This window comes from Kitasatospora sp. NPDC028055, assembly GCF_040637885.1.
Lineage (GTDB): Bacteria > Actinomycetota > Actinomycetes > Streptomycetales > Streptomycetaceae > Kitasatospora.
Genome location: NZ_JBEZXE010000065.1, coordinates 1 through 40988, shown reverse-complemented (window position 1 = coordinate 40988; position 40988 = coordinate 1). Strand labels below are relative to the sequence as shown.

Here is a 40988-nt window from a genome sequence, read left to right as displayed (position 1 = left end):
GGACCGCCTTCCAGCGGGCCCTCCGGGCGCTTCGTTCTTTCGTGTTTCCAGCTTATCAGATGTTTTCCGCTCCGTTTTCCGGAGTTTCATTCATCCGATTCCCGCTGGCGGGATTTCCTGCGAACTTCGTCCCGAAGCCTATCAGGGCTTTCGGAGCGTTCCGTCCGTGGGATTTGCTTCGTCGGAGGGCGCGCATTTCGTGAAACGCGCTCGCCTCGATTTCGGCGGTGTCGTAGACACTAACGCCCGGGCCCGACCGTTGTCCAGTCAGTCCCAACCGTTCAAACCTACTAGCCCAACCACACCACGTCAATGGTTCGGTCGGGATGCGAGAAGACTAGCAGGTCAGCGGCCTGTTGATCACATCGGCTCAGGCCGCGACGGGCTGCAGGTCCGCCCGGTCGGCCGCGTCCACGTCGCCGAACTCCCCGCTCGCCGCAGCCTTCCGGCCCAGTACCAGCGCATAGGTGAGGAACGCCGCCTCCGCTACGACTCCGATGGAGATGCGGGCCCAGGTCGGCAGGCCGGACGGGGTCACGAAGGCTTCGAGCACTCCGGCCACCGCCAGCACCGTCGCCAGCCCGATTCCCATGCCGATGATCGAGCGGCCCTGTTCCGCCAGCGCCACCGCGCGGGTGCGCGGGCCGGGGTCGATGAGGGTCCAGCCGAGGCGCAGGCCGAGGCCGCCGGACACGAAGACCGTGGTCAGCTCCAGCAGGCCGTGCGGGATGAGCAGGCCGAGGAAGATGTCGAGCCGCCCGGCCGAGGCCATCAGCCCGATGCCGAGGCCGAGGTTGACCACGTTGGCCCACATCACGATGATCACCGGAATGCCCAGCGCGATGCCGAAGATCAGGCACTGCACGGCGATCCAGGCGTTGTTCGTCCAGACCTGGGCGGCGAAGGAACTGGCCGGCCGGTCCGAGTAGTACGCCTCGTACTGTCCGCCGGGGCGGGTCAGCTCGCGCAGCTCGTCCGGCGCGATCAGGCTGTTCCGGACCTCGGGGTGGGTGGCCATCCACCAGGCGATCAGCACGGTGACGACCATCGAGACCGCCGCGACCGGCATCCACCAGCGGCGCGCTCGGTACAGCGCGGCCGGGAAGCTCACCGAGTAGTAGCGGGCGACGTCCTGCCAGCCGTTGGTCCGGGCGCCGGTCACCGCGCTGCGGCCTCGCGACACCAGGCCGGTCAGCCGGCCGATCAGGGCCGGGTCCGGCGCGGCGGCCTGGACCTTGGCCAGGTGGCCGGTGGTGCGCTGGTAGAGGGTGACCAGTTCGTCGGCCTCGTCCCCGTTGAGCCGGCGCCTACGGGCGAGGGCGTCCAGCCTGGCCCACTCCCCCTGGTGGGTTGCGACGAAGACGTCCAGGTCCATTCGGCGGCTCCATGGTCGGCGATGGCGCGAGGCGCGCGTGCGCGGGTCGGGCAGGTGCGTACGGACACGTGCGGGCCCAGCATGCCAGGAGCCGTCGCCGCCCCGGCCGCCGGGATCTCACTTCCCGTGCGACCACCGGGCGCCGTATGTTTGCGGCTGCGGATCAGACTGCGGAGAGCGGGCAGTGGGGGCCGATCCAAGCGCGCTCCCACCTGCTCGCATGAGCGTGAACGGACAGGTGTCTTGAGCGACCTGGTGACGGGTGAGGCGGTCGTCCTCGACCTGCAGACGGCGAAGCTTCCGAGCAGGGCGTTGGCGATCGTGCTCGACCTGCTCATCGAGTTCGCCGCCCTGTTCGTGTCGACGCTGGTGCTGAGCGTGGCCCTGTCCGACCTGGACAGCGCGGCGCTGGCCGCGACGATGCTCGGGATGACGGTCTTCTTCCTGGTCGCGCTGCCGGTGATGATCGAGACCCTCAGCCATGGGCGCTCGGTCGGCAAGGCCGCGCTCGGTCTGCGGGTGGTGCGCACCGACGGCGGCCCGGTCCGGTTCCGGCACTCGCTGGTGCGCGGGCTGGTGGGCTTCTTCGAGCTGATCGCGATAACCGGCGCCCCCGCCGTGATCACCTCCGCGCTGAACTCGGACGGCAAGCGGCTCGGCGACATCTTCGCCGGGACGGTCGTGGTCCGCGAGCGCACCCCGGCCGGAGCCGGTGCGGCCGGCCCGCTGCCCCCGGTGCACCCGCAGCTGCTGCACGACATGGGCCGTGAACTGGTCGCGATGGACCTGTCCGCGGTGCCCGAGCCGCTCTGGCTGGCGATCCGCCAACTGCTCGTCCGGGTTGGCCAGTTGGAGCCCGGCGTGACCTTCCGGATGGCCGCCGGGCTGGCCGAGGACCTGGCCGCCCGGATCGGGAACCCGATTCCGCCGGGACTGCACCCGGCCGCCTACCTGGGCGCGGTGCTCACCGAACGCCAGCGCCGGGAGTGGATGCGCGCCCAGCAGCGGTTCGCCGCCTCGGCCCCCGTCCAGGCGCCCGTCCAGGCCCCCGTCCCGCACCTGGCCGCCGCCCCCGTCCCCACGGCCGACGGCCGCCCCCACCGCGTCCTCGGCGTGCCCACGGCGCACGCACCCGCACCCGCGCCCGTACCGACACCGGCCGCCCCCGCCGCCCCGTCCTTCGTCAAGCCCGCGCAGCCGACCCAGCCCGCCCCCGACGCAGGCTTCGCCCCGCCCGCCTGAGCCCACCGGCCGGAGCCCTCCGGCCCGAGCCGCGCCCGCCAGAGCCCGCTGGCCCGAGCCCGCCGGCCCGAGCCGAGCTCAGGCCCCGCGCCTACTCCCCCACCGGCCAGGCGTTCGGCGGCGACTGGAGCTCCTCCAGCTCGATCCCCGCCGCCGCCAGCACCACGTCCCCGGCCAGGTGCACCACCTGCTGCTCCCCCGTCTCCAGGTCCGCCACCTGGTACCGCTCGACCAGCAGCGGCCCCGAGTCCGTCAGGTGGGTGTCCACGCCCTCCAGCAGCCACCCCTGGTCGAAGGTGCGCGGCGCCAGCACCGGCTCGGTGAACGCCACCAGCCGCACCCGCGCACTCGCCCCCTCCCGCAGCCGCAGCATCCGGGCGGTGGCGACCAGGAAGCCCGGCGAGCGCCCGGCGAAGCCGTGCGCCCGGTCGTGCCCCTCCGCCGCGTGCTCGCCGCCCGGGTCGGCCGCGTCGGTGCGGACCCACGCCACCCCGTCCACCGCGCCGCCGCGCACCTGCCAGCCGCCGGCCCGCAGCTCCATCCGCAGCGGCCGGGCCCGTGAGTCCAGCGTCAGGTCGACGCTGCCGATCACCCGCCCGTCCGGCGTGTAGGTCTTGGAGACGTACCGCCACCCGGCCGCCCCGGGCGCGCAGCTGAACCGCTCCTCGCCGAGCAGCACGTGGTCATGGGTGTCATGGAGCGAGTACCGACCGTTGGGCATGCCCGAAGCCTACGCACCGGCGTCCGCTGCAACGTTCCGGGCCGGTGCCCGCATCAGAGGGTCGGGCGGTGCGGGAGACGCCGCCCCGACCACGAGAGCCCAACCACCGGAGCAGGGCAACGAGAGGGGGTGCGGATGGCGAAGCAGACGCGCGACGAGGAGTTCACGGAGTACGTGGCCGCCAGGGGCGGCTGGCTGCGGAAGGTCGCCTATCTGCTGTGCGGGGACTGGCACCGGGCCGACGACCTGGTGCAGGAGACCATCACCAAGCTGTACGTGCACTGGTCCAAGGCGAGCCGGGCGGACAACCGGGACGGCTACGCCCGCCGCACGCTGGTCAACACCTTCCTCGCCGAGCAGCGCACCTCCTGGTGGCGCCGCACGGTGCGGACGGACGTCGACCCGGACGCCGCGGCCGCGGTGCTCGACCTGGACGCCTCGCTCGACCTGCGCCGGGCGCTCGCGGCCCTGCCGCCCCGGCAACGGGCCACCGTCGTCCTGCGCTACTACTGCGACCTGTCGATCGACCAGGCCGCCGAGGCCCTGGGCTGTTCGGCGGGCAACGTGAAGAGCCAGAGCTCACGTGCCCTGGAGACGCTGCGCAACGCCCTGCTCCCCCGCCCCACCGCCGCAGAGAGGACGTCATGACGAACACCGACAACGTCGAGCTGGCCGTCCAGCTGGCGGACCTGGCCGCCGAGCCGGCCCCGCCGCCCGGCTTCGACCTCGCCGCGTCCATCACCGCCGGGCGGACCAGGCTGCGCCGCCGCCGACGGGCCGTCGCCGCCGCGCTGGCCACGGCGACCGCAGGCGCGGTCACGGCCGTGCTGCTGCTCGCGCCCGGTGGCGGCGGGGGCTCCGACAGCCGCCTGGTGCCGGCCGCCCCTCCCCGCGGGGAGCACCTGACCGCACCCGCCACCCCCCCGCCGACGATCGGCAGCCCCACCGACCCGCTGGTGGCCGGCGGGAAGTTCGGCTGGCTCCCCGACGGGCTGGGCGCCGAAGGCGACACCGGCTACAGCGCCGCCGACGGAGTGGTCGTCACCCGGGCCGCGCTGCCCGGCACGGCGGGGATGAGCCTCGAACTCGTCGTCTACCCCGACACCTCCGAGCCCACGTTGCGCGACGATTCCCAGCAGAAGGAGGAGAAGGTGCCGGCCTCCGCGGTCAACGGCCGGACCGCCTACTGGGTGACCGATCCGACCCACCCGACGTTCGACAGCGGACGGCGGATACTCCGCTGGCAGACCCCCGCCGGTCACTGGGCCCAGCTGTTGTCGACCTGGCCGAAGGGGACCGAGCTCCCCGATGACGTGCTGCTGCACGTAGCGTCCGAGGTCCAGGTCGGCGACCGGCCGGTCCCGCTGCCGTTCTGGCTCTCCGGCCTGCCGGCGGGCACCCGCCCCACCAGCGCCGACCTGACCTGGCCCACGGCGGGTCAGCCCTGGGTCGCGACCGTCGGTTTCACCTCCGGCGAGATGGGCTTCGGGATCATCGTGACCCCGGCCGACAGCCCGCCGTACGGGAAGACCGACCAGAAGTGCCGGACGGAGCAGGGGCTCAGGATCTGCGCGACGGTGGAGTCCGACAGCCTGCCGCTGACCGACCGCCTCGGCGGCCTGGGCTCCCTGGCCGCGGCGGTGCACGTCACCGGCGTCGACCGGAAGACCTGGACCACCCAGGTCATCCGCTGAGCCCGGACGCGCCGGTGGCCGGCACCCACGGGGGGTGCCGGCCACCGGCGTCAGCGGGAACTCACCCGCGTCGCGGAACTCACCGCATCAGTAGCGGTACTGCTCCGACTTGTACGGGCCCTCGACCGGGACGCCGATGTAGTCGGCCTGCTCCTGGGTCAGGGTGGTCAGCTTCACGCCCAGCGCGTCGAGGTGCAGGCGCGCGACCTTCTCGTCCAGGTGCTTCGGCAGCACGTAGACGCCGATCGGGTACTCCTCGGTCTTCGTGAACAGCTCGATCTGGGCGATCGTCTGGTTCGCGAAGGAGTTGGACATCACGAAGGACGGGTGGCCGGTCGCGTTGCCCAGGTTCAGCAGGCGGCCCTCGGAGAGGACGATGATGGTGCGGCCGTCGGCCTTGCGCCACTCGTGGACCTGCGGCTTGATCTCGGTCTTCACGACGCCGTCGAGCTTGGCCAGGCCGGCCATGTCGATCTCGTTGTCGAAGTGGCCGATGTTGCCCACGATGGCCTGGTGCTTCATCCGGGCCATGTGCGAGGCCATGATGATGTCCTTGTTGCCCGTGGTGGTGATGAAGATGTCGGCGGTCTCGACCACGTCGTCCAGGGTGGCGACCTGGTAGCCGTCCATCGCCGCCTGGAGCGCGCAGATCGGGTCGATCTCGGTGACGATGACGCGGGCGCCCTGGCCGCGCAGCGACTCGGCGCAGCCCTTGCCGACATCGCCGTAGCCGCAGACGACGGCGACCTTGCCGCCGATCAGGACGTCGGTGGCGCGGTTGATGCCGTCGATGAGCGAGTGGCGGCAGCCGTACTTGTTGTCGAACTTCGACTTGGTGACCGAGTCGTTGACGTTGATCGCCGGGAACAGCAGCTGGCCGTCACGGTGCATCTCGTACAGGCGGTGGACACCGGTGGTGGTCTCCTCGGTCACGCCCTTGATGGTGGCGGCGACCTCGGTCCACTTGTTCGGGGTGTCCTTGAGGGTGCGGTTGAGCAGCTCCAGGATGATCCGGAACTCGTCGTTGTCCGCCGTGGACGGGTCCGGAGCGGCACCGGCCTTCTCGAACTCGACGCCCTTGTGGATCAGCAGGGTCGCGTCACCGCCGTCGTCCAGGATCATGTTCGGGGTCTTGCCGTCGGGCCAGGTCAGCGCCTGCTCGGTGCACCACCAGTACTCGTCCAGGGTCTCGCCCTTCCAGGCGAAGACCGGCACGCCCTGGGGGTTCTCCGGGGTGCCCTCCGGGCCGACCGCGATGGCGGCGGCCGCGTGGTCCTGGGTGGAGAAGATGTTGCAGGAGCACCAGCGGACCTCGGCACCGAGCGCCGTCAGGGTCTCGATCAGCACCGCGGTCTGGACGGTCATGTGCAGCGAGCCGGTGATCCGGGCGCCGGCCAGCGGCTGCGCGGCGGCGTACTCGGCGCGGATGGACATGAGGCCGGGCATCTCGTGCTCGGCCAGCTGGATCTCCTTGCGGCCGAACGGCGCCAGGGAAAGGTCGGCGACCTTGAAGTCACCGGTGATGTCGGTCGACATGCGTCTGCTCCTCGCTGATGGGGTGGGGCACGGGCCGAGGTCCGGATGTGCGGTGCGCATGGCGGGCCGTACGGGTGCACGGCTACGCCGGGGCCGCCGGATCCCGCGGTGGCGGACCGGTTCCCTGCTGCGCGGCACAAACCGTCGGAGGACCTCTCTCCCTCGACCGGCGCACACCCTACGGGCGCGGACCGCCGATCGACCGCCATCAGCAGCGACGTTCTGGCTCTGGTGACGAATCTACACCGATGGCCCCACCGGGCGTCCGCGGATGACGGATTTGGGCCGCCGGATCCGGCCGTCGCCCGGCCCCTGTCCGACCGTCGCCCGGCCCCTTTACGGCCGCCGCCCGGCCCCTTTACGGCCGTCCCGCCCGACCGCCCCGCCGGGCGGCCCGTCAGTGCGCGGTGCCCGGCCCGGGGCCGCCCGGGGTGGCCGCCGGGTCCTCGCCCGCGGCGGCCTTCTCGGCGCTGTAGACGTCCGGTTCCAGGTAGATCGCCCGGGCGATCGGGACGGCGGCGCGGACCCGCTCCTCGGCCGCGTCGATGGCCCGCGCCACCCGGTCGGCGCTGTCCTCCGCGTTGACGGCGATCTTGGCGGCGACCAGCAGCTCCTCCGGGCCGAGGTGCAGGGTGCGCATGTGGATCACCCCGGTGACCGCCTCGCCGTCCACCAGGGCGGCGCGGATCCGCCGCACCGAGTCCTTGTCGGCGGACTCGCCGAGCAGCAGCGACTTGGTCTCCAGCGCGAGCACCACCGCGATCACCACCAGCAGCAGGCCGATGCACAGGGTGCCGATGCCGTCCCAGACGCCGTCGCCGGTGATCACGGTGAGCGAGACGCCGAGCAGCGCGAGCACCAGGCCGATCAGCGCGCCGGTGTCCTCCAGCAGCACCACCGGCAGCTCCGGCGCCTTGGCGGTGCGGATGTACTGCACCCAGCCCTGGCCGCCCTTGGCCTTGGCCGACTCGCGCACCGCGGTCAGGAAGGACCAGCCCTCCATCGCGACGGCGAAGACCAGCACGCCCACCGCCCAGCCCCAGGAGTCCAGCGCCTCGGGGTGGTTGACCTTGTGCCAGCCCTCGTAGACCGCGAACAGGCCGCCGACGCTGAACAGCACGATCGCCACCAGGAAGCCGTACACGTAGCGCTCGCGCCCGTACCCGAACGGGTGCTCCTCGTCCGCCGCCCGGCGCGCCCGCCTGCCGCCGATCAGCAGCAGCACCTGGTTGCCGGAGTCGGCCACCGAGTGCACGCCCTCGGCCAGCATCGAGGAGGAGCCGGTGAAGCCGAAGGCGGTGAACTTGGCCGCCGCGATCGCCAGGTTGGCGGACAGCGCCGCGACCAGTGCCTTCGTCCCACCCTCTGTGCTCATGGGCAGAGACTAGCGGCCTCAGGACTGTGCGGCGGCCAGCCCCAGGTAGACGGCGGCGAAGTCGGTCAGCGCGATCAGGTCGGCCAGCGCGTGCAGCGGGTCCGCGAGGGTGCTCGCGTACTCGGTGAGCCGTACGTCGTGGGCGGCGGCCAGCCGGTGGGCGCGGCGCACGCCGAAGCTGCGCGGCCGTTCGTCGTCCTCGGGCACCTCGGCGGGACCGTCCTGCTCCTGGGCCGGGTCGGGCGTGGCCGTCGCGGGGACGTGCCGCAGCAGCAGCACCTGGAGGTGCAGCGGGTCTGGCTCCTCGACCCGGTCGCGGAAGAAGTCGTCCGGGTCGGCGCCCGCGCCCAACTGGCCGGTGAACATGCCGCGGTGGACGGTGAGCACCTGCGGCAGCGAGCCGGCCAGGGCCGGGCGGCCGGCCCGGTCGGCGAGCTGGGCGGCGAACCGGGCGACAGCGGCTCCGGCGACCGGGCCCTCGGCCCACAGCAGCGGGACCGTCCCGGCCAGCCGCGCGGCCAGGCCCTTGGCCGGGTTGGTGTACGCGGCGGCGTCCGGACGGCAGCGCACGGCGGCGGTGTCCAGCAGGTCGGCGACGGCCGGCAGCGCGTCGTAGGGCAGCTGGGTGAGGCCGAGCTTCTGGGCGAGCGCCAGCAGCGGGGTCAGGTGGGACCACAGCGCGGCCGGGTCCTCGGCCGGCAGGTCCGGCTCGGCGGCCGGTGCGGCGGGCAGGCCCTCGTCGGGCAGCACCGTGCCGACGTACGGCAGCGGCAGCGCGCGCACCTGCAGCGCCGCCTCGGCCAGCGGGCTGCCGGGCGGGGCGGTGACGACGACCGAGCAGCCGCGGGCGTAGGCCTGCTCGGCGAGCCCGATCAGGCCCTGCTCGCCGCCGTCGGCGGAGCTGATCACCAGCAGGTCGAGCGGTCCGGCCCAGCCGGGCAGCTGCCAGCCGAGCCCGGCGGTGAAGGCGGGCGGGGCACCGGCCCGGTCGGTGCGCGGGGCGACGGCCTCGGTCGGCGGCAGCGGGAGGACCAGGGTGGCGGTCCCGGCCAGCGCGGCGAGGATCTCGGCGGCGGTCAGGGCGCTGCCGTGCCCGGCGACCAGGACGGCGCGCGGGCGGCCGTCGGGGCGCAGCCGGTCGAGGCCGGCCGCGTCGGCCTGCCGCAGCGCCGTGCGGACCCGGGCACCGGCGCCGGCCAGGGCCAGCAGGGCGCGGTCGTGGTCGGCGCGCAGGAGGGCGGCCGGATCGTCGAGCAGGGTGTCGTCGAGCATGCGGCGGGCCTCCGGCTGTCCTCTGGTCGGCGGGCGCGGGGTGGGGCGTCGGCCCCGGGGCGGGTCGGACCCGCCCCCAGGATCAGGCCGGGCGGCGGGCCTCGTCCACCAGGAGGACCGGAATGCCCTCGCGGACCGGGTACGCGAGGCCGCAGTCCGCGCCGGTGCAGACCAGCTCGGGCTGCTCCTCGGTGCCGCCCTCGACGAGCGCGGCCCGGCACTGCGGGCAGACCAGGATCTCCAGCAGGAAGGATTCGAGCTTCATGGGGGCTCTCCCAAAGTTCGGTGGTGGCACGGAGGTGCCCCGGCCGATAGGCAACCCTACCGGCCGGGGCACGGTGCGCTTCGGTCAGGCGCGGTCCGGTCAGGCGCGCACGATGGCGAGCACGCCGTCGCGCAGTTCGGCCATCCGCGCCGGGTCCTTGGCCTCGACGTTCAGGCGGAGCAGCGGCTCCGTGTTGGAGGCGCGCAGGTTGAACCACCAGTCCGGGCCGGCCACGGTGAGGCCGTCCAGCTCGTCCACGGTGGTGCCCTCCAGGCCCGCGTAGGCGGCGCGGACGGCGGCGGTGCTGGCGGCCTGGTCGGCGACGGTGCTGTTGATCTCGCCGGAGGCGGCGTAGCGGTCGTACTCGGCGGTCAGCTCGGAGAGGGTGCCCTGCTGCCCGCCGAGCGCGGCCAGCACGTGCAGCGCGGCCAGCATGCCGGTGTCGGCGCGCCAGAAGTCGCGGAAGTAGTAGTGGGCGGAGTGCTCACCGCCGAAGACGGCGTCGGTGACGGCCATCTCCTGCTTGATGAAGGAGTGGCCGACCCGGGTGCGCACCGGGGTGGCGCCGAGCTCGCGGACCACCTCGGGGACGGTCCAGGAGGTGATCAGGTTGTGGATGATGGTCGGCTCGGCCTCGCCGGCGGCCTGGGCGCGGGCGATCTCACGGGCGGCGACCAGGGCGGTGATCGCCGACGGGGAGACCGGCTCGCCGCGCTCGTCGACCACGAAGCAGCGGTCGGCGTCGCCGTCGAAGGCCAGGCCGATGTCGGCGCCGACCTTGCGGACCTCGGCCTGGAGGTCGACCAGGTTCTTCGGGTCGAGCGGGTTGGCCTCGTGGTTGGGGAAGGTGCCGTCCAGCTCGAAGTACATCGGGACGAGCTCGATCGGCAGGCCGTCGAAGACGGTCGGCACGGTGTGGCCGCCCATGCCGTTGCCGGCGTCCACGGCGACCTTGAGCGGGCGGATCGCGCTGAGGTCGACCAGGCCCAGCAGGTGGTCGGCGTAGCCGCGCAGGGTGTCCTGGGCGGAGAGCGCGCCGGGCTTCACGTCCTTGGCCGGGACGGTGACGGTGTCGTCCTCGGCGGTCCAGGACTCGACCAGCTCGCGGATCTCGGACAGGCCGGTGTCCTGGCCGACCGGGGCGGCGCCGGCCCGGCACAGCTTGATGCCGTTGTACTGGGCCGGGTTGTGGCTGGCGGTGAACATCGCGCCGGGCAGGTCGAGCTTGCCGCTGGCGTAGTAGAGCTGGTCGGTCGAGCAGAGGCCGATCTCGACCACGTCGGCGCCGTAGGCCGCGGCGCCCTCGGCGAAGGCCCGGCTCAGCGACGGCGAGGAGGGGCGCATGTCGTGCCCGACCACGATCGCGGTCGCCCCGGTGACCTGCACGAACGCGGCGCCGAAGGCCCGGGACAGGCTCTCGTCCCACTGGTCCGGGACGACGCCTCGGACGTCGTACGCCTTCACGAGCTGCTTGAGGTCGCGCACTGCGGCTCCACCCTGGTTCTGTGCTGATCGATACGTCGGGCCACCGACGCGTCCGGTCGACGGATCGCGGTGGTGTCAGACGGGCAGCGTACCCGGGCCGGGCGAACGCACCGTGCGGGGCGAGGCCTCAGTTGTCCGGCGAGCGCAGGACCCGGAGGTGGCCGCGGCGGCCGCCCTCGGTGGACTCGCCCTCGGGGGCGCGGCCCTGACGGGGGGTCTGCGGGCGGGCGGCCTCGCGGACGGCGTTGGCGAGGGCCTCCAGGTCGTCGCTGCTGCGGCGCAGCGGTCCGGCCTCGGCGGCGAGCCGGACGACCTCCCAGCCGCGCGGGGCGGTGAGCCGCTCGGCGTGCTCGGCGCACAGGTCGTAGCAGTGCGGCTCGGCGTAGGTGGCGAGCGGGCCCAGTACGGCGGTGGAGTCCGCGTAGACGTACGTCAGCGTCGCGACGGCCGGTCGGCCGCACGCGGTCCGCGAACAACGACGTACAGAGCTCACGAGGGTGGACGGTACCGCACTCCCCGCCGGGGAGCGAAGACCGCCTGTCCGGCGGGGGTGCCGTGTCGCCGTTCGGGTGCTCACCGGCGCCCCCTCGCCGGGGCTGTGCCGGGCCGTGGGGGCGCCCCGGGCGCGCCGCCCGGCTCCTGCCGTACGGCTCGCTCCGGCGGTTCGGGCACACGCCGTCGCACCGGCGATTCCCCCGTCGGAGTGGTCCACTTCCGACCCGCCAAGGACTACTCTCGGCAGTGATATGGACAGCTCCGCACCGCAGTCATCGACAGGCCCCTCGCGCCGCCCCCGGCACCGCGACCGGCACGGCAGGGGGCTGCGCGGCCCGCTGGCCCCGCCCCAGGTGCCGATCTCGCTCACCCGCTCCGAACTGTTCGACGACTACGTGCGCGAGTCGGTGGAGCGGCTGGAGCGGCGGTGGCCGCAGCTGATCGAAGTGGAGTTCGCCGTGCAGGAGGTGCCGCTGCACGAGCCGGACGGCGCCGACACCGAGGACGGCGTGCCGCTGGGCCGGGTGTCGCCCGGTCAGAAGGGCCACAAGAGCCAGATCGTGGTGTACCGGCGGCCGGTGGAGATCCGGGCGAAGACCCGGGAGGACCGGGCGGCGCTGGTGCACGAGATCCTGATCGAGCAGGTGGCCGAGCTGCTGGGGCTGTCGCCGGACGCGATCGACCCGCGCTACGACGAGGAGTGACCTTCCGGGGCCCCGCGGGGCCCCGGAAGGGCCGGTCAGCGCAGCACCACGCCCGGGTCCTGGGTGGCCTGCGGGACCTGCACGGTGCTGTGGTCGTCGCGCAGTGCCTGGACGGTGAACATCGGCACGTCCTTGGCGGGCAGCGAGAGCATCCGGGCGGCGACCACCGGGCCGCCGGACTCGGTCTCCACGGTGACCGCGAAGACGCCGTTCAGCCCGGCGGGCTCGGGCGCCGGGATGGCGACCGTGCCGCCGGCCGGGAGCTGGACCTCCTTGGTCGCCGGGGTGCCGCCGCCGCTGCCGGCCGAGCCGGTGACCTTGACGGTGGCGGCGTCGCCGGTGGAGGTCAGGAAGATCGTGGCGGCGCCGGCCCGGTTGTCGGCGACGGTGGCGCGGGCGCCGACCGGGGCGCTGCCGGTGAGCCAGGCCGCGTCGCTCTTGCCGTTGCCGCCCGTGCGGTCGACCCGCAGGCCGGCGACGATCTTGGTGGGGTGCTTGTCGTCGGTGGGCGACAGCCGCAGCCCGGCGACCTCGTCCCGGGTGACCTTGCCGAGGTCGACGGCGGCCACCATGCCCGCCTTGACGTGGATCGACTCGTTGCCGGCCGGGGTGAACCAGCCGTTCTTGCCGGAGAGCTGGATCTTGAGGTCGGCGTCGTCCTCCGGCGGCGCCCAGACCACCAGCCGGGCCGCCGTGGTGTCGGCGGGCAGGCCGGGCAGCACCTGGGTGGCGGCGGGCTCGGTGGAGGCGGGGACCCAGTCGGCGCCCTTGGCGCCGTCGGCGGCGTGCAGCGCGGCGCCGATCCGCCCGGAGCGCACCACCACGTGCACGGCGAGGTCGGTGACGGCGCCCTTGCTGATCGTCGACAGCAGGACGGACTGCGAGCTGCCGGGGGCGACGGTGAGGCCGTTGGCGGCGTCGTTGTCGATCAGGCCCTTGTCGCCGTACAGCTTGATGTCGACCACGGCCGCGGAGGACTCGGGGTTGACCAGGCTGACGTAGTCGACCCGGTCACCGGCCGTGCTGGCCCCGGCGAACCAGAAGCTGGTGCTCTCCGGGGTGCAGGTCAGGCCGGACAGGCCGGTACCGCGCTGCTCGGTGACCACGGTGGTCTGGGTGACGGTGAAGCCGGGGGCGAGCGCGCCGGTGGCGACGGCCCCGGTGCCGGGCGCGGCATCGCCGTTGCTGGCCGGGCCGGTGGCCGGGGTGCCGGGCTTGCCGAGGGTCAGCTTGGCGTCGGCGGGCGGGGCGTTCTTGTCCGGGGCCGGGGTGGCCGGGGCGCTCGGGGCCGCGCTCGGCGCGGCGGTCGGCGATCCGCTCGGCGCCGGGGCGGACGGGGCCGCGGTCGGCGGGGTGGCCGGGGCGGCCTGCTCGGAGAGCCAGCCGGCGCCGCCGCTGGCCGAGCCGGTGCCGGGCGGGGTGTAGGCGGTGAGCGTGGTCGAGCCGGTCAGGCCCTGGAAGGGCTGCGGGCAGACCGCCGCCGTCCGCTCGACCTGGGCGGTGCTCGGGGCGCCCCCGCCGTCCGCCTTGGCCGGGCCGGCCGGCGGGCGCACCTCGGCGATCCCGAACACGGCCGCCAGCACCACGGCCGCGGCCAGCAGGGACTGGGTGGTCCTCCCCGCGGACCGGCCGGGGGCCGTCCCCGGCGCGCCGGCGGGCTCCCCGGCCCCGGCCGGGGCGGTGGCGGGCTCGACGGGCTGCTCGGCCCGGGCGGCGGACTTCTTCCCGAATGCGGGCTTCTTCATGGCGGGTCAGCTCCCCGATCCGTGCTGGTGGGGGCCGTAGTTCCCGGAAGGGTGACCGGTGCCGCCCGGTTCGTTGGGGTCGTAGTACGGCTCGCCCTGCTGCTGGCCCGGCAGCCAGGTCTGCTGGGGCTGCCCGGGCTGCTGCTGGTAGGGGTCGTAGCCGTACTGCTCCTGCGGGTACTGCTCGTACCCCTGCTGCTCGTACCCCTGCTGGTCGTACCCCTGCTGCGGGTAGCCCTGCTGGTGGCCGTCGTACCCGTGGCCCTCGTAGCCCTGGGCGGCGTACGGCGCGGCCACCGGCTGCTGGGCCGCGTACTGGTCGTAGCTGTACGGGTCGGCCTGCTGGTACGCCTGGTACGGGTCGGCGTACGGCTCGGCCTCCTGGACGGCGGCGGCCGCCTCGACCGCCCCGGCCGGCGGCTCGCCGGTGGGCTGCGCCGGGATCGCGCCCGGCAGCCCGTCGTACACCCCGGGCTCCTCGGCGCCGGGCTCGCCGCCCTCGCCCCGCTCGGCCATCCGGCGGGCCCGGCGGCTGCCCGGGACGAGGGGCTGCGCCTGGGCGGCGGCGGCCAGCGCGGCGGCGGCGACCACCTCCTCGGGCAGGTCGTCGTCCTTGTGGCTGCGGCGGCCGGGCAGGGCCAGCACCAGGATGGTGAGGCCGACCAGGACCTGGGCCCAGATCCAGCCGGTGTGGGCGAGGCTGCCCTCGCGGGTGACGCTCAGCTTGCCGCCGGCGGCCGGGAGCTTGAAGCCCTGCGCCCAGCCGTCGAGCGTGGTGGGCTCCAGGGCGCTGCCGTCCACGGTGGCCTTCCACTCGGGGGCGGCGGCCTCGGCCAGTCGCAGCACCCGGCCGTCCGGACCGGCCGGGACGGTGGTGGCGAGGTCGCGCTCGCCGGACGGGACGACCACCGGGGTGGCGCCCGGGGCGGTGATCACCGCGCGCACCGCTGGCGCGCCGTTGACCTGCCAGAGCGCGGCGTCGCCGTCCTGGTTGGCCTTCACCAGGCCGGGGGTGGTGTCCAGGACGTCCTTGAAGGCGTCCACGGCCTGCCGCTCGACCAGCACGTAGGCGATGCCGTAGCCGGCCAGGGCGTTCGCCTGGTCGGCACCGGAGCCGGCCAGCAGGCTGCCGACCATCCGGTCCAGGCCGCCCTGGGTGCCGGTGGCCGGGTCGACGGTGGACTCCGCCTGGCCGAGGGTCAGGCCGGCGCCGCGCACCACGGTGTAGCGGACGGCGCCCTTCTGGCCGGTGACCACGAGGGTGCGGGACCGGTCACTGGTGCCGGCCTCCTCGGCGATGAAGGCGGGCACCTGGCCGGCCGCGGCGCGGTGCAGCGGGCCGCCGGCGCCGGTCAGCGCCCACCACAGGCCGGTGCCCAGCGGGGCCAGCACGGCCGCGGCCACCACCAGGGCGGCCACCGGCTGGCGCCAGCCGAAGGCGATCCCGGCGACCCGGGTGTTGGCGCCGTCGGCGCCGATCGCGGCGGCGGCGAGCAGGGCGATCCCGGCGATCAGGGTGGCCGGGCCGGCCCAGGCGGGCACCGGCTGGCCGCCGGAGGCCGGGGTGACGGAGGTGCCCGCCACCGCGACCGCGAAGACCAGCCCGGCACCGGCCGCGCCCCAGGCGGCGAGCACCGCGCGGCGGCGGTCGGCGCGCAGCAGCGCGGCCAGCGCGGCGAGGACGACACCGGTGGAGAGCCAGACCGGCGGCACCCCGGCGCCGCCGGGGTTGACCAGCAGCAGGCCGGCCGCGCTCGCCCCGGCGCCGTGCAGTCCGGGCAGCCCGGCCTCCAGCAGCAGCCACTGCGGGTGCGACAGCACCTTCAACGACCAGGGGGCGAGCACCGCGACCGGCACCGCGAGGATCACCAGGACGCGCAGGCCGAGCAGCCGCAGCGCCGTACCGCCGGAGCCGAGGGCGCCGCCGCGCAGCACCGCGAGGACCAGCACGGCCAGGCAGAGCGGTACCGCGAGCGCCCAGGTCAGCGGGACGAAGGCGGTGGCCAGGGTGAGCAGCAGGACGGTCATCCAGACCGGCCGCCAGCCGGGGCGGGCGCCCTTGGCGGCGCTCTCCTGGCGGATGCCGAGACCGGCCGCGATCGCGGCGGCACGGGCCAGCGGCGGCAGCAGCACGGCGAGGACGGCGGTGCCGATCCGGCCCTGGGCGAGCGCGCCGGTGGCGGCGGGCAGCAGGGCGTAGGTGGCGCTGGCCCAGGCACGGACCAGCTTGGAGTCCAGCAGCGGCCGGGAGACCAGGTAGGCGCTGACCGCGGCGAGCGGGACGGTGAGCACGACCAGCAGGGTGAGCGCGAGGTCGGCGTTGCCGAACAGCAGCCAGGAGAGCACCGAGAGCACGCCGAGGTACGGCGGTGCGGCGGCGGTGGAGCCGGTGCCGACCGGGTGCCAGGCGTCCGCGTACATCGCCCACAGGCCGCCCGCGCCGTCGGAGGCGGGCAGCAGGGCGCCGCCGAACAGCTCGCCGCTGCCGAACAGGCCGCGGCAGGCGACCAGGGCGAACACCAGCAGGGCGGCGAACAGCACCGGCGCGGGGCGCCGGGCCAGCTTCTTGATCAGCGCGAACTGCTCGACGACGAGGTCCTCGCCGTCCTCGTCGCCGCCGGCCTCGACCGAGCCGTGCCGACTGCCGGTGTCGTCGCCGCCCCCTATCCCGAGCGAGCCGATGACGCCCTCGACGGCCAGCCGGGTGGTGGCGCCGGGCGCCGGGAAGAGCGTGCGGTCGTCCAGGGCGTCCGCGGCGCGGGTCCGGGCGCGGTGTTTGCGCGCGGCCAACAGCCGTGGGAAGCGGACGAGTTCGTGGCCGAGGCCGGCCAGTTCGTCGACCGCCTGGCGCGGGTCCTTGCCGAGCAGGTTGGTGACGGCCCGCACCAGGGTGCCGAGCACCAGGCGCAGCAGCACGTACGGGAAGAGCGCGCCCTTGCAGTTGGCGAGCAGGGTGTAGACGGCGCCGGACTTGTCCACCCGGTGCGGGTGGGAGGGGCCGCAGTCGATCGCGCGGCGTTCGCGGCTGGCCGCCTCGGCGTGCCGCAGCACGGCGTCGGGGGCGACCACCACGCGGTGGCCGGCGGCGTTGACCCGCCAGCAGAAGTCGGTGTCGTCCCGCATCAGCGGGAGGGCCCGGTCGAAGCCGCCGAGCTCCTCGAAGACGTCCCGGCGCACCAGCATGCCCGCGCTGGAGACGGCGAGCACCGGGCGGACCTGGTCGTGCTGGCCCTGGTCCTGCTCGCGGCGGTCGAGTCCGGTCCAGCGGCGGCCGGAGCGGGCGATGGTGACGCCGATCTCCAGCAGCTGGCGGCGGTCGTACCAGCTGCGCAGCTTGGGGCCGACCACGCCGGCGCTGGGGGTGGAGTCGGCGACCTGGAGGAGCCGGCGCAGCGCGTCGGTCTGCGGCTCGCAGTCGTCGTGCAGCAGCCAGAGCCACTCGACCGGCTGGGTCTCGCGCGGGCCGCCGCGCCCGAGGTCGTCCTCCTGGGCGAGCGGGTCGCCGTAGTCGTCCCAGCCGCCGGTGACCGGGTCGTAGCCGGAGGGGTCGAGCCGGTACGGGAGGTCCTCCGGGCGCAGGGGCGCGCTGCCCGCGACGGCCTCGGCGACGGCGGTGCCGAAGCCGGCCCGGCGGCCGAGCATCAGCGGGCCGCTCTCGGGCAGCCAGTCGGCCAGGGTGTCGGCGAGCAGCTGCGGGGAGTTGTCGGTGGATCCGGTGTCGACCGCGAGGATCCGCTGGACCTGGCGGTCCTGGCCGAGCAGACCGGCCAGGGCCTGCGGCAGCCAGCGGGCGCCGTCGTGCGAGACGATCACCGCGGTGACCAGGTGGCGCGGGTAGGCGGGCGGCCTGGAAGCGGTGAAGCCGCTCTGGTGGCTGTAGACGGTCATCGAGTGCGCGGGCCCCAGTTCTCGGTGGACACAGCCGGTGAACGGCAACCGGATGGCGCACCACACTAACGGCTCCGGATGGCCGCTTCGTGCCCGGTGCCGGTGCGGAGGCGGTGAAGAAGGGGACCCGGGATCGGCGCGGACCGGTCCGGGAACACGAAAGCGCCCCACCGTCGCGGTGAGGCGCTCGTACAGCTGTGCGGCCGTCCGCCGGTGGCGGAGGGTCAGCGGGGTCGGTCGGGGCCGCCCCGGTCAGACGGCGCTCTTCTTGAGCCGGCGGCGCTCGCGCTCGGAGAGGCCGCCCCAGATGCCGAAGCGCTCGTCATTGGCGAGGGCGTACTCCAGGCACTCCGATCGAACCTCGCAGGCGAGGCACACCTTCTTGGCCTCGCGGGTAGAGCCGCCCTTCTCGGGGAAGAAGGACTCCGGGTCGGTCTGAGCGCACAACGCGCGCTCCTGCCAACCGAGTTCCTCCTCTTCCTCCGCGATGCCGTCCCCGATCAACAGCTCAAAGAGCTCGCTCATGTGGCGCGCCTCCTCTGCCCCTACTTGGCGTCCCCGTGGTTGCCGTTGCCTCGTGCGGCTGACGACACGAGTGAAATTACAGTTGCGTCACTCTGGCCCAGTCAAGCCGAGCTCTGGTATTGAGGCCGGGATTCACTCCCTGGCACCAAGCCGTTACGAATAGTGTACATATTCGGACACATCGGACCTTCGATCCGAAAGCCCCGGGCGACATCGAAACGCCCGCAATGACTCGCGGAATGACGCTCAGTCATCGTGACAGGCCGGTCATCGGCCTGCCTTCCCGGCGATCTTCCCATCGAAACATAGAGAGTGATGAATCACCCCATCCGGGAAAGATCCTGACCTAATCCACTCGAATGCCGCACCCTTCGGTTTGACACCACCCCCGCGGATGCGGTCTCCTTTCCCCTATGTCAGAGTTCGCCAGCCCCCGGAGCGGTTCCACGCTCCGCCGTGCCGCGAACTCCTGTTGTCGCCTCTGTTCCTGCTGTATCTAGGCGCCCGCGTCCCACCGCGCGCCGCCCAGGAAGCACAGAGGCCGCCCGCGACTCCCGCCCCAGGACATCCCGGATCCGGCTGCTCCCCGACCAGCCGAGCCATCCGAGGACGACTCCCGTGCGCACGACCCGCATCCGCAAGCGGAACCGCGACCGCAACAAGCACGCCCGCCGCGGCCTCGCCGCCGCCCACACCCCCCGCCACGGCGACCCGCACCGCTGGGCCGACGGCCTCAGCGACGTCTCCATCGCCGGCGACCCGCTCGCCTTCCCCCACCTCGCCCGCACCGACCTGCCCGAGCACCCCACCACCGTCGCCGGGTACGCCCGGCTGGTCCGCGAGATCGCCGCCGACCGCTCCCGCTGGGAACCGCTGGTCCGCTACGACGCGCTCACCCGCTGGTACGCCCGCCTGGAGACCGGCCCCGACTACGAGGTCTGGCTGCTCAGCTGGCTGCCCGGCCAGAGCAGCGGCTTCCACGACCACGGCGAGTCCTCCGGCGTGATGACCGTCGTCCGGGGCGAACTGACCGAACGCTCGCTCACCCACGCCGGTGAAGGAGCCCGCACCCTGCGCCCCGGCGGGCAGCGGGTGTTCTCCTCCGGCTACCTGCACGAGGTGGTCAACGGCGCGCTCGAACCCGCCGTCTCCATCCACCTCTACACCCCGGGCCTGACCGCGATGAACCAGTACGGCACCACCACCGCCGTCCCGGAGCAGCACGCGCACGCGGCGGAGTCCGAGCGGCGTTGACCGAGGCCTGACGAAGAGTCCGACCGTGGCAGGATGACCCCATGCGCATCGTGGCACTGGCAGGCGGGATCGGCGGGGCGCGCTTCCTGCGCGGACTCCTCGCGGCGGTCGGACCGCAGGACGAGATCACCGTCATCGGCAACACCGGCGACGACATCCACCTCTACGGACTCAAGGTCTGCCCCGACCTCGACACCGTGATGTACACCCTCGGCGGCGGAATCCACGAGGAACAGGGCTGGGGCCGGACCGACGAGACCTGGTCGATCAAGGCCGAGATGAAGGAGTACGGCGTCGGCCCCGAGTGGTTCGGGCTCGGCGACCGGGACTTCGCCACCCACCTGGTGCGCAGCCAGATGCTCACCGCCGGGTACAGCCTCAGCCAGGTCACCGAGGCGCTGTGCGTGCGCTGGAAGCCCGGCGTGCGGCTGCTGCCGATGAGCGACGACCGGGTCGAGACCCACGTGCGGATCACCGACGAGCAGGGCACCCGGGCCGTCCACTTCCAGGAGTACTGGGTCCGGCTGCACGCCGCCGTCGACGCCGAGGCGATCATCCCGGTCGGCGCGGACACCGCCAAGCCCGCGCCCGGCGTGCTGGAGGCCCTCGCCGAGGCCGACGTCATCCTCTTCCCGCCGTCCAACCCGGTCGTCTCGATCGGCACCATCCTCGCCGTCCCGGGCATCCGGGACGCCGTCGCCGCCGCCCCGGCACCGGTGGTCGGGCTCTCCCCGATCATCGGCGGGGCGCCGGTACGGGGCATGGCCGACAAGGTGCTCGCCGCCGTCGGCGTCGAGGCCACCGCCGAGGCGGTCGCGCTGAACTACGGCTCCGAACTCATCGACGGCTGGCTCGTCGACACCGCCGACCAGGACGCGGTGGCCGCCGTCGAGGCCGCCGGGATCGCCTGCCGGGCCGTCCCGCTGCTGATGACCGACGTCGAGGCCACCGCCGAGATGGCCCGGGCGGCGCTGGCGCTGGCCGAGCAGGTCCGCGCGTGACGATCGAGATCCTTCCGGTCCGGGGCATCCCCGAGATCGAGGCCGGCGCCGACCTCGGCGAGCTGATCGCCAAGGCCGGGACGTACCGCGACGGCGACATCCTGCTGGTCACCTCGAAGATCGTCAGCAAGGCCGAGGGCCGGCTGCTGCACGCCGCCGACCGGGACGCCGCGATCGACGCCGAGACCGTCCGGGTGGTCGCCCGGCGCGGACCGGCCCGGATCGTCGAGAACCGCAACGGCTTCGTCATGGCCGCCGCCGGGGTCGACGCCTCCAACACCGCCCCCGGCACCGTGCTGCTGCTGCCCGAGGACCCGGACGCCTCGGCCCGCGCGCTGCGCGCCCGGCTCCAGCAGCTCACCGGCCACCGGCTCGCCGTCGTCGTCACCGACACCTTCGGCCGGCCCTGGCGCAACGGGCTCACCGACGTCGCGATCGGCGCCGCCGGACTGTCCGTCCTGGAGGACCACCGGGGGCGCACCGACAGCCACGGCAACGAACTGGTGCTCACCGTCACCGCGACCGCCGACGAACTCGCGGCCGCCGGCGACCTCGTCAAGGGCAAGGCCAGCGGCGTCCCGGTCGCCGTCGTGCGCGGGCTCGGCCACCTGGTCACCGCCGAGGACGGCGCCGGCACCCGGCCGCTGGTACGGCCCGCCGCGGACGACATGTTCCGGCTCGGCACCTCCGAGGCGCTGCGCCAGGCCGTCACCCTGCGGCGCACCGTCCGCGCCTTCACCGCCGACCCGGTCGACCCGGCCGCCGTCCGGCGCGCGGTGGCCGCCGCCGTCACCGCGCCGGCCCCGCACCACACCACGCCCTGGCGGTTCGTGCTGCTGGAGTCCGCCGAGACCCGGGTACGGCTGCTGGACGCGATGCTCGGCGCCTGGCAGCGCGACCTCCGCGAGCTCGACGGCTGGGACGAGGCCCGGATCGCCCGCCGCACCGCCCGCGGGAACGTGCTGCGCGACGCGCCGTACCTGGTGGTGCCGTGCCTGGTGATGGACGGCTCGCACGACTACCCGGACCCGCGGCGGGCCGCGGCCGAACGGGAGATGTTCACGGTGGCCATGGGGGCCGCCGTGCAGAACCTGCTGGTCGCGCTCACGGGTGAGGGGTACGGCTCCGCCTGGGTGTCCTCGACGATGTTCTGCCGTGACACCGTTCGGGCGGTGTTGGATCTGCCGGAGGGGTGGGACCCGATGGGGGCCGTGGCGGTGGGGCGGCCGGCGGAGGCGCCGAAGGTCCGGGCGGAACGGGGCGCCGAGGCGTTCGTCGTGGTGCGGTGACGCGTCAGAGGCCGCGGTAGACGTCGCGGCGATTGCCGACGTGGACGACGAGGATCAGCAGCACATCGCCGCGAACCTGGTAGACCACCCGGAAGTCGCCGACCCGGAGCCGGTAGAGGCCGTCGTTACCGGTCAGCTTCTTGACGTCCGGTCCGACCGCGAACGGGTCGTCCCCCAACGCGGTGAGTGCCGTGAGGATCCGCATCGCCTCGAGCCGGCCGATCGCGCGCAGCTGCCGTCGGGCGTGCGAGGTGAAGCCGAAGGCGTACTTCACGCAGCGCTCCCCGTGGAGTCCGCGGGCGGTCCGAACAGGTCCGCCATCAGCTCGGCCATGGTGACGGTCGGTTCGTCCAGGTGCTTGCGCGCCTCCCGGGCGAGGAGCTCGTCCTCCGCCTCCTCTATGGCGTCGAGGATCTCGATCGGCACGAACGCCCCGACGCGCTCGCCCTTGCGCGTGATCACGGTGATCTCGCCGGCCTCCGCCCGGCTGACCACCTCGGCGAGGTGGGCACGGGCCTCACGGATGTTCATTGCGTCAGCCATGAATCCAGCGTACACATCACTGCGTACACCGGGGCGGGCTTCGGGTCAGCGGGTTCGGTGGTCGTTGGGGGTGAGGCGGGGGCCGTAGCGGGGGGCGTGGGTGCCGGTGGCGAGGAGGAGGCGGCAGAGGCGGTGGCGGTGGGGGCGGTAGGGCTCCAGCAGGGCGAGCATCTGGGCGTCGTCGCTGCGGGGGCGGCCGGCCAGGGCCCAGCCGACCAGGTTGGGGAGGTGGAAGTCGCCGACCGAGACGGCGTCCGGGTCGCCGTTGCTGCGCTGGAGGGTTTCGGCGGCGGTCCAGGTGCCGATGCCCGGGACGGCCGTCAGGCGGGCGAAGGACTCCTCGTGGGCCATGGTGGAGGCCTCTTCCAGGCGGGGGGCCAGCCGGACGGCGCGCTGGACCGTGGCCGAGCGCTTGGGGTCGACGCCCGCGCGGTGCCACTCCCAGCTCGGGATCATCGCCCAGTCGCGGGCCGACGGAGCCACCCGCATGCCCTCGGCCGGGCCGGGGGCCGGGGTGCCGAAGTCGCGCAGCAGGGTGCGCCAGGCGCGGTAGGCCTCGTCGGTGGTGACCTTCTGTTCCAGGATCGCGGGGACGAGCGACTCCAGGACCAGGCCGGTCCTGGTGAGCCGCACCCCGATGGTGCGGCGCTGGGCGTCCCGGAGCGGGCCGGGGGGCAGCACCAGCGCCTCCGGGTGGTCCTCGGCGCCGAGCAGGGTGGGCAGCCGGTCCAGCAGCCACTGGGCGCCCGGGCCCCAGGCGGTCGCCTCCACCTCGCCCGCACCGGGGCGCGGCAGCACCCGCAGGGTGCCGACGCCGGCCGGGGTGCGGGAGGCGCGCCAGACGGCGCCGTCGCCGGTGGTGCGGTACGAGGGGTCGGCGGGGCCCCGGCGCAGCGGCAGCAGGGTCCGGACCGGGTCGAGCGGGAAGCCCGGCCGCCAGCGCCGTACCGCTTCGCCGCCCGTCACTGCCGTCGCCTCCTGGGGTGCCTGAGGCCATGAACGATACGTGGGGCGGGGGCAGGAGTTCGAGGGCGGGCGCCAAAGCTCGTTGCGGAAGGTTCAGCTGCTCTGGAGCAGGGCGGCGGCCGTGCGGAGTTCGGGGAGCCGGGCGTAGAGGGCCTTGCCGGGGCATTCGGTGTTGAAGGCGTCGCGGTGGCCGGAGATCGCGTCGAAGTCGACGACCGTGCCCTTGGGGTAGCGGCTGGCGTCGGAGGCGGAGGTCAGTCTGGTGCGGCCGTCGGCGGGCCGGTCGGTGAGGCCGAGCTTCCAGGCGGCGATCGCGGCGAGGCTGTCGAGGAGGGGTTGCGGCGGGGTGGCGTCGACGTAGGTGCCGATCGCGGCGACGCCGGAGGAGTCGGTGTTGAAGCCGAGGGTGTGGGCGCCGTGGACGGGCTGGTCGACGCCGCCGGCCCGGCCCTCGTAGATCGTGCCGCAGCGGTCGACCAGGAAGTTGTAGCCGATGTCCCGCCAGCCGCTGGTCCTGACGTGGTACTGGTAGATGCCCCTGATCACCCGGGGGGCGTCGGAGCAGGCGTAGTCGGTGGCGGTCGCGGTGTGGTGGACGAAGACCTCGCGGACCGGGCCGGTGTACTCGAAGCCCGGGTCGCGCAGGGACTCGTCGGCGCCCCAGCCGGCCCGGGTGACGATCGCCGGGCGCGGCGCCTGGTGGCCGTCCTCGGCGGCGGGTGCCGCGGGCACCGTCCGGGTGGCGGCCGGGGCGGGTGCGCCGGCGCCGGGGTCGACGAGGTCGAGCCGCAGTCCGGGCGGCGGTCCGGCCGGGCCGGGCCGGAACTCGACGGCGACGCCGTCGCTGCGGCCGGTCCACAGCGGGGCGGTGGCGCCGTGCGGGGCGCGGTCGGGGCCGTCGTCGGTGTCGGTCTCCAGGGTGTGCCAGTCGCTCCAGCGGCCGGTGCCCGCGTCCCGGGTGCGGACCCGGAGGCTGCCGCCGCCCAGCGCTCCGGCCGGTCCGTCCCAGCCGACGCCGAGGAGTTCGAAGGGCCCGGTCGTGCTCGCCGGGAGCCCGTGCCCGTCGGGGAGCCGGAGCGAGACGGTCCGGCCGCCGCCGGGGAAGTCACGGTGCTCGCCACCGGGGGCAAGGGGCACGGCGGAGGCGGCGGGAGCGGGCTGGAGCAGCAGGGCGGCGGTGCAGCCGGCGAGCAGCGCGGCCGGGAACGGGAGGCGCGCGGCCTTGATGGAGAGGTGCATGAAGGGGATCGTCACCGCAAACCGGACCGCCCGCCACGCCGCCCCGCGCCCGCTCGGCCACCCCTCCCGGCCTGCCACCCGAAGGCCGTAGGCTGGGGCGCACCATGACTGCGCCATTCGCTGCCGATGCCCGCACCCCCGTCGAGCTGCTGCACGCATACCTGCGCGGCGGCACCCCTTCGGTCGATCCCGCGGCCCCGCTGGTCACTTTCTACGACGACGCCACCGGCGAACGGGTGGAGCTGTCCGCCCGGACCTTCGACAACTGGGTCGCCAAGACCGCCAACCTCCTCCAGGACGAGCTGAACGCCGGTCCGGACGACCGCGCCGTGCTGCTGCTGCCCGCGCACTGGCAGAGCGCCGTCTGGCTGCTGGCCTGCTGGTCCGTCGGTGTGACGGCGGTGCCGGCCGGCGACCCGGCCGACGCCGACCTGGTGGTGAGCGGTCCGGACGGCCTGGAGGCCGCCCAGGCCTGTGGGGGCGAGCGGGTCGCGCTCGCCCTGCGCCCGCTCGGCGGCCGCTTCCCGCACCGCCCGGACGGCTTCCTGGACTACGCCGCCGAGGTGCCCGGCCAGGGCGACCGCTTCGCGCCGTACTCCCCCGTCGCCCCGGACGGGCAGGCGCTGGAGACCTCGGTGGACGGGCTGCCGCTGAAACTGACCGGCGAGCAGACCGTCGCGCTGGCCCGGGAGGGCGCCGCGCGGATCGGCCTCAAGCCCGGGGACCGGGTGATGTCCACCCTCTCCTTCGACGACTGGACGGGCCTGGAGGCCGGCCTGCTGGCCCCGCTGGCGGCCGGCGCCTCGGTGGTGCTGTGCCGCAACTCCCAGGGGCTGGACGCCGGGCAGTGGGAGAAGCGCTCCGAATCCGAACGGGTGACTGTGCGCCTCGGCTGACCCCGGGACGGTCCCGGCGGGTAGGGATCCCTGCCATGGCCGAGGACGACACCGAGCACCCCCCGACCGACCAGACTCCCCCGGAGCACGCTCCCCCGAGCGGACCGGGACGCCCGCGAAGGCGCCGGCGGTGGCTGATGATCACCGCCGGCGCCGTCGCGTTCCTGCTGGTCGCCACCGGTGTGCTGCTCTGGATCGCCTACCGCAAGCTGGACGGCAACATCAGGACGGACTCGGCCACCGACCGGCTGCTCGCCGAGCTGGAGGCCGAGCGCCCGAGCCGGGCGGCGGGGGCCGAGGGCGCCGAGAACATCCTGCTGATCGGCAGTGACGACCGCTCCGGCTCGAACTCCTCCTACGGCGGCGAGGCCGGTGCCCAGCGCTCGGACACCACCATCCTGCTGCACCTGGCCGGCGACCGGAAGCACGCGACGGCGGTCTCCGTCCCGCGCGACGTGATGGTCACCGTGCCCTCCTGCGAGAAGCCGGACGGCAGCCGCAGCAAGCCGGGGACGATGCAGTTCAACTGGGCGTTCGAGCTGGGCGGTCCGGCCTGCTCGATCCGCACCGTCGAGCAGTTGAGCGGCATCCGGATCGACCACTACGTGATCCTCGACTTCAGCGGCTTCAAGACGATGGTGGACGCGATCGGCGGGGTCGAGGTGTGCGTGCCGCAGCCGATCCACGACAAGGACGCCAAGCTGGACCTCCCGGCCGGCCGTCAGCTGCTGCACGGCGAGCAGGCGCTCGGCTACGTCCGGGCCCGGGAGAGCCTGGGCGACGGCAGCGACACCCAGCGGATGGGCCGCCAGCAGCAGTTCCTGGCCTCGCTGATCCGCAAGGTGCAGTCGCAGGGGGTGCTGCTGAACCCGGCCAAGCTGTGGCCGGTGCTGGACGCGGCCACCTCCTCGGTGAAGGCGGACGGCGGCCTGTCCTCGCTCGGCGCGCTGTACGACCTCACCCAGGACCTGCGCGGCATCCCCTCCCGGGACGTGGTGTTCCTGACGGCGCCGCGCCGCCCGTACCGCTACGACTCGGACCGGGACGAGTTCGTCCAGCCGCAGACCACCCAGCTGTTCGACGCGCTGCGGGCCGACCGGCCGCTGGCCCTCCGGCCGCCCGGTTCGGCGCCCGCGCCGGATCCGGGGGCGGGGGCGGGGGCCGGCTCCGACCGGGCCACGGCGTCACCCTCGGCGGGCGCCTCGCCCACTTTCGAGGGACGCACCGCGGACGTGGACGCCTGCGCCCAGCACTGAACTCGCCGCTGGGCTTTGCTTTTTCATTGCTCAAACATGACTGAGCTCACACTCGGAACAATTCCCCCGTTCGGCTCGTCTAGTGTGTCCGGATCGACCCGTCGCCCGACGGGTCGGCCTCCGTGACCGGCCGGACGTAGGGAATCCCCGTGCAGCAGGACGAAACGAACACCGGTCGGTTCAGCGGGGAGAGTCGACGGGAGGCCAAGCGCCGGGCCGCGGCCGCCAAGCGGCAGCGCCGCCGCCGGGTGCTCAAGTGGACGGCGGGGACGGGCGCCCTGGTGATGGTCGCCGGCTGCGGCGGGGCCTACTACCTGTACCAGCACTTCAACAGCAACCTGACCTCGGTCAAGGTCCAGCTGGGCAGCGAGGAGGAGCGGCCCAAGGCCGCCGGGGACGCGCTGAACATCCTGGTGATCGGCACCGACAGCCGGCAGGGCCTCGGCCGCGAGTACGGCGACGAGGGCAGCACCGGGCACGCCGACACCACCCTGCTGTTCCACGTCGCCAAGGACCGCTCCAACGCGACCGTGGTCAGCATCCCGCGCGACCTGATGGTGCCGATACCGGAGTGCCAGAACGACAAGGGCAGGAAGATCCCGGGCACGGCGCGGGACATGTTCAACAACAGCCTCGGCCAGGGCGGGCGCGACGCGGGCTGCACCTGGAAGACGGTGGAGAAGCTGACCGGCATCCGGGTCGACCACTTCGTGCAGGTCGACTTCGAGGCGGTGAAGACGCTCTCCACCGCCGTCGGCGGGGTCGAGGTCTGCGCGGCCAAGGACATCGACGACAAGGACTCGCACCTCAGGATGGCCAAGGGCCGCCACGTCGTCCAGGGCGAGGAGGCGCTGGCCTTCGTCCGCACCCGGCACGCGGTCGGCTTCGGCGGTGACCTCACCCGGATCCCGCTCCAGCAGCAGTTCATCAGCTCGATGATCCGCAAGATCAAGAGCGACGACACCCTGACCAGCCCGAGCAAGCTCTACCAGCTCGCGGACGCCGCCACCAAGGCGCTCACCGTGGACTCCGGCATCGGCAGCGTCGACAAGCTCAAGAACCTGGCCCAGGACATCAGCAAGGTGGACACCAAGAACATCACCTTCACCACCGTCCCGGTGCTGGACGACCCCAGCGACAAGGACCGGCTGATCCTGCGCCAGCCGGACGCCGGACAGGTGTTCTCGATGATCGCGGGCGACCGCTCGCTGACCGAGACGGCCGCTTCCGCCGCTTCCGCCGCTTCCGCCGCTCCGGCCGCGCCTGCCGCGCCCCCGGAGGCCTCGGCCGCGCCGAGCACCACCGCCCCGGCGGTGGACCCCAAGGGCGTCCAGGTGACGGTGCGCAACGGCAGCGGGACGCGCGGACAGTCCGGGCCGACGGTGGAGAAGCTCAAGGGCAAGGGCTTCGCCAAGGCCGCGGTCGGCTCCGACGCGCCCCCGGCCGCGACCACCACGGTGTCCCACCCGGCCGGCCAGGAGGCCGAGGCCGCGGCGCTGGCCGCCGCCCTCGGACTGCCCGCCGACGCTGTGAAGCCCAACCCGAAGGCGGGCCCGAAGGACCCGCTGCTGGTGGTCCTCGGCAAGGACGTCCTGACGGCCCCCGCGCAGCAGCCGACCGAGGCCCCGAAGGACCTCCAGCGAGTGCAGGCGGACGACGTCGACGTGTGCGCCAAGTAGTTACACCGGGGCGAGGGTTCCGTCCGTCTCGCGGTAGCGCTCGCCGGTGCGCGGGCAGGTCCAGAGCCCCTGGCCGGACGGGCCGAGCGGTTCGCCGGCCCGGCCGACCCAGCCGATCCGGCGGGCGGGCACCCCGGCCACCAGGGCGAAGTCCGGGACGTCCCGGTGCACCACGGCGCCGGCCGCGACCAGCGCCCAGCGGCCGACCGTCACCCCGGCGACCAGCACCGCGCGGCCGCCGATCGAGCAGCCCTGGCGGAGCGTCACCGGCTCCGCGTGCCAGTCCGGTCGGCCCTTGAGCCGGCCGTCGGGGGTGACCGCGCGCGGATGGCGGTCATTGGTCAGCACGGCGGCCGGGCCGATGAACACCCCGTCCTCGACCACCGCCGGCTCGTACACCAGCGCGTGGTTCTGGACCTTGACCCGGTCCCCGATCCGCACGCCCGGCCCGAGGTAGGCGCCGCGGCCGATCACGCAGTCGCTGCCGACCACCGCGTCCTCGCGGACCTGGGCGAGGTGCCAGACCCGCGTCCCGGCGCCGAGCACGGCCCGTTCGTCGACGTCCGCGCCCGGCTCGATCCGGGCCGCGGCCGCACCGTCCTCAACTGTCCCCATGCGGACCGACGGTAGCCGGTCCGGCCGTCAACTCGCCCGGGAGAGCACGTCCTTCGAGGACGGGCCGACGCTCCTTATCACCCGGCGGGCCAGCGAGCGGGGCGAGGTGATGAAGCCGAAGCCCCAGCTCAGGTGCATGGTCGCGAGCGCCACCGGCAGCAGCGCCTTGGCCCGGAACGACAGGCCGCGGCCCTCGACGGCGGCACCGCCGAGGATGCCCAGCAGGTAGACGCCGGGCACCGCGAGGAAGGCCGGGTGGACGGCGACGCCCAGCACCAGGCCGAGCACCACCGCGAGCAGCGCGCTCGGCGGGGCCAGGTAGCGCAGGTTGACCGAGCCCCGGTGGTAGCGGGTGACCACCCGGCGCCACCGGCCGTAGTCCTTGTACTGCTTGGCCAGCGCCTTGACGGACGGCCGCGGCCGGTACGTCACCTTCAACTGCGGGGTGAACCAGACCAGCCCGCCGTCCTGGCGGATCCGGTAGTTCAGCTCCCAGTCCTGGGCGCGGATGAACTCCTCGTTGTAGCCGCCGAGCCGCTCCAGCACCTCGCGCCGGAACACCCCGAGGTAGACGGTGTCCGCCGGGCCGGCCAGGCCGCCGGTGTGGAAGGCCGCGTTGCCGACACCGATCTTGGAGGTCATCGCGGCCGCGACCGCGTTCTCCCACTCGGTCTCGCCCTCGGCGTGCATGATGCCGCCGACGTTGGCGGCGTCCATCTCGCCGAGCAGCCGGACCGCGGTGGCGATGTAGCCGGGCGTGAGCAGCCCGTGGCCGTCCACCCGTACGACTATCGGGTTCTGCGAGCCCCGGATCGCGGCGTTCAGCCCCGCGGGAGTGCGGCCGGTGGGGTTCTCCACCGTGCGCACCCGCGGATCCTCGGCCACCAGCTCGGCCGCGATCTCGGCGGTGCGGTCGGTGGAGGGGCCGAGGGCGATCACCACTTCCATCGGTCCGGGGTAGTCCTGGTCCAGGATGCGCCGGACCGCCGTGCGCAGGTGTCGTTCCTCGTTGAGCACCGGCATGATCACGGAAACAGCCGGCAGCTCCTCAGCAGCCTTGGTGTTCATCGGGGCCAACCGTACCGGTGTCGACGCATATCCGTCTTGTCCCGGTCCGGTGGCTCCGAGCACCCCTGGAGGGCGGCGCCGGTGCCGTGATCGGGATCACCGTACCGCCCCGGGCGCCCGGGCCCGAATCGGCGGGGGAAGCGTGCAGATTCGGGGTGGGTTCGGCGGGCCCGGTGAACGGCGGACGGCACGCACGGCGCGGGGGCCGGGTGCTCGTGCGCACCCGGCCCCCGCCCCCGTTCCCCCCGTTTCCCCCCGTTCCCCCGTGGGGTGACCCGACGTCCCCCGTCGCCGGGTCAGTCCGTCGCGATGGCCGCGAGGACGTTCATCCGTCCGGCCCGGAAGGCCGGTACGAGGGCGGCGACCAGACCGATCACCACCGAGGAGACCAGCGTCACGACGACCGTGGTGGTCGGGACGGAGAGCGTCCCGAGGCCCTGGTCCCGCAGCACCCGCTGGGCGGTGACGCCCCAGGCCAGGCCCAGCCCGGTGCCGAGCACGGCGCCGAACAGGGCGATCACCACGGACTCCAGCCGGATCATCCGGCGCAGCTGGCGACGGGAGAGCCCGATCGCCCGCAGCAGGCCGATCTCCCGGGTCCGCTCCACCACCGAGAGGGCCAGGGTGTTGACCACACCGAGCACCGCGACGGTGATCGACAGGCCGACGAGGCCGTAGATCAGGTAGAGCAGGGTGTTGACCTGGGACTGCACCAGCTCCTTGTAGCCGGCCTGGTCCTTGACGGTCAGCTGCGGGTACTGCCGCAGCGCGTCCTCCAGGGCGGTGAGCGTCTTGGCGACGTCGGTGCCCGGGGTGGCCTTGGCGAAGAAGGTTCCGACCGTCTGGTCGGCGGCCGGGACCACCTTGGTCGCGGTGTCGAGGCCGACGAAGGAGCCGTCCCCGAACAGCTCGCCCTTCTTGAAGACCACGCCGACCGGGAGCTGCTGGGTGCGGCCGCTGCCGTAGTCGACGGTGACCTGGTCGCCGAGCCTCAGGTTGTGGTCCTTGGCGAAGGTCTCGCCGATCCCCAGCGAGCCGGTCCCGATCGAGTCCACCGAGCCGGCGACGGCCGTGGCGTGGAAGTCGGTGCCGAAGAAGCCGGCCGGCACCGCGGTCAGCCTGGTCCGCGCCTTCTGTCCGTCGGCCAGCCGGATCCGCCCGTTGTCGAACCCGACCTGGGTGGTGACGTGGTCGATGCCCGGGGTCCGCTTCACCGCGTCGATCATCTCCCCGGTGACGCCTGTCGGGCCGCCGGAGATGATGTAGTCCACGCCCACCGAGCGGTCGATCTGCTCGCTCGCCGAGGTGACGGCCGAGGAGCTGAACACCGAGGAGCCGATCACCAGCGCCAGACCGATCATCAGCGCGGCGGCGGTGGCACCGGTCCGGCGCGGGTTGCGCATCGCGTTGCGCTGGGCGAGCTTGCCGGAGGGCCCGAACAGGGCCGGGAGCAGGGCGCCGAGCACCTTGATGACGACGGTGGCCAGCAGCGGGCCGAGCACCACGAAGCCGATCAGGGTGAGCAGCAGGCCCAGGCCCAGGAGCTGCCCGCCGGTGCCCGCCTTGTCCGCCTGGCCGGCGAGCACCAGCAGGCCGGCACCGCCGCCGGTGAGCAGCACGCCGAGGATCGTCCGGACGACGTTGGAGCGGGCCTCGGCCGGGGTGCCGTGGTCGCGCAGGGCGGCCATCGGGGCGATCCGGCTGGCCCGGCGGGCCGGGATCCAGGCGGCGACGACGGTGATCAGGATGCCGACCGCGTAGCCGGCCACGAAGACGTCGGGCCCGATCACCAGGTCGCTGGCCTTGAGGTCCATGCCGATCGCGTTCATCAGCTTGATCAGGCCGACGGCGACGCCGAGGCCGACCGCCACCCCGAGGGTCGAGCCGAGCACGCCCAGGATCAGCGCCTCGACCAGCACCGAGCCGTTCACCTGGGCGCGGCTGCCGCCGATGGCGCGCAGCAGGCCGATCTCACGGGTGCGCTGGGCGACCAGCATCGAGAAGGTGTTGATGATCAGGAAGCCGCCGACGATCAGCGAGATCCCGGCGAAGCCGAGCATCGCGTACTTCATGAAGTCGAGGCCGCTGCCGATGGCCTTGGTGTTCTCGTCCTTCTGCTCGGCCGCGGTCTTGACCTGGTAGCCGCCGCCGACCTTGGCGAGGGCGTCGGCCTTGAGCTGGTCGTCGGTGCGGCTGCCGTCGCCGTAGGCCTCGACGGAGGTGTAGGCCGGCTCGCCGAGCAGCACCTGCTGGGCGGTCGGGGTGTCCAGGAAGGCCAGCGCCGCACCGGGGTTGGTGGTGGTGAAGGTGGCGATGCCGACGATCGTGAACGGGTGCCGGCCGCCCGCGTTGTCGACCCGGATCCGGTCGCCGACGGCCAGCTCGGCCTTCTTGGCGGTGTCCGCGTCCAGCACCAGTTCGCCGGAGCCCTGCGGGACGTGCCCGGAGGTGAGCTTCACCGCGTTGCGCGGGGTGTCGGTCCAGTTGCCGACCAGGGTGGGTGCACCGCTGGTCGGGCCGACCAGCTTGTCGGTGGCCGGGTTGACCAGGATCGCGTTGCCGACCATGACCTGGCCGACGGCGGTCTTCACGCCGGGCAGCGCGGCGACCTGCTGGGCGAGCGCGGCCGGGACGGTGGCGGGCTTGTTCCCCGGCTGCGGGTCCTCGTCCTCGGCCGGCTTGGGCGGCTGGACCGAGACGTCCGAGGCGGTCGCGGCGAACAGCTTGGAGAAGGTGCTGGTGGCGGTGTTGGAGAACACCAGGGTGCCGGAGACGAAGGCGACCGACAGCACGACGGCGATCAGCGAGAGCGCCATCCGGCCCTTGTGGGCGAAGAAGCTCCGCAGTGAGGTCTTGAGCAGCATGGTTTCGTCGTCCCGCCGCTCAGCTGGTGCGCTTGCCGTCGAAACGGCGCATGCGTTCGAGGACGGAGTCGGCGGTCGGCGCGTGCATCTCGTCGACGATCACGCCGTCGGCGAGGAAGAGCACGCGGTCCGCGTAGCCGGCGGCGACCGGGTCGTGGGTGACCATGACCATGGTCTGGCCCAGTTCGTCCACCGAGCGGCGCAGGAAGGTCAGCACCTCGGCGCCGGCCCGGGAGTCCAGGTTCCCGGTGGGCTCGTCACCGAAGATGATCTCGGGGCGGGCGGCCAGGGCGCGGGCCACCGCGACGCGCTGCTGCTGGCCGCCGGAGAGCTGGGTGGGGCGGTGCTTGAGCCGGCCGGCCAGGCCGACGGTCTCCACCACCTGGTCCAGCCAGGCCTGGTCGGGTCTGCGGCCGGCGATGTCCATCGGCAGCGTGATGTTCTCCAGCGCGTTCAGGGTCGGCAGCAGGTTGAACGCCTGGAAGATGAAGCCGATCTTGTCCCGGCGCAGGCGGGTCAGCTGCTTGTCCTTGAGGCCGGTGATCTCGGTGTCGCCGATCCGGATCTGACCGCTGGTGACCGTGTCCAGCCCGGCCAGGCAGTGCATGAGGGTCGACTTGCCGGAGCCGGAGGGGCCCATGATCGCGGTGAAACGGCCGCGCTGGATGTCCACGTCGACCGCGTCGAGCGCGGTCACCTTGGTCTCGCCCGAACCGTAGGCCTTGGTCACCTGGCGGGCCGAGGCGGCGACGGCGGACGCTCCGCCGGGAAGCTGGGGGTCGTACACGGCTGCTGCCGTCGTCACTGGAGTCTCCTAAGAAGTGGCCCACCCGTCGACCCCCACCCTCCCGACGCGGTCGGCCGGCGGACCCGATCGGATCGGGCCGCCTTGTGTGGGGCGGGGATGTAGGAACCACGTTAGGAGCCGGTCCCGGACGGCTCGTCCTCCGTCGGAATGAAGCGCTGCAACCAAGGTTCTACGGGTGCGGCACCCCTTTCCCCTAGGGGGTGCCGCGAGCCTTCTCGGGGGCGCCCCGTACGGGGTCGGGCCGACGGCGGGTCAGCCGGTCAGCACCGGTGCGGCCAGCCGTTCCAGGGCGTCGGCGAACCCCTCCACGACGGGGACGAGTTGGGCGTCGGTCTCGCACTCGACGAGGGTCCGGCCGTCCTCCCCGGCGGTGATGTGGCGGTCGAGCACGAACCAGCCCTGGGTGATGTGGCCGGCGCCCATCGAGCTGAGCACCGGGCGCAGCGCGTAGTCGACGGCGAGGACGTGCGCGGGCGAGCCGCCGGTGGCCAGCGGCAGGACGGCCTTTCCGGCCAGCGCGTACTGCGGGAGCACGTCGAGCAGGGCCTTGAGCAGGCCCGAGTAGGCGGCCTTGTAGACGGGGGTGCCGATGACGACGCCGTCGGCGCGGGCGAACAGCTCGGTGACGGCGACGATCCCGGGGTGGTCGAAGTCGCCGGACAGCAGGGCCTGCGCGGGCAGGCTGCGGGCCTCGAAGGGGATGACGTGGTGGCCGCGGTCCACCAGGCGCGCGTCGACGTGGCGCAGCAGCCGGGTGGTACGGGAGGTGGCGGACGGGGAGCCGGAAACGGACAGGACGGTGGCCATGGGTTCACCTCTGGCTGGAAGCGGGTCGGTGGTCTCGACGGGCGCGCTTCAACGACGACAGAGCGAACCGGACACACGCTGGAGGTCGACGTGGCGCCGACGCGTGAGTGCCCAACTCTGATCCATGTCGAAATGCAAACACGGTGCGTTCGAACCGGTCAAGAATCGTTTCGGCAGCCGGAACGACGGTGACGGGCGCGTTTCACGCCGGAACGATCCGGTACGTGCATCAAAACTGCTACAAGAGGCCCGGCCGGGACCCCCGGGGGGAGTCAGCCGGACCGGGGTCGGGCATCCTCGACGGCATGAACACGTGGCAGGAGGGCCGCCCGGGCGGCGGAGGCAACCCCTATGGAGGCAACGGCGGCGGCGCAGCGTCCGAGCCACCGCTGCCGGCCTCCCTCAACCCGCGCGGGGCCGGCGCGCCCGCCCCCCGGCAGCCGGAACCGCCGCACCGCCTCGGCGGCGTCCCACCGCAGGGCACCCCCGGCGGCCCCGGACGGCCGGGCCCCAGCGGACCGGGTCGGCCCGGCGGCCCCGGTGGTCCCGGTGGTCCCGGCGGCCCCGCCGGTGCGCGGCCGGGCGGTACGCAGGCCCGGCGCTGGCCGCGGCGGCGGATCGTCAAGTGGACGGTCTTCGGCCTGCTGATCGCCGTCATGGTGACCGGCGTCTCCACCTGGTTCTGGGCGGACTCCAAGCTCAACCACGAGAACGTGCTGGCCGACTACCCGGGCCGCCCGGCCGCCGGCAAGGGCACCAACTGGCTGATCGTCGGCTCCGACAGTCGCGAGGGCCTCAGCGAGTCCCAGATGGACACCATGCACACCGGCCACGACGTCGAGGGCAAGCGCAGCGACTCGATGATGATCCTGCACGTCGGGGACCACGGGAACACGCTGATGAGCATCCCGCGCGACTCCTGGGTGCCGATCCCCGAGTTCAGGACGAGCGCCGGGAAGACCGTCAAGGCCACCACCTCGAAGATCAACTCGGCCTTCGCCACCGGCAACGGCCGGCTCCTGGTGCAGACCGTCGAACTGAACACCGGCATCCGCATCGACCACTACGCCGAGATCGGCTTCGCCGGGTTCGCGGGCATCGTCGACTCCGTCGGCGGCGTCCAGCTGCACATCGACCAGGACATCAAGGACAAGGACTCCGGCCTCGACCTCAAGGCCGGCGACCAGACCCTCAACGGCACCCAGGCCCTGGCCTTCGTCCGCCAGCGCCACCAGATGGCCGACCAGGACCTCGGCCGGATGCGCAACCAGCAGAAGTTCCTCGGCGCCCTCGCCCACCAGGCCGCCTCCCCGGGCACCGTGCTCAACCCGTTCACCTTCTACCCGCTGGTCGACTCGGCGCTCGGCACCCTGATCGTCGACGACGACTGCGGACTGACCGACCTGGGCTCGCTCTTCCTCGCCATGAAGGACGTCAACGGCGGCGGCGGCAGGAGCATGACCGTCCCGATCGGCAACGCCGACTTCCACACCAGGACCGGCGAGTCGGCGGTGCAGTGGGACGCGGCCAAGTCCAAGCAGGTCTTCGAGGCCTTCAAGAACGACACCGCGGTGCCCGAGTTCAAGTAGCCGCCCGGGGCCGTCCGTCGGACAGGCCCCGGCGGCCGTCAGGCGGGGCCCGTCGGGCTGCCGCTCGCTCCGGCGGAGGCGGCCACCGGCAGCCGGTCGAGCACGATGCCGAAGTGCTCGCGGTACGCGGACAGCGCGGCGGCGTCGGTGAGTTCCTCCTCGGTGCGGGTGCCGTCGGGGGCGGTGCGGACCAGCCGGGTGCCGTTGAGGGTGGTCCGGCCGCCGTCCGCGGCGAGCATCGAGCAGGTGGTCCCCCGGGCGAACGGGGACTTCGGCGAGGTGGCGTGCCACCAGCAGGTCGGCACGAAGTCGGCCAGCGGGTACGGGCGTCGGTCGATCCGGTACTGCGGCACCCCGTCCAGCAGGACGTCCAGGTCGCCGTCGTCGCCGTACGGCCGCAGCAGCGCCGTGCCGTGCGGGTCGGACTGCTCAGCGCGCCCGTCCAGGCGCACCGGGAGCCGGGTGAACCGGCCGAACCCCACATCGGCCAGCCAGGGCTCGTCCAGGTCGACCCGCAGCGCCAGGTGGTCGAACGGCGGCCCGGGCTGCTCCCCGCCGAAGACCCGGGCGGCCAGCAGGCTCACCCGGTACCCCAGCGAGCGCAGCAACTCGGCGAAGGCGCCGTTGAGTTCGTAGCAGAAACCGCCGCGCCGACGGTCCACCACCTTCGCCACCAGCGCCGCCGGGTCCAGCACGATCGGCTCGCCGAGGTGGACGCTCAGGTTCTCGAACGGGACGGCCCGCAGATGGGCCTCCTGCAAACGCGCCAGGCCCGCCGCCGAGGGCGCCCCGGGGTCCGGCACCCCGATCCGCTCCAGGTAGGCCGCCCGTACGGCCGGGGGCAGTTCCTCGTACGCGTTTTCATGATCCACCCGGCCATTCTCCACCCGGTCCAGCCGGGCCCGGGCCGGTGGGCCGGTGGCATCGACCCTTCGGCCTGGGACGCACCTCCAGGAGACACCACCGGGAGGCACCACCGGGGACGCTCCTCCGGGAGACACCACCGCCCCGGAGCGGGAGATCGGCAGATCCGACTCCCCGCTCCGGGGCGGTGGTGTGCGTCAGGGCCCAGGAGGGCTGCGGTCAGACGGACTCGACCACGCCGGACTTGGCGATCTTGATGGTGGCCGAGGTGCGGCCACTCGACGAGCCGAGGCTCTCGATCTTCTTCACGACGTCCATGCCCTCGACGACCTCGCCGAAGACGACGTGCTTGCCGTCCAGCCAGTCGGTGACGATGGTGGTGATGAAGAACTGCGAGCCGTTGGTGTTCCGGCCGGCGTTGGCCATCGAGAGCAGGCCCGGGCGGTCGTGCTTGAGCTGGAAGTTCTCGTCCGCGAACTTCTCGCCGTAGATGCTCTTGCCACCGGTGCCGTTGTGGTTGGTGAAGTCACCGCCCTGCAGCATGAAGGCGGGGATCACACGGTGGAAGCCGGAGCCCTCGTAGCCGAAGCCGTTCTGGCCGGTGGCCAGCTCGCGGAAGTTGCGGGCGGTCTGCGGGACGACGTCGTCGAACAGCTTGAAGACGATGCGGCCCGCCGGCTCGTCGTTGATGGTGATGTCGAAGAAAACGTTGGAACCCATGCAGGGATCATGGCACGAGCGGCCGCGCGTCGCGCGCCACCCCCGTAGGGCGCGAGGTCACGGCGGCGTGTTATCCGGCCGTCCGGCTCGCCCGGCCGGCGTCGGGTAGCCGCCCGCCCCTCCCCCTCCCCCTCGGCGGGCTCAGGCCTTGAGCTTGCGCCACACCGTCTCCAGGGCGGCGATGTCCTCCGCGTCCAGCCGGTCGGTGAACACCGGGGCCAGGACGGCCCGCCGGGTGGCGTCCGCCTCGGCGAAGAGCGCACGGCCCTGCTCGGTCAGCTCGATCCGCACCGAGCGCGCGTCCGAGGCCGAGGGCGTACGGGCCACCAGCCCGCGCCCGGCCAGGGCGTCCACCACCCGGGAGACCTGGCTGCGGCTCAGCATGGTCTTGGCGCCGAGGTCGGAGGCCGCCACCGGCTCCCGCTGCCCCGCCAGCCAGAGCATCACCTCGAACCAGGACAGCGGCAGCCCGTGCACCCGGGCGAGCTCCCGGTCCACCTGGGCGGCCAGCGTGGTGCCGGCCCAGACCAGGCCGTAGAAGGCGTGGTCCTGCTCCGACAGGGGGCCCAGGGAGAGATCGGCGCGGTCCATGCCGTTCATCGTACCGAGGTTGCGTGCGTGTGCACACAGTGCCGGGGTCGACGGGCGCCTCGCGGGCCGCAGGCCGCCACCGGAACGGCCGACCAGTAGCATCGGCCTCCAACCAGCCTGAGGGGGGCGGAACATGACACGGATCGGGGTCTACCTGGCGCATCCGCGGCCGGGCAGCTTCAACCACGCGCTGTACCAGGCCGTTGTGGACGAACTGCGCGGGCGCGGCTGCGAGGTCCGGGCGCACGACCTGTACGCCGACGGGTTCGCGCCGCTGCTCACCGCCGGGGAGACCGGCACGGTCGACGACGCCGGGGCCGCCACCGACCCGCAACTCGCCGCGCACCGCGCCGAGGTGGCCACCCTGGACGCCCTGGTGCTGATCCACCCCAACTGGTGGGGCATGCCGCCCGCGGTCCTGGCGGGCTGGGTGCAACGGGTGCTGGTCCCCGGCGTCGCGTACAAGCTCGGCACCGCCGACGGCGAACCCGCCGGACTGCTGCGCGCCGGGCGGGCCCTGGTGCTGAACACCTCGGACACCCCCGAGGCCCGGGAGCGCGAGGAGTTCGGCGACCCGCTGGAGCGGATCTGGGCGGCCTGCGTGCTGCCGTACGTCGGCGTCACCGACGTACGGCGGACGGTGTTCCGCACCGTCACCGGCGCCCCCGCCGCCGAGCGCGCCGAGTGGCTGCGGCAGGCCCGGGAGCAGGCGGCCGCACTGCTCGACTGAGCCGGCCCGGCCCGGGCGAGGGCGCTCGGGCGACGGGGCTCGGGCGAAGGGGTCCCGGGCGACGGGGCTCGGGTGAGCACGCTCGGGCGAGGGGGCTCGGACGAAGGGGGCTCGGGCGACGCGGCTACAGCTCGAGCTCCGCCACGGCCTGGCCGCCGCTCAGCTCGCCGGTCGGGCGGAAGCCCAGCCGGGCGTAGAACCCGGCGGGGCCGTCCGGGCCCGGGTGGTAGGTGACCGTCGCCCGGGTGCCGCCACGGCGGCGGATCTCCGCGCAGACCTGCTCGACCGCGAACCGGCCGTAGCCGCCGCCCTGCTGCCCGGCGTCGACCAGCAGGCGCCACAGGCCGGAACGGAGGCGGTCGTCGGGCCGCTCGGGGTGGAAGCGGAGGTCGAAGAAGGCCATCACGAAGCCGACCGGCCGGCCGCCGTCCACGATCAGCCGGGGCCAGGCCGCGTCCCCGTACACGTACGCCTCGGCCAGCGACTTCGCCACCGGGGCGACCAGGCCCTCCTGGTCGGGGCGGACCCGCAGGGCGAGGGCGGCGTCGATGTTCTCGGGGGTGAGCCGGGCGAGGCTGATCTTGTCGGACATGGCGGGCAGCCTAGGCAGCCGGGCTGCCCGCCGTCGCCCGAATTTCCCCGGCGGCCGCCGGGGCAGGGATTCAGACCCGGTGGGCCGCCGGGGCGGGGATTCAGACCCGGCGGGCGGCCCGGGCGGGGATCAGGCCCCGGCCGGGAAGTCGGTGCCGCGGCCGACCGCCGCCCAGGCCTCGGCCTCCTGGCGGGCACCGTCCAGGTGGCCGAGGACGGCGTCCACCGCGTCGGTGCCGAGCGCCAGCCGCAGCGGGGTCCGCTCGGCGGCCAGTGCGGTCAGGATCGCCGCGGCGGCCTTCGCCGGGTCGCCCGGCTGCTTGCCGTCGGAGTCGGGCAGGCCGGTACGGACCGGGCCGACCAGCGGCTCGTAGGCCTCGATCGGGGCGGAGTGGGCCAGCGCGCCACCGCCCGCGAAGCCGGTCCGGAACGCGCCCGGTTCGACGACCAGCACCTTGATCCCGAAGCCGGCCACCTCCTGGGCCAGCGCCTCGGACAGCCCCTCCAGGGCGAACTTGGTGGCCGAGTAGGCGCCGACGCCGGGGAAGGAGAAGCGGCCGCCCATGCTGCTCATCTGCACCACGGCGCCGGTGCCCCGGGCCCGCATGTGCGGCAGCACGGCCCGGGTGAGCGCGGCCGGGCCGAAGAAGTGCAGCTCCATGAGGTCGCGCAGCTCCGCGTCGGTGGTCTCCTCGACGGCGCCGATCAGGCCGCGCCCGGCGTTGTTGACCAGCACGTCGATCCGCCCGTGCCGCTGCACGGTCTCGGCGACCACGGCGGGGATCCGCTCCTGGTCGGTGACGTCCAGCTGCACCGGGACCAGCCGGCCCGGGTGGGTGGCGGCCAGTTCGGCCAGCGTCTCGGGGCGGCGCGCCGCCGCGACGACGGTGTCGCCGGCCGCCAGCGCGGCCTCGGCGATCGCCTGGCCGAAGCCGGAGTTGGCGCCGGTGATCAGCCAGACCTTGGCGTCGGCGCGCTGCTCGGGGGTGCTGCTCATGATCCGTGGCCTCCAGCAATGATCGTGCTCGGCAAACGAGTTGACGATCATTTATGACATTCGGCGACCCGTTCGTCCAGGAGAGCCGGACGCCGGACCAACAGCCGGACCAACAGCCGGACCAGGGCCGGACGAACAGCCGGACGACGAACGGCCCCCGACCGCACGGCGGCGGTCGGGGGCCGTTGCGAAGTACCGGACGGCTACGGCAGGTTGCGGGCCATCACGATCCGCTGGACCTGGTTGGTGCCCTCGTAGATCTGGGTGATCTTCGCGTCCCGCATCATCCGCTCCACCGG

General features: G+C 73.7%; 39 protein-coding genes. 12 read left to right on the top strand and 27 right to left on the bottom strand.

What is annotated here, in order from left to right:
- Positions 1–370 precede the first annotated feature (370 nt).
- On the bottom strand, positions 371–1375 hold the full coding sequence (locus AB0F71_RS36455; protein WP_360244364.1) for a stage II sporulation protein M: 1005 nt from the start codon (positions 1373–1375) through the stop codon (positions 371–373).
- Between the two features lie 243 nt (positions 1376–1618).
- Between AB0F71_RS36455 and AB0F71_RS36450 the strand changes: the two genes are divergently transcribed.
- A complete protein-coding gene (locus AB0F71_RS36450; RefSeq protein WP_360244361.1) occupies positions 1619–2617 on the top strand; it encodes an RDD family protein in 999 nt (332 codons plus the stop codon).
- 91 nt (positions 2618–2708) lie between these two features.
- Here the strand turns inward: AB0F71_RS36450 and AB0F71_RS36445 are convergent, their stop codons facing one another.
- A complete protein-coding gene (locus tag AB0F71_RS36445) occupies positions 2709–3338 on the bottom strand; it encodes a hypothetical protein (protein ID WP_360244358.1) in 630 nt (209 codons plus the stop codon).
- A gap of 135 nt (positions 3339–3473) precedes the next feature.
- Here AB0F71_RS36445 and AB0F71_RS36440 point away from each other — a divergent pair, with 135 nt between their 5' ends.
- Together AB0F71_RS36440 and AB0F71_RS36435 are read left to right on the top strand one after the other, a co-directional pair.
- Entirely contained in the window at positions 3474–3986 is a 513-nt protein-coding gene (locus AB0F71_RS36440) for a SigE family RNA polymerase sigma factor (protein WP_360244355.1), read from the top strand.
- Positions 3983–5032: a hypothetical protein gene (locus tag AB0F71_RS36435; RefSeq protein ID WP_360244352.1), complete on the top strand. Its 1050-nt coding sequence runs from the start codon at positions 3983–3985 to the stop codon at positions 5030–5032. Before AB0F71_RS36440 ends, AB0F71_RS36435 begins: the two co-directional genes overlap by 4 nt.
- Positions 5033–5119: 87 nt before the next feature.
- On the opposite strand, the gene ahcY is transcribed toward AB0F71_RS36435, so the two are convergent.
- The 6 genes from ahcY to AB0F71_RS36405 form a co-directional block, all read right to left on the bottom strand.
- A complete protein-coding gene (ahcY, locus tag AB0F71_RS36430; RefSeq protein ID WP_360244349.1) occupies positions 5120–6568 on the bottom strand; it encodes an adenosylhomocysteinase in 1449 nt (482 codons plus the stop codon).
- A gap of 397 nt (positions 6569–6965) precedes the next feature.
- Complete coding sequence (locus tag AB0F71_RS36425; RefSeq protein WP_360244346.1) at positions 6966–7943, bottom strand: cation diffusion facilitator family transporter; 978 nt, start codon at positions 7941–7943, stop codon at positions 6966–6968.
- An 18-nt stretch (positions 7944–7961) separates the two neighbouring features.
- Positions 7962–9215, bottom strand: coding sequence for an SIS domain-containing protein (locus tag AB0F71_RS36420; protein WP_360244343.1), 1254 nt, complete (start codon positions 9213–9215; stop codon positions 7962–7964).
- A gap of 82 nt (positions 9216–9297) precedes the next feature.
- Positions 9298–9480, bottom strand: a complete 183-nt coding sequence (locus tag AB0F71_RS36415; RefSeq protein ID WP_049659271.1) for a Trm112 family protein — start codon at positions 9478–9480, stop codon at positions 9298–9300.
- Between the two features lie 99 nt (positions 9481–9579).
- Complete coding sequence (locus AB0F71_RS36410) at positions 9580–10965, bottom strand: phosphomannomutase/phosphoglucomutase (protein ID WP_360244339.1); 1386 nt, start codon at positions 10963–10965, stop codon at positions 9580–9582.
- A 127-nt stretch (positions 10966–11092) separates the two neighbouring features.
- Positions 11093–11458 carry a DUF3499 domain-containing protein gene (locus AB0F71_RS36405; RefSeq protein WP_280686050.1) on the bottom strand — a complete coding sequence of 122 codons (366 nt, stop codon included), beginning with the start codon at positions 11456–11458 and terminating at the stop codon, positions 11093–11095.
- A 253-nt stretch (positions 11459–11711) separates the two neighbouring features.
- Here AB0F71_RS36405 and AB0F71_RS36400 point away from each other — a divergent pair, with 253 nt between their 5' ends.
- Entirely contained in the window at positions 11712–12164 is a 453-nt protein-coding gene (locus tag AB0F71_RS36400) for a metallopeptidase family protein (protein WP_350509617.1), read from the top strand.
- Between the two features lie 35 nt (positions 12165–12199).
- Here AB0F71_RS36400 and AB0F71_RS36395 read toward each other — a convergent pair whose 3' ends face one another.
- The 3 genes from AB0F71_RS36395 to AB0F71_RS36385 all read right to left on the bottom strand — a co-directional run bounded on the left by AB0F71_RS36395 (position 12200) and on the right by AB0F71_RS36385 (position 18322).
- Entirely contained in the window at positions 12200–13909 is a 1710-nt protein-coding gene (locus AB0F71_RS36395; protein ID WP_360244336.1) for a DUF5719 family protein, read from the bottom strand.
- A 6-nt stretch (positions 13910–13915) separates the two neighbouring features.
- Positions 13916–17797: a glycosyltransferase gene (locus tag AB0F71_RS36390; protein ID WP_360244333.1), complete on the bottom strand. Its 3882-nt coding sequence runs from the start codon at positions 17795–17797 to the stop codon at positions 13916–13918.
- A 252-nt stretch (positions 17798–18049) separates the two neighbouring features.
- Positions 18050–18322, bottom strand: coding sequence for a WhiB family transcriptional regulator (locus AB0F71_RS36385; protein WP_063349134.1), 273 nt, complete (start codon positions 18320–18322; stop codon positions 18050–18052).
- A gap of 747 nt (positions 18323–19069) precedes the next feature.
- Between AB0F71_RS36385 and AB0F71_RS36380 the strand changes: the two genes are divergently transcribed.
- Genes AB0F71_RS36380 through AB0F71_RS36370 form a run of 3 tightly spaced genes read left to right on the top strand, consistent with a single transcriptional unit; the run spans position 19070 to position 21866 of the window.
- The gene (locus AB0F71_RS36380; RefSeq protein WP_360244371.1) at positions 19070–19576 is read left to right on the top strand and encodes a cysteine dioxygenase family protein; all 507 of its coding nucleotides are present in this window, start codon (positions 19070–19072) and stop codon (positions 19574–19576) included.
- Positions 19577–19617: 41 nt separating this feature from the next.
- A complete protein-coding gene (cofD, locus tag AB0F71_RS36375; protein WP_360244330.1) occupies positions 19618–20577 on the top strand; it encodes a 2-phospho-L-lactate transferase in 960 nt (319 codons plus the stop codon).
- Positions 20574–21866, top strand: a complete 1293-nt coding sequence (locus AB0F71_RS36370; protein WP_360244327.1) for a coenzyme F420-0:L-glutamate ligase — start codon at positions 20574–20576, stop codon at positions 21864–21866. Before cofD ends, AB0F71_RS36370 begins: the two co-directional genes overlap by 4 nt.
- A gap of 4 nt (positions 21867–21870) precedes the next feature.
- Here AB0F71_RS36370 and AB0F71_RS36365 read toward each other — a convergent pair whose 3' ends face one another.
- The 4 genes from AB0F71_RS36365 to AB0F71_RS36350 all read right to left on the bottom strand — a co-directional run bounded on the left by AB0F71_RS36365 (position 21871) and on the right by AB0F71_RS36350 (position 24614).
- On the bottom strand, positions 21871–22140 hold the full coding sequence (locus AB0F71_RS36365) for a type II toxin-antitoxin system RelE/ParE family toxin (RefSeq protein ID WP_360244324.1): 270 nt from the start codon (positions 22138–22140) through the stop codon (positions 21871–21873).
- Positions 22137–22409 (bottom strand): type II toxin-antitoxin system Phd/YefM family antitoxin, encoded by a 273-nt coding sequence (locus AB0F71_RS36360; RefSeq protein WP_360244321.1) that lies wholly within the window; start codon positions 22407–22409, stop codon positions 22137–22139. The genes AB0F71_RS36365 and AB0F71_RS36360 overlap by 4 nt, the downstream gene beginning before the upstream one ends.
- A gap of 45 nt (positions 22410–22454) precedes the next feature.
- The gene (locus AB0F71_RS36355; protein WP_360244368.1) at positions 22455–23312 is read right to left on the bottom strand and encodes a DNA-3-methyladenine glycosylase 2 family protein; all 858 of its coding nucleotides are present in this window, start codon (positions 23310–23312) and stop codon (positions 22455–22457) included.
- Between the two features lie 156 nt (positions 23313–23468).
- The gene (locus tag AB0F71_RS36350; RefSeq protein ID WP_360244318.1) at positions 23469–24614 is read right to left on the bottom strand and encodes a peptidoglycan recognition protein; all 1146 of its coding nucleotides are present in this window, start codon (positions 24612–24614) and stop codon (positions 23469–23471) included.
- A 104-nt stretch (positions 24615–24718) separates the two neighbouring features.
- On the opposite strand from AB0F71_RS36350, the gene AB0F71_RS36345 reads away from it, so the two are divergent.
- From AB0F71_RS36345 to AB0F71_RS36335, 3 genes are all read left to right on the top strand, one after another.
- Positions 24719–25510: a TIGR03089 family protein gene (locus AB0F71_RS36345; RefSeq protein ID WP_360244315.1), complete on the top strand. Its 792-nt coding sequence runs from the start codon at positions 24719–24721 to the stop codon at positions 25508–25510.
- A 35-nt stretch (positions 25511–25545) separates the two neighbouring features.
- Positions 25546–26766, top strand: coding sequence for an LCP family protein (locus AB0F71_RS36340; protein WP_360244312.1), 1221 nt, complete (start codon positions 25546–25548; stop codon positions 26764–26766).
- Positions 26767–26915: 149 nt separating this feature from the next.
- Positions 26916–28445: an LCP family protein gene (locus AB0F71_RS36335; RefSeq protein WP_360244309.1), complete on the top strand. Its 1530-nt coding sequence runs from the start codon at positions 26916–26918 to the stop codon at positions 28443–28445.
- Here the strand turns inward: AB0F71_RS36335 and AB0F71_RS36330 are convergent, their stop codons facing one another.
- The 6 genes from AB0F71_RS36330 to AB0F71_RS36305 form a co-directional block, all read right to left on the bottom strand.
- Positions 28446–29060 carry an acyltransferase gene (locus AB0F71_RS36330; protein WP_360244306.1) on the bottom strand — a complete coding sequence of 205 codons (615 nt, stop codon included), beginning with the start codon at positions 29058–29060 and terminating at the stop codon, positions 28446–28448.
- A gap of 27 nt (positions 29061–29087) precedes the next feature.
- On the bottom strand, positions 29088–30128 hold the full coding sequence (locus AB0F71_RS36325) for a glycosyltransferase family 2 protein (protein ID WP_360244303.1): 1041 nt from the start codon (positions 30126–30128) through the stop codon (positions 29088–29090).
- A gap of 296 nt (positions 30129–30424) precedes the next feature.
- Entirely contained in the window at positions 30425–32992 is a 2568-nt protein-coding gene (locus AB0F71_RS36320) for an FtsX-like permease family protein (RefSeq protein WP_360244300.1), read from the bottom strand.
- A gap of 19 nt (positions 32993–33011) precedes the next feature.
- Positions 33012–33797: an ABC transporter ATP-binding protein gene (locus tag AB0F71_RS36315; RefSeq protein ID WP_360244297.1), complete on the bottom strand. Its 786-nt coding sequence runs from the start codon at positions 33795–33797 to the stop codon at positions 33012–33014.
- A 255-nt stretch (positions 33798–34052) separates the two neighbouring features.
- Positions 34053–34607 (bottom strand): NADPH-dependent FMN reductase, encoded by a 555-nt coding sequence (gene ssuE, locus AB0F71_RS36310; protein WP_360244294.1) that lies wholly within the window; start codon positions 34605–34607, stop codon positions 34053–34055.
- Positions 34608–34655: 48 nt separating this feature from the next.
- Positions 34656–34733 carry a putative leader peptide gene (locus AB0F71_RS36305; RefSeq protein WP_350509645.1) on the bottom strand — a complete coding sequence of 26 codons (78 nt, stop codon included), beginning with the start codon at positions 34731–34733 and terminating at the stop codon, positions 34656–34658.
- A gap of 179 nt (positions 34734–34912) precedes the next feature.
- On the opposite strand from AB0F71_RS36305, the gene AB0F71_RS36300 reads away from it, so the two are divergent.
- Positions 34913–36196, top strand: a complete 1284-nt coding sequence (locus tag AB0F71_RS36300) for an LCP family protein (RefSeq protein WP_360244292.1) — start codon at positions 34913–34915, stop codon at positions 36194–36196.
- Between the two features lie 38 nt (positions 36197–36234).
- Here AB0F71_RS36300 and AB0F71_RS36295 read toward each other — a convergent pair whose 3' ends face one another.
- The 3 genes from AB0F71_RS36295 to AB0F71_RS36285 form a co-directional block, all read right to left on the bottom strand.
- Positions 36235–37068 (bottom strand): arylamine N-acetyltransferase, encoded by an 834-nt coding sequence (locus AB0F71_RS36295; RefSeq protein ID WP_360244289.1) that lies wholly within the window; start codon positions 37066–37068, stop codon positions 36235–36237.
- A gap of 211 nt (positions 37069–37279) precedes the next feature.
- Positions 37280–37780 (bottom strand): peptidylprolyl isomerase, encoded by a 501-nt coding sequence (locus AB0F71_RS36290; RefSeq protein ID WP_360244286.1) that lies wholly within the window; start codon positions 37778–37780, stop codon positions 37280–37282.
- Between the two features lie 141 nt (positions 37781–37921).
- Positions 37922–38371: a MarR family transcriptional regulator gene (locus AB0F71_RS36285; RefSeq protein ID WP_360244283.1), complete on the bottom strand. Its 450-nt coding sequence runs from the start codon at positions 38369–38371 to the stop codon at positions 37922–37924.
- A gap of 133 nt (positions 38372–38504) precedes the next feature.
- Here AB0F71_RS36285 and AB0F71_RS36280 point away from each other — a divergent pair, with 133 nt between their 5' ends.
- Complete coding sequence (locus AB0F71_RS36280; RefSeq protein ID WP_360244280.1) at positions 38505–39101, top strand: NAD(P)H-dependent oxidoreductase; 597 nt, start codon at positions 38505–38507, stop codon at positions 39099–39101.
- Between the two features lie 124 nt (positions 39102–39225).
- Here AB0F71_RS36280 and AB0F71_RS36275 read toward each other — a convergent pair whose 3' ends face one another.
- From AB0F71_RS36275 to AB0F71_RS36265, 3 genes are all read right to left on the bottom strand, one after another.
- Positions 39226–39693 (bottom strand): GNAT family N-acetyltransferase, encoded by a 468-nt coding sequence (locus AB0F71_RS36275; protein WP_360244277.1) that lies wholly within the window; start codon positions 39691–39693, stop codon positions 39226–39228.
- 129 nt (positions 39694–39822) lie between these two features.
- Positions 39823–40689, bottom strand: coding sequence for an oxidoreductase (locus AB0F71_RS36270; protein WP_360244274.1), 867 nt, complete (start codon positions 40687–40689; stop codon positions 39823–39825).
- A gap of 203 nt (positions 40690–40892) precedes the next feature.
- Positions 40893–40988, bottom strand: a 96-nt coding sequence (locus AB0F71_RS36265; protein ID WP_157849844.1) for an acyl-CoA dehydrogenase family protein, incomplete at its 5' end; no start/stop codon positions are given.

What these genes read in the sequence shown, in the direction of transcription:
- AB0F71_RS36275 (WP_360244277.1), bottom strand. Translation starts at nt 39,693, where the DNA reads ATGTCCGACAAGATCAGCCTCGCCCGGCTCACCCCCGAGAACATCGAC.
- AB0F71_RS36290 (WP_360244286.1), bottom strand. Translation starts at nt 37,780, where the DNA reads ATGGGTTCCAACGTTTTCTTCGACATCACCATCAACGACGAGCCGGCG.
- AB0F71_RS36425 (WP_360244346.1), bottom strand. Translation starts at nt 7,943, where the DNA reads ATGAGCACAGAGGGTGGGACGAAGGCACTGGTCGCGGCGCTGTCCGCC.
- AB0F71_RS36305 (WP_350509645.1), bottom strand. Translation starts at nt 34,733, where the DNA reads ATGGATCAGAGTTGGGCACTCACGCGTCGGCGCCACGTCGACCTCCAG.
- AB0F71_RS36390 (WP_360244333.1), bottom strand. Translation starts at nt 17,797, where the DNA reads ATGACCGTCTACAGCCACCAGAGCGGCTTCACCGCTTCCAGGCCGCCC.
- AB0F71_RS36345 (WP_360244315.1), top strand. Translation starts at nt 24,719, where the DNA reads ATGACTGCGCCATTCGCTGCCGATGCCCGCACCCCCGTCGAGCTGCTG.
- AB0F71_RS36395 (WP_360244336.1), bottom strand. Translation starts at nt 13,909, where the DNA reads ATGAAGAAGCCCGCATTCGGGAAGAAGTCCGCCGCCCGGGCCGAGCAG.
- AB0F71_RS36415 (WP_049659271.1), bottom strand. Translation starts at nt 9,480, where the DNA reads ATGAAGCTCGAATCCTTCCTGCTGGAGATCCTGGTCTGCCCGCAGTGC.
- AB0F71_RS36330 (WP_360244306.1), bottom strand. Translation starts at nt 29,060, where the DNA reads ATGGGGACAGTTGAGGACGGTGCGGCCGCGGCCCGGATCGAGCCGGGC.
- AB0F71_RS36360 (WP_360244321.1), bottom strand. Translation starts at nt 22,409, where the DNA reads ATGGCTGACGCAATGAACATCCGTGAGGCCCGTGCCCACCTCGCCGAG.
- AB0F71_RS36350 (WP_360244318.1), bottom strand. Translation starts at nt 24,614, where the DNA reads ATGCACCTCTCCATCAAGGCCGCGCGCCTCCCGTTCCCGGCCGCGCTG.
- ahcY (WP_360244349.1), bottom strand. Translation starts at nt 6,568, where the DNA reads ATGTCGACCGACATCACCGGTGACTTCAAGGTCGCCGACCTTTCCCTG.
- AB0F71_RS36435 (WP_360244352.1), top strand. Translation starts at nt 3,983, where the DNA reads ATGACGAACACCGACAACGTCGAGCTGGCCGTCCAGCTGGCGGACCTG.
- AB0F71_RS36440 (WP_360244355.1), top strand. Translation starts at nt 3,474, where the DNA reads ATGGCGAAGCAGACGCGCGACGAGGAGTTCACGGAGTACGTGGCCGCC.
- AB0F71_RS36270 (WP_360244274.1), bottom strand. Translation starts at nt 40,689, where the DNA reads ATGAGCAGCACCCCCGAGCAGCGCGCCGACGCCAAGGTCTGGCTGATC.
- cofD (WP_360244330.1), top strand. Translation starts at nt 19,618, where the DNA reads ATGCGCATCGTGGCACTGGCAGGCGGGATCGGCGGGGCGCGCTTCCTG.
- AB0F71_RS36420 (WP_360244343.1), bottom strand. Translation starts at nt 9,215, where the DNA reads ATGCTCGACGACACCCTGCTCGACGATCCGGCCGCCCTCCTGCGCGCC.
- AB0F71_RS36280 (WP_360244280.1), top strand. Translation starts at nt 38,505, where the DNA reads ATGACACGGATCGGGGTCTACCTGGCGCATCCGCGGCCGGGCAGCTTC.
- AB0F71_RS36285 (WP_360244283.1), bottom strand. Translation starts at nt 38,371, where the DNA reads ATGGACCGCGCCGATCTCTCCCTGGGCCCCCTGTCGGAGCAGGACCAC.
- AB0F71_RS36300 (WP_360244292.1), top strand. Translation starts at nt 34,913, where the DNA reads ATGAACACGTGGCAGGAGGGCCGCCCGGGCGGCGGAGGCAACCCCTAT.
- AB0F71_RS36455 (WP_360244364.1), bottom strand. Translation starts at nt 1,375, where the DNA reads ATGGACCTGGACGTCTTCGTCGCAACCCACCAGGGGGAGTGGGCCAGG.
- AB0F71_RS36320 (WP_360244300.1), bottom strand. Translation starts at nt 32,992, where the DNA reads ATGCTGCTCAAGACCTCACTGCGGAGCTTCTTCGCCCACAAGGGCCGG.
- AB0F71_RS36385 (WP_063349134.1), bottom strand. Translation starts at nt 18,322, where the DNA reads ATGAGCGAGCTCTTTGAGCTGTTGATCGGGGACGGCATCGCGGAGGAA.
- AB0F71_RS36340 (WP_360244312.1), top strand. Translation starts at nt 25,546, where the DNA reads ATGGCCGAGGACGACACCGAGCACCCCCCGACCGACCAGACTCCCCCG.
- AB0F71_RS36325 (WP_360244303.1), bottom strand. Translation starts at nt 30,128, where the DNA reads ATGAACACCAAGGCTGCTGAGGAGCTGCCGGCTGTTTCCGTGATCATG.
- ssuE (WP_360244294.1), bottom strand. Translation starts at nt 34,607, where the DNA reads ATGGCCACCGTCCTGTCCGTTTCCGGCTCCCCGTCCGCCACCTCCCGT.
- AB0F71_RS36400 (WP_350509617.1), top strand. Translation starts at nt 11,712, where the DNA reads ATGGACAGCTCCGCACCGCAGTCATCGACAGGCCCCTCGCGCCGCCCC.
- AB0F71_RS36445 (WP_360244358.1), bottom strand. Translation starts at nt 3,338, where the DNA reads ATGCCCAACGGTCGGTACTCGCTCCATGACACCCATGACCACGTGCTG.